Source organism: Desulforadius tongensis (genome assembly GCF_016907915.1).
GTDB lineage: Bacteria > Bacillota > Desulfotomaculia > Desulfotomaculales > Desulfohalotomaculaceae > Desulforadius > Desulforadius tongensis.
Genome location: NZ_JAFBCW010000016.1, coordinates 1 through 55,778 on the forward strand (window position 1 = coordinate 1; position 55,778 = coordinate 55,778).

The 55,778-nt window shown below is 44.3% G+C and carries 66 protein-coding genes, 6 tRNA genes, 1 rRNA gene, 1 other RNA gene and 2 other annotated features; of the genes, 63 read left to right on the plus strand and 11 right to left on the minus strand.

The window, feature by feature from the left end:
- The 26 genes from rrf to JOC37_RS13600 all read left to right on the plus strand — a co-directional run.
- A 5S ribosomal RNA gene (gene rrf, locus JOC37_RS07545) occupies positions 1 to 87 on the plus strand; the annotation flags it as partial.
- A 75-nt stretch (positions 88 to 162) separates the two neighbouring features.
- Positions 163 to 822 (plus strand): SanA/YdcF family protein, encoded by a 660-nt coding sequence (locus tag JOC37_RS07550; RefSeq protein ID WP_204617656.1) that lies wholly within the window; start codon positions 163 to 165, stop codon positions 820 to 822.
- Between the two features lie 140 nt (positions 823 to 962).
- Entirely contained in the window at positions 963 to 1,847 is an 885-nt protein-coding gene (gene pdxS, locus JOC37_RS07555; protein ID WP_204617658.1) for a pyridoxal 5'-phosphate synthase lyase subunit PdxS, read from the plus strand.
- 12 nt (positions 1,848 to 1,859) lie between these two features.
- A complete protein-coding gene (pdxT, locus tag JOC37_RS07560; protein WP_204617660.1) occupies positions 1,860 to 2,429 on the plus strand; it encodes a pyridoxal 5'-phosphate synthase glutaminase subunit PdxT in 570 nt (189 codons plus the stop codon).
- A 268-nt stretch (positions 2,430 to 2,697) separates the two neighbouring features.
- Positions 2,698 to 2,926: a binding site (T-box leader), on the plus strand.
- A gap of 161 nt (positions 2,927 to 3,087) precedes the next feature.
- Positions 3,088 to 4,239 (plus strand): pyridoxal-phosphate-dependent aminotransferase family protein, encoded by a 1,152-nt coding sequence (locus JOC37_RS07565; RefSeq protein WP_204617662.1) that lies wholly within the window; start codon positions 3,088 to 3,090, stop codon positions 4,237 to 4,239.
- Positions 4,239 to 5,822, plus strand: coding sequence for a phosphoglycerate dehydrogenase (gene serA, locus JOC37_RS07570; protein ID WP_204617664.1), 1,584 nt, complete (start codon positions 4,239 to 4,241; stop codon positions 5,820 to 5,822). Before JOC37_RS07565 ends, serA begins: the two co-directional genes overlap by 1 nt.
- Before the next feature lie 216 nt (positions 5,823 to 6,038).
- Entirely contained in the window at positions 6,039 to 7,322 is a 1,284-nt protein-coding gene (serS, locus tag JOC37_RS07575; RefSeq protein WP_204617666.1) for a serine--tRNA ligase, read from the plus strand.
- 116 nt (positions 7,323 to 7,438) lie between these two features.
- Positions 7,439 to 7,528: transfer RNA gene (locus JOC37_RS07580), tRNA-Ser, on the plus strand.
- Between the two features lie 7 nt (positions 7,529 to 7,535).
- Positions 7,536 to 7,630: transfer RNA gene (locus JOC37_RS07585), tRNA-Ser, on the plus strand.
- 122 nt (positions 7,631 to 7,752) lie between these two features.
- Positions 7,753 to 7,829 (plus strand) — tRNA-Arg (locus JOC37_RS07590).
- Positions 7,830 to 7,885: 56 nt separating this feature from the next.
- Positions 7,886 to 7,961 (plus strand) — tRNA-Arg (locus tag JOC37_RS07595).
- A gap of 28 nt (positions 7,962 to 7,989) precedes the next feature.
- The gene (tadA, locus tag JOC37_RS07600) at positions 7,990 to 8,445 is read left to right on the plus strand and encodes a tRNA adenosine(34) deaminase TadA (RefSeq protein WP_338017361.1); all 456 of its coding nucleotides are present in this window, start codon (positions 7,990 to 7,992) and stop codon (positions 8,443 to 8,445) included.
- 7 nt (positions 8,446 to 8,452) lie between these two features.
- A tRNA-Ser gene (locus JOC37_RS07605) sits at positions 8,453 to 8,546 on the plus strand.
- Between the two features lie 217 nt (positions 8,547 to 8,763).
- On the plus strand, positions 8,764 to 9,729 hold the full coding sequence (locus JOC37_RS07610; protein ID WP_204617668.1) for an arsenic resistance protein: 966 nt from the start codon (positions 8,764 to 8,766) through the stop codon (positions 9,727 to 9,729).
- A 205-nt stretch (positions 9,730 to 9,934) separates the two neighbouring features.
- Positions 9,935 to 10,024 (plus strand) — tRNA-Ser (locus JOC37_RS07615).
- A gap of 21 nt (positions 10,025 to 10,045) precedes the next feature.
- Positions 10,046 to 10,311, plus strand: an RNA gene (gene ffs, locus JOC37_RS07620) — signal recognition particle sRNA large type.
- 134 nt (positions 10,312 to 10,445) lie between these two features.
- Positions 10,446 to 12,086 carry a DNA polymerase III subunit gamma/tau gene (gene dnaX, locus JOC37_RS07625; RefSeq protein ID WP_204617670.1) on the plus strand — a complete coding sequence of 547 codons (1,641 nt, stop codon included), beginning with the start codon at positions 10,446 to 10,448 and terminating at the stop codon, positions 12,084 to 12,086.
- Positions 12,087 to 12,131: 45 nt separating this feature from the next.
- On the plus strand, positions 12,132 to 12,452 hold the full coding sequence (locus JOC37_RS07630; protein ID WP_204617672.1) for a YbaB/EbfC family nucleoid-associated protein: 321 nt from the start codon (positions 12,132 to 12,134) through the stop codon (positions 12,450 to 12,452).
- 140 nt (positions 12,453 to 12,592) lie between these two features.
- Positions 12,593 to 13,195 carry a recombination mediator RecR gene (recR, locus tag JOC37_RS07635; protein WP_204617674.1) on the plus strand — a complete coding sequence of 201 codons (603 nt, stop codon included), beginning with the start codon at positions 12,593 to 12,595 and terminating at the stop codon, positions 13,193 to 13,195.
- A 68-nt stretch (positions 13,196 to 13,263) separates the two neighbouring features.
- Complete coding sequence (locus tag JOC37_RS07640; protein WP_204617676.1) at positions 13,264 to 13,527, plus strand: pro-sigmaK processing inhibitor BofA family protein; 264 nt, start codon at positions 13,264 to 13,266, stop codon at positions 13,525 to 13,527.
- A 219-nt stretch (positions 13,528 to 13,746) separates the two neighbouring features.
- On the plus strand, positions 13,747 to 14,412 hold the full coding sequence (locus JOC37_RS07645; RefSeq protein WP_204617778.1) for a nucleotide-binding protein: 666 nt from the start codon (positions 13,747 to 13,749) through the stop codon (positions 14,410 to 14,412).
- A gap of 59 nt (positions 14,413 to 14,471) precedes the next feature.
- Entirely contained in the window at positions 14,472 to 15,557 is a 1,086-nt protein-coding gene (locus JOC37_RS07650; RefSeq protein WP_204617678.1) for a transketolase C-terminal domain-containing protein, read from the plus strand.
- 49 nt (positions 15,558 to 15,606) lie between these two features.
- A complete protein-coding gene (locus JOC37_RS07655; protein WP_204617679.1) occupies positions 15,607 to 16,365 on the plus strand; it encodes a thiamine pyrophosphate-dependent enzyme in 759 nt (252 codons plus the stop codon).
- A 1-nt stretch (position 16,366) separates the two neighbouring features.
- Entirely contained in the window at positions 16,367 to 16,921 is a 555-nt protein-coding gene (locus tag JOC37_RS07660) for a 2-oxoacid:acceptor oxidoreductase family protein (protein ID WP_204617681.1), read from the plus strand.
- Between the two features lie 16 nt (positions 16,922 to 16,937).
- Positions 16,938 to 17,183 carry a 4Fe-4S dicluster domain-containing protein gene (locus tag JOC37_RS07665; protein ID WP_204617682.1) on the plus strand — a complete coding sequence of 82 codons (246 nt, stop codon included), beginning with the start codon at positions 16,938 to 16,940 and terminating at the stop codon, positions 17,181 to 17,183.
- A 156-nt stretch (positions 17,184 to 17,339) separates the two neighbouring features.
- Positions 17,340 to 17,540 carry a sigma factor G inhibitor Gin gene (locus tag JOC37_RS13600; protein ID WP_204617684.1) on the plus strand — a complete coding sequence of 67 codons (201 nt, stop codon included), beginning with the start codon at positions 17,340 to 17,342 and terminating at the stop codon, positions 17,538 to 17,540.
- Here JOC37_RS13600 and JOC37_RS07675 read toward each other — a convergent pair.
- Positions 17,495 to 17,767: a hypothetical protein gene (locus tag JOC37_RS07675; protein WP_338017362.1), complete on the minus strand. Its 273-nt coding sequence runs from the start codon at positions 17,765 to 17,767 to the stop codon at positions 17,495 to 17,497. The genes JOC37_RS13600 and JOC37_RS07675 overlap by 46 nt on opposite strands.
- Before the next feature lie 159 nt (positions 17,768 to 17,926).
- Here JOC37_RS07675 and JOC37_RS07680 point away from each other — a divergent pair, with 159 nt between their 5' ends.
- From JOC37_RS07680 to rsmI, 6 genes are read left to right on the plus strand one after another with little or no spacing between them, the layout of a single operon-like run.
- Entirely contained in the window at positions 17,927 to 19,369 is a 1,443-nt protein-coding gene (locus tag JOC37_RS07680) for an aminotransferase class I/II-fold pyridoxal phosphate-dependent enzyme (RefSeq protein WP_204617688.1), read from the plus strand.
- A gap of 23 nt (positions 19,370 to 19,392) precedes the next feature.
- On the plus strand, positions 19,393 to 20,022 hold the full coding sequence (gene tmk / locus JOC37_RS07685; protein ID WP_204617690.1) for a dTMP kinase: 630 nt from the start codon (positions 19,393 to 19,395) through the stop codon (positions 20,020 to 20,022).
- The gene (gene holB, locus JOC37_RS07690; RefSeq protein ID WP_204617692.1) at positions 20,009 to 21,052 is read left to right on the plus strand and encodes a DNA polymerase III subunit delta'; all 1,044 of its coding nucleotides are present in this window, start codon (positions 20,009 to 20,011) and stop codon (positions 21,050 to 21,052) included. The genes tmk and holB overlap by 14 nt, the downstream gene beginning before the upstream one ends.
- A gap of 13 nt (positions 21,053 to 21,065) precedes the next feature.
- Positions 21,066 to 21,914, plus strand: a complete 849-nt coding sequence (locus JOC37_RS07695; protein ID WP_204617694.1) for a PSP1 domain-containing protein — start codon at positions 21,066 to 21,068, stop codon at positions 21,912 to 21,914.
- Entirely contained in the window at positions 21,886 to 22,224 is a 339-nt protein-coding gene (locus tag JOC37_RS07700) for an initiation control protein YabA (protein ID WP_204617696.1), read from the plus strand. The genes JOC37_RS07695 and JOC37_RS07700 overlap by 29 nt, the downstream gene beginning before the upstream one ends.
- A complete protein-coding gene (gene rsmI / locus JOC37_RS07705; RefSeq protein ID WP_204617698.1) occupies positions 22,224 to 23,072 on the plus strand; it encodes a 16S rRNA (cytidine(1402)-2'-O)-methyltransferase in 849 nt (282 codons plus the stop codon). The genes JOC37_RS07700 and rsmI overlap by 1 nt, the downstream gene beginning before the upstream one ends.
- 52 nt (positions 23,073 to 23,124) lie before the next feature.
- Here rsmI and JOC37_RS07710 read toward each other — a convergent pair whose 3' ends face one another.
- Entirely contained in the window at positions 23,125 to 23,379 is a 255-nt protein-coding gene (locus JOC37_RS07710; RefSeq protein WP_204617700.1) for an AbrB/MazE/SpoVT family DNA-binding domain-containing protein, read from the minus strand.
- Between the two features lie 194 nt (positions 23,380 to 23,573).
- Positions 23,574 to 23,815 (plus strand) — a binding site (T-box leader).
- A gap of 69 nt (positions 23,816 to 23,884) precedes the next feature.
- Between JOC37_RS07710 and metG the strand changes: the two genes are divergently transcribed.
- The 8 genes from metG (at position 23,885) to yabG (ending at position 30,682) form a co-directional block, all read left to right on the plus strand.
- Complete coding sequence (metG, locus tag JOC37_RS07715) at positions 23,885 to 25,429, plus strand: methionine--tRNA ligase (protein ID WP_204617702.1); 1,545 nt, start codon at positions 23,885 to 23,887, stop codon at positions 25,427 to 25,429.
- A gap of 10 nt (positions 25,430 to 25,439) precedes the next feature.
- Complete coding sequence (locus JOC37_RS07720) at positions 25,440 to 26,207, plus strand: TatD family hydrolase (RefSeq protein WP_204617704.1); 768 nt, start codon at positions 25,440 to 25,442, stop codon at positions 26,205 to 26,207.
- A gap of 35 nt (positions 26,208 to 26,242) precedes the next feature.
- Positions 26,243 to 26,791 carry a cob(I)yrinic acid a,c-diamide adenosyltransferase gene (gene cobO / locus JOC37_RS07725; RefSeq protein WP_204617705.1) on the plus strand — a complete coding sequence of 183 codons (549 nt, stop codon included), beginning with the start codon at positions 26,243 to 26,245 and terminating at the stop codon, positions 26,789 to 26,791.
- Positions 26,792 to 26,865: 74 nt separating this feature from the next.
- Positions 26,866 to 27,750, plus strand: a complete 885-nt coding sequence (locus tag JOC37_RS07730) for a 3D domain-containing protein (protein WP_204617707.1) — start codon at positions 26,866 to 26,868, stop codon at positions 27,748 to 27,750.
- Between the two features lie 122 nt (positions 27,751 to 27,872).
- On the plus strand, positions 27,873 to 28,139 hold the full coding sequence (locus tag JOC37_RS07735) for a hypothetical protein (protein WP_204617709.1): 267 nt from the start codon (positions 27,873 to 27,875) through the stop codon (positions 28,137 to 28,139).
- A 144-nt stretch (positions 28,140 to 28,283) separates the two neighbouring features.
- A complete protein-coding gene (gene rsmA, locus JOC37_RS07740) occupies positions 28,284 to 29,171 on the plus strand; it encodes a 16S rRNA (adenine(1518)-N(6)/adenine(1519)-N(6))-dimethyltransferase RsmA (protein WP_204617711.1) in 888 nt (295 codons plus the stop codon).
- Between the two features lie 15 nt (positions 29,172 to 29,186).
- Positions 29,187 to 29,657: a ribonuclease H-like YkuK family protein gene (locus JOC37_RS07745; RefSeq protein WP_204617713.1), complete on the plus strand. Its 471-nt coding sequence runs from the start codon at positions 29,187 to 29,189 to the stop codon at positions 29,655 to 29,657.
- A gap of 155 nt (positions 29,658 to 29,812) precedes the next feature.
- A complete protein-coding gene (gene yabG, locus JOC37_RS07750) occupies positions 29,813 to 30,682 on the plus strand; it encodes a sporulation peptidase YabG (RefSeq protein ID WP_204617715.1) in 870 nt (289 codons plus the stop codon).
- A 56-nt stretch (positions 30,683 to 30,738) separates the two neighbouring features.
- On the opposite strand, the gene JOC37_RS07755 is transcribed toward yabG, so the two are convergent.
- The gene (locus JOC37_RS07755; RefSeq protein WP_204617717.1) at positions 30,739 to 30,888 is read right to left on the minus strand and encodes a hypothetical protein; all 150 of its coding nucleotides are present in this window, start codon (positions 30,886 to 30,888) and stop codon (positions 30,739 to 30,741) included.
- A gap of 655 nt (positions 30,889 to 31,543) precedes the next feature.
- On the opposite strand from JOC37_RS07755, the gene JOC37_RS07760 reads away from it, so the two are divergent.
- On the plus strand, positions 31,544 to 31,918 hold the full coding sequence (locus tag JOC37_RS07760) for a hypothetical protein (RefSeq protein ID WP_204617718.1): 375 nt from the start codon (positions 31,544 to 31,546) through the stop codon (positions 31,916 to 31,918).
- A 2-nt stretch (positions 31,919 to 31,920) separates the two neighbouring features.
- Here the strand turns inward: JOC37_RS07760 and JOC37_RS07765 are convergent, their stop codons facing one another.
- The gene (locus tag JOC37_RS07765) at positions 31,921 to 32,085 is read right to left on the minus strand and encodes a hypothetical protein (RefSeq protein WP_204617720.1); all 165 of its coding nucleotides are present in this window, start codon (positions 32,083 to 32,085) and stop codon (positions 31,921 to 31,923) included.
- A gap of 70 nt (positions 32,086 to 32,155) precedes the next feature.
- Between JOC37_RS07765 and JOC37_RS07770 the strand changes: the two genes are divergently transcribed.
- The 6 genes from JOC37_RS07770 (at position 32,156) to JOC37_RS07795 (ending at position 38,904) form a co-directional block, all read left to right on the plus strand.
- Positions 32,156 to 33,661: a recombinase family protein gene (locus JOC37_RS07770; RefSeq protein ID WP_204617722.1), complete on the plus strand. Its 1,506-nt coding sequence runs from the start codon at positions 32,156 to 32,158 to the stop codon at positions 33,659 to 33,661.
- Between the two features lie 135 nt (positions 33,662 to 33,796).
- On the plus strand, positions 33,797 to 34,819 hold the full coding sequence (locus JOC37_RS07775; RefSeq protein ID WP_204617724.1) for a hypothetical protein: 1,023 nt from the start codon (positions 33,797 to 33,799) through the stop codon (positions 34,817 to 34,819).
- Between the two features lie 221 nt (positions 34,820 to 35,040).
- Positions 35,041 to 36,045, plus strand: coding sequence for a CAP domain-containing protein (locus JOC37_RS07780; protein ID WP_204617726.1), 1,005 nt, complete (start codon positions 35,041 to 35,043; stop codon positions 36,043 to 36,045).
- Between the two features lie 353 nt (positions 36,046 to 36,398).
- A complete protein-coding gene (locus JOC37_RS07785; RefSeq protein ID WP_204617727.1) occupies positions 36,399 to 37,976 on the plus strand; it encodes an SPOCS domain-containing protein in 1,578 nt (525 codons plus the stop codon).
- Positions 37,977 to 38,007: 31 nt separating this feature from the next.
- Positions 38,008 to 38,577, plus strand: a complete 570-nt coding sequence (locus tag JOC37_RS07790; RefSeq protein ID WP_204617729.1) for a hypothetical protein — start codon at positions 38,008 to 38,010, stop codon at positions 38,575 to 38,577.
- Between the two features lie 15 nt (positions 38,578 to 38,592).
- A complete protein-coding gene (locus JOC37_RS07795; RefSeq protein WP_204617731.1) occupies positions 38,593 to 38,904 on the plus strand; it encodes a YbaB/EbfC family nucleoid-associated protein in 312 nt (103 codons plus the stop codon).
- A gap of 55 nt (positions 38,905 to 38,959) precedes the next feature.
- Here JOC37_RS07795 and JOC37_RS07800 read toward each other — a convergent pair whose 3' ends face one another.
- A complete protein-coding gene (locus tag JOC37_RS07800; protein WP_204617733.1) occupies positions 38,960 to 39,187 on the minus strand; it encodes a hypothetical protein in 228 nt (75 codons plus the stop codon).
- A gap of 193 nt (positions 39,188 to 39,380) precedes the next feature.
- On the opposite strand from JOC37_RS07800, the gene JOC37_RS07805 reads away from it, so the two are divergent.
- From JOC37_RS07805 to JOC37_RS07830, 6 genes are all read left to right on the plus strand, one after another.
- The gene (locus tag JOC37_RS07805) at positions 39,381 to 39,554 is read left to right on the plus strand and encodes a hypothetical protein (RefSeq protein WP_204617734.1); all 174 of its coding nucleotides are present in this window, start codon (positions 39,381 to 39,383) and stop codon (positions 39,552 to 39,554) included.
- 125 nt (positions 39,555 to 39,679) lie between these two features.
- Positions 39,680 to 39,895, plus strand: coding sequence for a hypothetical protein (locus tag JOC37_RS07810; protein WP_204617736.1), 216 nt, complete (start codon positions 39,680 to 39,682; stop codon positions 39,893 to 39,895).
- Between the two features lie 87 nt (positions 39,896 to 39,982).
- Positions 39,983 to 40,555 (plus strand): hypothetical protein, encoded by a 573-nt coding sequence (locus JOC37_RS07815; RefSeq protein ID WP_204617738.1) that lies wholly within the window; start codon positions 39,983 to 39,985, stop codon positions 40,553 to 40,555.
- 17 nt (positions 40,556 to 40,572) lie between these two features.
- Complete coding sequence (locus JOC37_RS07820) at positions 40,573 to 41,673, plus strand: S8 family serine peptidase (protein ID WP_204617740.1); 1,101 nt, start codon at positions 40,573 to 40,575, stop codon at positions 41,671 to 41,673.
- 222 nt (positions 41,674 to 41,895) lie between these two features.
- A complete protein-coding gene (locus JOC37_RS07825) occupies positions 41,896 to 42,111 on the plus strand; it encodes a heavy-metal-associated domain-containing protein (protein WP_338017363.1) in 216 nt (71 codons plus the stop codon).
- 47 nt (positions 42,112 to 42,158) lie between these two features.
- Positions 42,159 to 42,608 carry a DMT family transporter gene (locus JOC37_RS07830; protein ID WP_204617744.1) on the plus strand — a complete coding sequence of 150 codons (450 nt, stop codon included), beginning with the start codon at positions 42,159 to 42,161 and terminating at the stop codon, positions 42,606 to 42,608.
- Positions 42,609 to 42,660: 52 nt separating this feature from the next.
- On the opposite strand, the gene JOC37_RS07835 is transcribed toward JOC37_RS07830, so the two are convergent.
- The gene (locus JOC37_RS07835) at positions 42,661 to 43,413 is read right to left on the minus strand and encodes a L,D-transpeptidase family protein (RefSeq protein WP_204617745.1); all 753 of its coding nucleotides are present in this window, start codon (positions 43,411 to 43,413) and stop codon (positions 42,661 to 42,663) included.
- Positions 43,414 to 43,683: 270 nt separating this feature from the next.
- Here JOC37_RS07835 and ispE point away from each other — a divergent pair, with 270 nt between their 5' ends.
- The 7 genes from ispE (at position 43,684) to JOC37_RS13695 (ending at position 49,750) form a co-directional block, all read left to right on the plus strand.
- On the plus strand, positions 43,684 to 44,532 hold the full coding sequence (gene ispE / locus JOC37_RS07840; protein ID WP_204617747.1) for a 4-(cytidine 5'-diphospho)-2-C-methyl-D-erythritol kinase: 849 nt from the start codon (positions 43,684 to 43,686) through the stop codon (positions 44,530 to 44,532).
- Between the two features lie 144 nt (positions 44,533 to 44,676).
- Positions 44,677 to 45,375, plus strand: a complete 699-nt coding sequence (locus tag JOC37_RS07845) for a GntR family transcriptional regulator (RefSeq protein ID WP_204617749.1) — start codon at positions 44,677 to 44,679, stop codon at positions 45,373 to 45,375.
- Positions 45,372 to 46,127 carry a nucleotidyltransferase family protein gene (locus tag JOC37_RS07850; protein ID WP_204617751.1) on the plus strand — a complete coding sequence of 252 codons (756 nt, stop codon included), beginning with the start codon at positions 45,372 to 45,374 and terminating at the stop codon, positions 46,125 to 46,127. Before JOC37_RS07845 ends, JOC37_RS07850 begins: the two co-directional genes overlap by 4 nt.
- Before the next feature lie 172 nt (positions 46,128 to 46,299).
- Positions 46,300 to 46,569 (plus strand): septation regulator SpoVG, encoded by a 270-nt coding sequence (gene spoVG, locus JOC37_RS07855; RefSeq protein WP_204617753.1) that lies wholly within the window; start codon positions 46,300 to 46,302, stop codon positions 46,567 to 46,569.
- 162 nt (positions 46,570 to 46,731) lie between these two features.
- Complete coding sequence (glmU, locus tag JOC37_RS07860) at positions 46,732 to 48,096, plus strand: bifunctional UDP-N-acetylglucosamine diphosphorylase/glucosamine-1-phosphate N-acetyltransferase GlmU (RefSeq protein ID WP_204617755.1); 1,365 nt, start codon at positions 46,732 to 46,734, stop codon at positions 48,094 to 48,096.
- Positions 48,097 to 48,127: 31 nt separating this feature from the next.
- Positions 48,128 to 49,078, plus strand: coding sequence for a ribose-phosphate diphosphokinase (locus JOC37_RS07865; protein WP_204617757.1), 951 nt, complete (start codon positions 48,128 to 48,130; stop codon positions 49,076 to 49,078).
- A gap of 435 nt (positions 49,079 to 49,513) precedes the next feature.
- The gene (locus JOC37_RS13695) at positions 49,514 to 49,750 is read left to right on the plus strand and encodes a DUF6431 domain-containing protein (RefSeq protein WP_420797284.1); all 237 of its coding nucleotides are present in this window, start codon (positions 49,514 to 49,516) and stop codon (positions 49,748 to 49,750) included.
- Positions 49,751 to 50,390: 640 nt separating this feature from the next.
- Here the strand turns inward: JOC37_RS13695 and JOC37_RS07870 are convergent.
- The 5 genes from JOC37_RS07870 to JOC37_RS07885 form a co-directional block, all read right to left on the minus strand.
- Positions 50,391 to 50,798, minus strand: coding sequence for an arsenate reductase ArsC (locus JOC37_RS07870; RefSeq protein ID WP_338017365.1), 408 nt, complete (start codon positions 50,796 to 50,798; stop codon positions 50,391 to 50,393).
- Between the two features lie 33 nt (positions 50,799 to 50,831).
- Positions 50,832 to 51,890 carry an ACR3 family arsenite efflux transporter gene (arsB, locus tag JOC37_RS07875; RefSeq protein WP_338017364.1) on the minus strand — a complete coding sequence of 353 codons (1,059 nt, stop codon included), beginning with the start codon at positions 51,888 to 51,890 and terminating at the stop codon, positions 50,832 to 50,834.
- A gap of 130 nt (positions 51,891 to 52,020) precedes the next feature.
- Complete coding sequence (locus tag JOC37_RS07880) at positions 52,021 to 52,335, minus strand: metalloregulator ArsR/SmtB family transcription factor (RefSeq protein ID WP_204617762.1); 315 nt, start codon at positions 52,333 to 52,335, stop codon at positions 52,021 to 52,023.
- Between the two features lie 137 nt (positions 52,336 to 52,472).
- Complete coding sequence (locus tag JOC37_RS13470) at positions 52,473 to 52,598, minus strand: hypothetical protein (protein ID WP_274380932.1); 126 nt, start codon at positions 52,596 to 52,598, stop codon at positions 52,473 to 52,475.
- A gap of 52 nt (positions 52,599 to 52,650) precedes the next feature.
- Entirely contained in the window at positions 52,651 to 53,490 is an 840-nt protein-coding gene (locus tag JOC37_RS07885; protein WP_204617764.1) for a PRC-barrel domain-containing protein, read from the minus strand.
- Positions 53,491 to 53,613: 123 nt separating this feature from the next.
- Between JOC37_RS07885 and JOC37_RS07890 the strand changes: the two genes are divergently transcribed.
- From JOC37_RS07890 to JOC37_RS07900, 3 genes are all read left to right on the plus strand, one after another.
- Entirely contained in the window at positions 53,614 to 54,249 is a 636-nt protein-coding gene (locus tag JOC37_RS07890; protein WP_204617766.1) for a 50S ribosomal protein L25, read from the plus strand.
- 94 nt (positions 54,250 to 54,343) lie between these two features.
- Positions 54,344 to 54,895 carry an aminoacyl-tRNA hydrolase gene (gene pth, locus JOC37_RS07895; protein WP_204617768.1) on the plus strand — a complete coding sequence of 184 codons (552 nt, stop codon included), beginning with the start codon at positions 54,344 to 54,346 and terminating at the stop codon, positions 54,893 to 54,895.
- A 14-nt stretch (positions 54,896 to 54,909) separates the two neighbouring features.
- Positions 54,910 to 55,365 (plus strand): hypothetical protein, encoded by a 456-nt coding sequence (locus JOC37_RS07900; RefSeq protein ID WP_204617770.1) that lies wholly within the window; start codon positions 54,910 to 54,912, stop codon positions 55,363 to 55,365.
- Positions 55,366 to 55,778 lie beyond the last annotated feature (413 nt).

The following is a 55,778-nucleotide window of genomic DNA, read 5'->3' on the forward strand; positions in this document are numbered from 1 at the left end:
CGTTCCCATACCGAACACGGAAGTTAAGCTCTGCAGGGCCGATGGTACTTGGGGGTTGACCCCTGGGAGAGTAGGTCGCTGCCAGAATTAATTTTTATAACCCGAGGAAATACCTCGGGTTTTTGTTATAATAAAATTAGTAATACTTACCGGGTGATTTATATGGTCTTAAAAGGTATTTTAAAAAAGTTAATTTTTTTAGTTATAATTAGTATAATATTGGTTTTAATTATTGATTGGCATGTAAAAAAGATTGGTGGGAATAATATAATCTCACATGATGATGATTATAAAGCCCAGGCAGCTATTGTTTTAGGAGCATATGTATCACCCGAAGGAATACTGTGTGATATGTTAAAAGACCGTGTTCAAACTGCGGTGGAATTGTATAAGAGCGGTAAAGTTGAAAAAATATTAATGACCGGTGACCATAGTAAAACTTCATATGATGAAGTAAATCATATGCGTAAATATGCGGAACAATTAGGAGTTCCTACGAAGGATATTTTTATGGACCACGCCGGTTTAAGTACTTATGACAGTATGTATAGAGCCAGGGATATATTTTGTGTTAAATCTGCTGTTGTAGTTACGCAAAAATTTCATCTTCCAAGGGCTGTATATATTGCCAATTCTATGGGAATAAATGCCAAAGGGGTTATTGCAGATAAGCATATTTATCGGGGAGCCGATTATTATGAAATAAGAGAAATATTGGCTAGAAATAAAGATTTTATAAATGTAACGTTATTAAAGCCAAAACCTAAATTTTTAGGACCAACTTTATCTATTACCGGTGATGGTAGAATTACCCACGATTAAGTTTATTTACCGAATAAAAATTTACATTAATAAAAACTATTACGAAGTTGAAAATGGTAATTTTATCAAGCCTTGTTTATTAATCTAAATTATTGTAAAATGATTAAGTTAATAAGTAGTAGAAATGGAGGTAGAATTTGTTGACTGAAAAGGGGACTTGGACGGTCAAAAAAGGTTTGGCCGAGATGCTTAAAGGCGGAGTAATTATGGATGTAACTACTCCGGAACAGGCTAAAATAGCCGAAGAAGCCGGCGCTTGTGCTGTTATGGCTTTGGAGAGGGTACCTGCTGATATTAGAGCTGCCGGCGGTGTGGCCAGAATGGCAGATCCCACCGTTATCCAAAGAATTATGGATGCCGTAACAATACCGGTTATGGCTAAAGCACGGATTGGTCATTTTGTAGAAGCTCAGATTTTGGAATCTTTGGGCGTTGATTACATAGATGAAAGTGAAGTTTTAACTCCTGCTGATGAAGAATTTCATATTGACAAGCATGAGTTTAAGGTTCCCTTTGTATGTGGAGCCAGGAATCTTGGTGAAGCGCTGCGCAGAATTGGCGAAGGTGCAGCAATGATTCGTACTAAAGGGGAACCCGGTACCGGTAACGTTGTTGAAGCAGTGCGTCATATGCGAAAAGTGATGGGTGAAATTCGCTACCTGCAGAACCTGCCCAAAGAAGAATTAATGACAGCGGCTAAGGAAATGGGGGCCCCCTATGACTTGGTAGTTAAAGTTGCCGAGCTGGGTCGTTTACCTGTTGTTAATTTTGCTGCCGGTGGTATTGCTACCCCTGCAGATGCTGCGTTGATGATGCAGCTGGGCTGTGACGGTATTTTTGTGGGTTCCGGAATCTTCAAATCTAAGGATCCTGTGGCCAGGGCTAAGGCAATTGTTGCTGCCACCACCCATTACAACGACCCGAAAATTTTAGCTGAAATATCCAGAGATATTGGGGAAGCTATGCCGGGTATTGAAATACAAACCATTGCTCCGGAACAGCGCATGCAGGATCGTGGTTGGTAAGAAGGGATATAGATGATTATAGGTGTTTTAGCGTTACAAGGTGCCTTTTTAGAACATGAAAAAGCCCTGCGGGTTTGTGGAGTAAATACACGTCAAATTCGTTTACCTGAACAGCTAAACGGTTTGGATGGGTTGGTAATACCGGGTGGTGAAAGCACCACCATGGGAAAACTTTTAACTGCCTATGAACTGCTGGAGCCTATTAAACAGCTGGCAGAACAGGGCTTACCGGTATTCGGAACTTGTGCGGGATTAATTATGATGGCTAAAGATATTGTGAAATCTAATCAGCTGTCTTTGGGTTTAATGGATATAGCGGTGGAACGGAATGCCTTTGGGCGCCAGGTGGATAGTTTTGAAGCTGATTTAGCCATTCCCGCCCTTGGTGATAAGCCTTATCGTGCTGTTTTTATAAGAGCTCCGTACATTGCTTCGGCAGGTTCAGGGGTGGAAGTTATGGCTAAATACGAGGAAAAAATAGTTTTAGCCAGGCAGAAGAATTTTTTAGCGGCTGCTTTTCACCCGGAATTAACTGCTGATTTGCGCCTGCATCAATATTTTTTAAATATGATTAAAAAGTAGATTATAAATTTGCTAAAGGTCGCAGTTTATGCTGCGGCCTTTTATAGTGAAAAAATATTGAATATTGGCCGGGTTTGGCAAATGATTTTTTAAATCAGCTGGTCGGGGTAAAGCTGAAAAAGTATAGAAAAACGATGAAAAAGTTAATTCGCAATTTAATAAATACAAATAAAAGACGATTACCCTAAAAAATTAAAAAAATTTTAACAAAAAATGTCTTGAAAATTGGAGCCGGTTATAGTACAATTCAAATCACATTTTAAATAAGCAAAACCCGATGACGGGGTCAAGTAATAGTGATCCTTTTTCAGAGAGCCGGTGGCTGCTGTGAACCGGTAAAGGTAGCTGTGAAATCCGCCCCCAAGGGAACCTGCCGAAAGAGAAATCGATTAAGCAGGTTCGGGCACGGGCCCGTTATAAACAATGAGAGGGCTGAGGGTATCTTTTCCTTGGTCAACTTGGGTGGCAACGCGGGAGCAAAATCTCTCGTCCCTGATTTAAAGTCAGGGGCGGGGGATTTTTTATTTTGTATACACTTAAAGAGGATGTTCGAAAAGCCCGCGCGAGATCCACTTCAAACACTTACTTAAATAAATTTTTGTTTTCTGGCCAGAAACAAAAAAATAAACCAACTATTTGTGTATGGAGGAGATAAATTATGAAAGATAAGCTTTATTTGATGATTCCGGGACCGACACCGGTTCCGCCCGCAGTGGTTAATGCCATGTCCAGGCCGATTATTGGGCACCGCAGTGCCGAGTTTGCTGCTTTAATTGGCCGTGTTACCGATAAATTAAAAAAGGTTTTTCAAACAGAAAATGAAGTGTTTGTATTAGCATGTTCCGGGACCGGTGGACTGGAAGCGGCGGTGGCCAATGTGGTCAGCCCGGGAGATAAAGTGATAACCCTTAACACCGGTAAATTTGGAGAGCGCTTTGGAGAATTGGCCCGTAAGTACGGTGCCGATGTAGATGAAATAAAATTTGGATGGGGCTGTGACGTAGATATTAGGGTAGTGGAAGAAAAATTAAAGGCAGACCCGGACATTAAAGCGGTATTTGCCACTCATAACGAAACTTCAACCGGTGTGGTTAATGATATTGAAGGGTTGGGCAGGTTAACTGCCCAGCACCAGGCCGTTTTAGTGGTTGATGCAGTAAGCAGTATGGGGGGCATGGATATCCGCACCGATGAGTGGAAGGTGGATATAATGGTCAGCGGCTCCCAGAAAGCCATGATGCTGCCCCCGGGATTGGCCTTTGTAAGTGTCAGCCCTAAAGCATGGAATGTAATTGAACAAAATAAAGCACCAAAATATTATTTTGATTTAATTAAAGCCAGAAAGTCACTGGGTAAAAACAATACCCCTTACACCTCGGCGGTATCTTTGTATTATGGCTTGGAAGCAGCATTGGATATGATGCTGGAAGAAGGATTGGAAAATGTGTTTAAGAGGCACAAGCTGCTGGCTAAGGCCACCAGGGCGGCGGTGATGGCACTGGGATTGGAACTGCTGCCTGCTTTGGAATATGCCTCAGATACCGTTACCGCAGTACAATGCCCAATGACAGTTGATGTTAATAATTTGCGTAAAACACTGTTGGATAAATATCGCGTTATGGTGGCCGGTGGCCAGGGAGAATTAAAGGGTAAAATTTTCCGCATTGCCCACATGGGATATACTGCCAAAGCTGACGTGTTACTAACCATCGCTGCTTTGGAAATGGCGTTAAATGAATGCGGGTATAAAGCAGAATTGGGTGCCGGGGTACGTGAAGCACAGTTAGTATTTTTAGGGGAGGATAACTAATGATGAAGGTACTGGTGTTAGATGGTGTTTCGGAAAAGGGTTTAGCCCCTTTATATCAGATTCCAGATATAAGGGTGGATATAGAAAACAAAATGCCCGGGGAAGAATTAATAAAAATAATTGGTGATTACGATGCCATGATTGTACGCAGCGCCACCAAGGTAACTGCGCAGCTGCTGGAACATGCCGCTAAGTTGAAAATAATTGGCCGGGCCGGGGTTGGTGTTGACAATATTGACTTAAAGGCAGCCACCAATAAGGGGATTATCGTTGTAAATGCCCCCGACGGCAACACCATAGCAGCAGCAGAACACACGATGGCCATGATGCTGGCATTGTCCCGCAAGATACCGGCGGCGGCAGCAAAACTAAAGGAAGGGGTTTGGAATAAAAAAGCGTTCTTGGGTGTTGAACTGCGCAATAAAGTGTTGGGCATCATTGGATTGGGGCGGATCGGTTCAGCGGTGGCCAAAAGAGCCATGGCCATGGAAATGGGTATTTTAGCCTACGACCCCTATATTTCCGCTGAAAATGCAGCTAACCTGGGAGTGGAAATAGTAACGCTGGATCAGTTATTAAGAGAAGCTGATTTTATCACCGTGCATATGCCGCTAACTAAAGAAACCCGGCATATGATTGATGCAGAGGCGCTGGAAAAAGTTAAAGATGGGGTGCGGATAATAAACTGCGCCCGGGGCGGCATCATAGATGAAGAAGCACTTTACGAAGCTTTAAAATCGGGTAAAGTGGCCGGTGCAGCACTGGATGTTTTTGAGAAAGAGCCCAATACCGACAGCCCGCTGTACCAGCTGGAAAACTTCATAGCCACACCGCACTTGGGCGCTTCCACCGTGGAGGCACAAATAAATGTGGCGGTGGATGTAGCTAAAGAAATTGCCGACTATCTACAGGGCAGTATGGTTAAAAATGCAGTGAATATTCCATCGTTAAGCCCGAAACTGCTGGCCAAGGTTCGTCCTTTCCTGGAGCTGGCAGAGAAGTTAGGTAATTTCCAGGCCCAGATATTGGATGGCCGCATTAATCGTATTGAGGTAACTTATGGTGGAGAATTAACCAAGCATGAAGTGACACCGATTACCACCATGCTGCTGAAAGGAATTTTAGACCCCATTCTGCAGGAAACGGTTAATTTTGTTAACGCTTCGGTGGTGGCCAGAAACCGGGGAATTGAAGTAGTACAAACCACCCGGGATAAGGTTCAGGATTACAATAACATTATTACCGTTAAAGTAGTTACCGATCGGGGTGAACGTACTTTAAGCGGTACCCTGTTCTTAGGCAATGATCCACGGATTGTAAATATTGACGGTTTCCGCATCGATGCAAAGCCGGAAGGGCACATGTTAATTGTTCCCCACCATGACAAGCCCGGTATAATTGGTAAAGTTGGTACCGTGCTGGGAGAACACAAAATTAACATTGGCGGAATGCAGGTGGGCCGCCAGCAGCAGGGCGGAATTGCAGTAATGGTATTGGCTGTGGATACTGCCACCTGCGATGATACCTTGAAGGAAATAGCCTCGGTGGACGGGGTGCTGGATGTGAAACTGGTTAGTTTATAAAGGAAGCTGATAACTGGAAAATTAAGCTGGTTTTCAGCAGTGAAGAAGGGAAGTTTGGGCTGTAAGGCCCAAACTTACCAAACTGCACCGTAAAGCCCCTGCCTTTAGCCATGGGGAATTGTCAAGACCAAGATTTTACAACACCGGGCTGCTATAGTATAATACTAAGAAATAAAGTCTAAATTTAGCAAAGAACGCGGTTACGGGGGCGAAATGATGTTAGATATTAAGTTTGTAAGAAGTAATCCGGAAATAGTAAAACAGGCTTTAACCAACCGGTCTGTGGATGTATCTTTGGACCAGTTCTTAAACCTGGATGAAGAACGGCGAAAAAAACTTGTGGCAGTTGAACAATTAAAAAATAAACGCAACGTGGTATCGGAAGAAATCGGCCGGCTGAAAAAAGCTGGAGAACCGGCGGAAGAAAAAATACTGGAGATGCGCAATGTATCCCAATCCATTAAGCAGATGGACGAAGAAATTAAAGAAATAGAAAATAAATTACAGCAGATACTGCTAACTATACCAAACATACCCCATCAATCGGTACCGGTGGGTGCGGATGAAAATGACAACGAAGAAGTAAGACGCTGGGGTAAACCCAGGAAATTTGACTTTGAGGTTAAGCCGCACTGGGAAATTGGTGAACAGCTGGATATTATAGACTTTGAACGGGGCGGCAAAGTATCCGGAGCCAGGTTTTCATTTTATAAGGGCGCGGGTGCCCGGTTAGAGCGGGCATTAATCAACTTTATGCTAGATCTGCATACCAGGGAACATGGCTATACCGAAATAATGCCTCCGTTTATTGTCAACGCCGACAGCATGATCGGTACCGGGCAGCTTCCTAAATTTGCGGAAGATATGTTTAAGCTGGAAAACAGCAGCTACTACTTAATACCCACCGCCGAGGTGCCGGTAACAAATTTATACCGGGAAGAAATTTTAACTGCTGAACAACTGCCCATTTACCACTGTGCCTACAGTGCCTGTTTCCGGGCTGAAGCCGGTGCGGCTGGCCGGGATACCAGGGGATTAATTAGACAGCATCAGTTTAACAAAGTGGAACTGGTTAAATTTGTTAATCCCGACAACTCCTATGAAGAGTTGGAAAAGCTTTTACAAAATGCTGAACAGGTACTGCAGTTACTGGGGCTGCCTTACAGGGTGGTAAACCTGTGCACCGGTGACCTGGGTTTTTCAGCAGCCAAAACCTATGATATTGAGGTGTGGCTGCCCAGTTTTAATACTTACCGGGAAATTTCATCCTGCAGCAACTTTGAAGATTTCCAAGCCCGGAGGGCAAATATAAGATTTCGACGGGAAAAGAAAGCTAAACCGGAGTTTGTGCATACATTAAACGGTTCCGGTTTGGCTGTGGGGCGGACTTTGGCTGCTATTTTAGAAAACTTCCAAGAGCAGGATGGCAGTGTATGCATACCTCCTGTACTGCAGCCTTACATGGGTGGACTGACAAAAATTTCGGCAGATAATAAATGAAAACTAAATTGACAACATATAATATATATGTTATATTAGTACTTGCGTTGAGGCATAGCGCCTCAGCGCAGGAGTACTAAAGAAGTTAATGGTGGGAGGGGTACCTCCTTAGATATGGAGGGGTGTCCGAGCGGTTTAAGGAGGCGGTCTTGAAAACCGTTGAACCTTCACGGGTTCCGTGGGTTCGAATCCCACCCCCTCCGCCACGGACGCGGAGAGCTGGCCGAGTTGGCTGAAGGCGCTCGCCTGCTAAGCGAGTATACGGGCGAAATCCCGTATCGAGGGTTCGAATCCCTCGCTCTCCGCCATTTATTTTAGCTGCATGTGGCTGTGGTTTTTTAACGGCAGGCTGCTGCCGGCAGAAATTAACATCTTGACAAATCCACTGCCATTTGCTATAATAACTTTCGTCGCTGGCGAGAAGGTTCATGTGCCTGTAGCTCAATTGGATAGAGCGTCTGACTACGGATCAGAAGGTTTGGGGTTCGAGTCCCTACAGGCACGCCACTGGAAGTAAGTTGTTAGTTAAGCCCAGGGGGGTTGAACTAACAACTTATTTGTATGCCCCCGTAGCTCAGGGGATAGAGCAGCGGTTTCCTAAACCGTGTGTCGGAGGTTCGAATCCTCCCGGGGGCACCATATTTATTTATAGACAAAGGAGACAGCTGTGGTACACGCCGAGTACATGCGCCGTGCCTTAGAAGAAGCCCGCAGGGCTTATAAGCTGGGTGAAGTACCCATTGGCGCGGTGGTTGTATCTGACGGAGAAGTGATATCTGCCGGCCATGATTTGCGGGAGTTATTAAAGGATGCCGGTGCCCATGCGGAAATGCTGGTACTGCGGGAAGCGGCGCAAAAGTTGGGCGACTGGCGGTTAAATAATGCCACGCTATACGTAACGGTTGAGCCCTGTGCCATGTGTGCCGGTGCCATTGTACAGTACAGGGTTGGCACTTTGGTATACGGTGCTCCAAATAATAAGTCGGGGTCCATTGACAGTATACTGGATATAGTGAGGCAGCCGAGATTTAATCACCAGGTGGAAGTAATATCCGGTGTACTGGAAGATGAATGCAAAGAAATCATTCGCCTGTTTTTTAGAAAACTGCGTAAAGGTAAATAGATAGTGTGGAGAGATGGCCGAGTTGGTTGAAGGCGCTCGACTCGAAATCGAGTAGGCAGTGATAAGCTGTCTCCAGGGTTCGAATCCCTGTCTCTCCGCCAGGCTAGATAAATTAAGGGGTTTCGCCATTGAGTGCGGAACCCCTTTTAATATTGAGATCAGGAGAGAATTTTAATGTTTGCCGTTTAAATTTCATTAATAGCGCAGATATTAAATAACGTAGAAATTAAATCAAGCGGGCTGCATTTAAGTTATTCTGTATTTACCGGTCAATATAGCGGATTAAAAATAATTCAGCTTCACAGAGGATGGGAACTAATGTGGAAGATTATTTCAGTTCTGCAAAAAAATTTAACCTGGAGTATCCCCTTGTTCATGCTGCTTGGCATATTAAGCGGGTATTTTTATGATCCATCGATCCTTAAAGCTGCTATTATTCCCTTTACCTTTCTAATGGTTTACCCCATGATGGTTAACCTCAAAATAGAAGAATTGTTTTCTGTGGGCAATATCAAACTAAATATAACTGCTCAGATTATAAATTTTATCATAATTCCATTTGTGGGATTCGGTATGGGAAAACTGTTTTTCCCTCAAAATCCCGTTTTTATATTAGGTTTTTTAATTACTTCGTTACTACCTACTTCGGGAATGACCATTTCATGGACAGGATTTGCCAAAGGTGATGTTCCGGCGGCAATAAAATTGACGGTTATAGGATTAGTGTTGGGTTCAATACTTACACCTTTCTACCTGCAATTTCTAATGGGTACGGTTATAAAAATACCTTTGATGGACGTATTTAAGAATATTTTACTGGTTGTGTTTATACCCATGATAGCGGGATATGCTACTCAGCGCTTCATAATACAAAAGTACGGTAAAGAAAGATATCAGAAAGATTTTAAACCGAAATTTCCCATGCTGTCAACGGTAGGTGTTTTGGGAATAGTTTTTATTGCCATGGCTTTAAAATCAAAAACTATAATTTCTAATCCTGTACTCTTGTTATATATTTTCTTACCTTTATTTTTGTTCTATAGTTTTAATTTTATATTTAGTACGATTATTGCAAAGGCTTTATTTAAAAGAGGCGAGGCAATAGCCTTAGTTTACGGGACAGTGATGAGAAATTTATCAATTGCTTTGGCCATTGCAATGACTGCATTTGGTGAAAAAGGAGCAGATATTGCACTTATAATTGCGGTGGGTTATATTATTCAGGTGCAGGCAGCTGCCTGGTATGTCAAACTAAATGATAAAATATTTGGCAGGGCTGCTTAAATCAAACTTACCATCTTCAATAGCGCCAAAAGATTTGCTGAAAATACAGATATACCCGGAAAAAATGTCTTAAGACGATAACAATGATAGTTAACCTTAAAAAATAAATATTTGTTACGATTATTCCCGTCAATAAAAAATAAAAACTAGGATTTGCCTGTTGTTATAATAAATTAAATATGCTATAATAACAACCGTGATTTGTGGAGAGATGGCCGAGTGGATGAAGGCGCACGCCTGGAGAGCGTGTGGACGGGCAACCGTCTCCAGGGTTCGAATCCCTGTCTCTCCGCCATTTTTTTATTTTCAAAAATGGTCGTGCTAGACGGGGAGGTAGCGGTGCCCTGTACCCGCAATCCGCTGTAGCGGGGTCGATTACCTACTCTCGGGTATGGCTTGTGAAGTCTGCCTGGTGTAAGGGGCGTTGATGATCGGGTCTTGCGCGACGCAAGCTTCCGAACCGTGTCAGGTCCTGGCGGAAGCAGCACTAAGGAATGTCTTGCGGGTGCCGCAAGGGTGCCTGGTCTGAGTTACCTGCACCGGTTACGTTCGGAAGCCGTAATCCAAAAGTAGGGTGCACGACCAGTAATTTTTTCAAGGGATGATTCTTTCAGCAGAATCATCCCTATTTTAATATTTTCTATTCGTTAATGATAACAGGAAAAATGTATTAAATAGCGAAATTTATAATAGACTAAATCTGGAGGGGTATAATTATGGGCTATCGTGCCCTGTACCGGGAATATCGCCCACAGAAATTTGCCGATATTGTCGGCCAGCAGCATATTACCCGCACCCTGCAAAATGCAATTTCCAGCGGCCGGGTAAGTCATGCCTATCTTTTTTGTGGGCCCAGGGGTACCGGTAAAACCAGCACCGCGAAGGTGCTGGCCAAAACGTTAAACTGCTTGAACAGCCAAGCCGGGGAACCCTGTAACCAATGTCAAAACTGCATATCTACCATTGAGGGTACTGCTGTGGATGTGATTGAAATAGATGCCGCTTCAAACCGCGGTATTGAAGATATACGAGACCTGCGGGAAAAGGTAAAATATTCACCGGCCAATGGTCGATACCGCATATATATAATTGACGAAGTGCACATGCTCACTGCCGAGGCATTTAATGCGCTGCTAAAAACCCTGGAAGAACCCCCGTCTCACGTGGTTTTTGTGCTGGCCACCACAGAACCCCATAAAGTACCGGTAACTGTGCTGTCCCGCTGCCAGCGGTTTGATTTTCGCCGCATTGATGTTAAAGATATGCTGCCCCGGCTAAGACAGGTGGCGGAAAGTGCCGGCCTGCAGGTGGAGGAACAGGCTCTGGTATTGATTGCCAGGGCAGCGGAAGGCGGGCTGAGGGATGCTTTAAGCATTTTGGACCAGGGTTCGGTTTTTGGTGATGGTATCGTTACAGTGGATGACGTGCACAACCTTTTGGGTACGGTGCGGGAAGACATATTAAGCACTATGGCCGGTTACCTGGCTGAAGCAAATGCATCCGGTGCGTTATCCCTGGTAAATGATCTTTTCCAGCAGGGTAAAGATCTGCGTTTGTTTATTAAAGAACTAAATACTTATTTAAGATCCTTAATGCTGTATTTAGTTTCCCAGCAGGTGCCTGAAGATTTTATAGAAAATGAAAAAATTAAAACCGATGCCCGGAAATTTACGCCCCTTTTTGTTTCTAAATGCTTGGAAATATTAACCCGTTTAGAATATGATATGAAGTGGAGCTCTCAACCCAGGGTGCTGCTGGAACTGGCGCTGGTTAAAATTACCACCGGTGAGAGCGATGATATAAATACCAGGGTAGATAAAATTGAAAAGTATTTAAAAAATATAAATACCGGTAAACAGCTGGCCGGGCCGCACCCGGAAATACCTGCTGAAAATAGTTGGCCGCAAGAAGTCAGCAGTTCAAGTAAGGAAATAAAAAATACCGTTGATATAAAACAACAAAAGCAGCCGGAAGAAAATAATGTACCGCAGCAGAATGATAGAAATAAACATATTAAACAATCCTGGCCCAGTATTTTGGAAAGGGTTAAAAAACTGAAGCCTGCTGCATACGGGATATTCCGGGAAGCCGAAGTGGTTGATGTTAAAGAACAGCAGCTGACCATTGGATTTAAACCCCAGCATGCTAGTTTTCATAAAGTTAGGGCTGAGCGGGAGGAAAACCGAAAAGTATTTCAGCAGGCGTTAAACGATGTGCTTGGCGGCAGCTGGTCTGTTAAAATAGTTACGCTGGACCAGGTGGGATACCAGGGGGAAAAAAAAACCGCTGAAACGGAATCACCGTTATTGAAAAAGGCAATAGAATTTTTCGGTGAAGATAAAGTTGTGCTTAAATAAGTGAGAATTATAAAATAACTATTATATATAAGGAGGACTCTTATTATGCTTGGTGGCGGTAATATGAATAAAATGATGAAACAGGTGCAGAAAATGCAGCGGGATATGGCCAAAATGCAGGAAGAATTGGCCGAAAAAACTGTTGAAGCCACTGCCGGCGGTGGTGTAGTAAAGGTTGTGGCTAACGGTCGTCAGGAATTAATATCGGTGGAGATTAAGCCGGAGGCAGTGGACCCTGATGATGTGGAAATGCTGCAGGATTTAGTGCTGGCAGCAGTAAACGAGGCCCTGCGCAAGAGTCAAGAAATGGTATCTGATGAAATGAGTAAAATTACCGGCGGTATTAAAATTCCGGGGCTGTTTTAAACACCGGGGTGTGGTTAAAAAACCATACCCTTTTTTGTATTACTACCTTATTGACTTGTAAAGTAAATTGTTCTACACTTTTGGTTAAGTGTTAACAAACAGTTTAAAAAATATTTAATTTGGTTAATGAGGGTTAAACTATGAGAAAATTTGCTGAACCGGTAACTCGCTTAATAGAAGAATTTGCCAAACTGCCCGGCATTGGGCCTAAATCAGCCCAACGCCTGGCCTTTTACATATTAAATGCTCCCCCCCAGGTTGCCCACCAGCTGGCTGAAGCTTTAGTGGAAGTACGGGATGCCGTTAAATACTGCAGCAGCTGCGGCAACCTTACAGATGTTGATCCCTGCGGTATCTGCAGTGATTCCAGCCGCAACCGGTCTATAATATGTGTGGTGGAGCATTCCAGAGATGTTATGGCCATTGAAAAAACCCAAAGTTTTAACGGATTGTACCATGTGTTAAACGGGGTATTGGCACCGATGGAAGGCATTGGGGTGGAAGACTTAAACATCAAAAGTTTACTGAAGCGCCTGGAAGATCAGCAGGTGAAAGAAGTTATTATTGCCACCAATCCCACCGTTGAAGGTGACACCACCGCCATGTACCTGGCCCGGTTGATAAAGCCGCTGGGTATAAAAACCAGCCGCCTGGCCCACGGCTTACCGGTGGGGGCAGATTTAGAATATACCGACGAGTACACGTTAACCAAGGCCCTGCAGGGAAGAAGGGAAATGGAATAAGTAAAACGGGCATAATTAACCCCTGCAGACCATATAAATAACCAAAAGCAATGTGGGGGTATATGGTAATGGAGTGGACGACCATTTTACTGGGGCTGGTTGGCCTGTGCGGTTTGTATTTAATTGGTATTTTTATTGTCAAACCGTTAAAGTTTATTTTTAAACTGGTAATGTACCTGGTAATAGGTGCCTTGTTGTTAATTTTTTTTAATTTAATTAGTTCCCACTTTGGAATTCACATACCGTTAAATCCCTTCACCCTAATTACAGCCGGTGTGCTTCAAGTGCCGGGAGTAATACTGCTGCTGTTAATGGAATATATGCTGTTTTAATGGTATTTTTTAGGGGTTAGAATGTTCTTGACGGAAGTATTTTACTGGGGTTATACTGTAAACATAGGAAAATGTTATTAGTATTGTGGCAGTGAAAGTAACGGGAACGGGGCAGATTATTTGTCCCGGTTGTTCTTTATTAGAGGCAATTTATAAATATTCTTAATTGGATAAACTATACTAAATTTGCTGATAATTAGCAAGAGGGGGTGAGGCATTATACCCAACCGTATTGTAGAGGCATATATCGGTGAGTATGCAAGCGGTAAGAGTGAAGTTGCTGTTAACAGGGCTTTGGATTTAGCAAGGCAGAATCGTAAAGTTAACCTGGTGGATTTAGATATTGTTGAACCGTGTTATACCTTAAGACCTATTAAAAAGCAGCTGGCGGAGCAAAATATTAACGTAATTGCCTGGGAAACAAAAGAAACCGTTGGACTGGGTGAAGCGGGCAATATAATTAAGCCGGCAGCCAGGTGGGCCCTGCTTAACGAGGGTGATGTCATTTTAGACATTGGTTATGGCGTAGAAGGTTCTAAAACACTTAACCTGCTTGAAGGTGTAGATAAAGAGCCAAACTTAAGAATATATGCAGTAGTTAATATATCCCGTCCGATGACATCAACCGTGGATGAAATAGTGGAGTATTTAAAACAGTTGGGGAATATTCATGGAATTATCAACAACACCCATTTAGGAGATGAAACCACACCTGAGATTGTGCAGAACGGTGCAAAGGTTGTCGCTGAAGCGGCAGAGGTGCTGCAGGTTCCGGTAATAGCGACCACTGCAGAAAGAAGTGTGGCTGAAGCAATAGGAAAGCAGGATTGTATGGGCAATATGGTCAGACCTTTAGACCGCTTTATGCCCTGTACATTATGGTAAATAAACTTTCCCCTTTGGATATAAGGGAGTTACATATTACAGGAGGTGCAGTTTATTTTATGTCAGAAAAACTTATCACCGAAGAAAAGCGCGTCTTTATGACGGGCAACGAGGTGGTGGCATGGGCAGCGGTGGCTGCTGGTGCAGAAATTATGTATGGGTATCCCATCACCCCGCAAAACGAAATTATGCACTATTGGACAAGGTTAGCGCCCAAGTATAACCGCAAGTTCCTGCAGACCGAAGATGAGCTGTCTGCCGGATTTACTACCGTTGGCGGTGTTATGGCTGGCCGCAAGGCATTTACCGCCACTGCCGGCCCGGGCAACACCCTGATGCAGGAACCGATGTCAATGGCGGAAGCCATGCGTTTACCCACCGTAACCATTGTTCAGCAGCGTGGCGGCCCGTCCACAGCTACTGTTATTTACTCCCAGCAGGAAGTAACAATGACTACCTTTGGTGGTAACGGTGAAGGTTTAAGAATAGTATATTCAACGGCCAATCACCAGGAGCTGTTTGATTATACCATCAAAGCCTTTAATGTGGCCTGGAAGTACCGCTTCCCCACCTTTGTACTGGGTGACGGCTACCAGGCTAAAATGCGCGAGTCGTTGACTGTTTACGATCCGGAGCAGAAGGGCATTGAGTTTGTTCCGGCAGAACCTTATGTGGGTAAACCCGGAACCCCCGGCGTTGATCGTGAACCGGGTCACTACCGCAATACTTATAACGTTGAAGAAGAACTGTATGAAGTTCTGCAGGGTTACTTTAAAGATTACGCCAAAATGGCGGAAGAAGTAGCTGAATACCAGGCTTTTGATACCGAAGACGCTGATGTGGTAGTTCTTTCCCATGGTGTTGTTTCCCGCGGTGCAAAGGAAGCGGTGGAGCAGCTGCGTAAGGAAGGTAAAAAAGTTGGCTACTTCCGTCCCATTACCCTGCGCCCGCTGCCGGAAAAAGAACTGAAAGAGCTGGCAGGCAAGGCTAAAAAATTCTTAATAGTTGAATCTGCTCAAGGCCAGTTTGCCAAACTGATTAAAGATGTTATTTACGGTGCAAGCGTTGAGATTGTACCTTTCTTCAAGCCTGGTGTGGGTATAACAACTGATGAAATTGTTGGTAAAGTAAACGAAATTTTATAATAGCAATTAATATTTTTTGTTCTTTAATTTGAAAGGAGGCCCATTGTTTATGACTGTACAACCAGCCATGCCAAAATGCTGGCGGCCGGAAACCAAACCGCATAAATTTTGCCCCGGCTGTGGTCACGGCTTAGTGTTAAAAGCACTGGGTGAGGCCATTGATGAATTAGGAATTCAAGATAGAGTAGTTTTCGGTTGTGATATCGGTTGTTCTCTTTTAGCTTGGGATTTCTTTAATGTGGACAGCATTCAAACTCACCACGGTCGTACCACCCCGGTTATGACCGGTGTTAAAAGAGCTAATCCGGATTTAATTTGTATTGCTTACATGGGTGACGGCGGCGGTTATGCTATCGGATCTCAACACCTGGTTAACGCTGCAGCCCGTAATGAAAAGATTACCGTGATACTGGCATTAAATACAGTATACGCAATGACCGGTGGTCAGATGGCACCTACCACCATGCCCGATCAGAAGGCAGAGACTGCACCTTACGGTCGTAATGTTGAGGAAACCGGTTACCCCACCCAGGGTCCGGAAATGGTTGCTGCCATTACCCGGGAGGGTGCTTATGTGGCCCGTGGTACCACTGCTAACTTAAAGCAGCTGAAGAGCTATATTAAGAAAGCGCTGCAAAACCAAATGGAAGGCAGAGGATTCTCCTTTGTAGAAGCGCTGTCTGCTTGTCCCACCAACTGGCGCACCAATGCAGAGAAAACTTGGAACTTTGTACAAAAAGAGATGCCCAAGTACTTCAAAGTGGGAGAGAAAAAGGTTCCCGGCGCCGAAGAAAAGGAGGGACAGTAAAATGGCTGAAGTAACCAAAATTATGCTGGCCGGTGAAGGCGGCCAGGGTGTTCAGTCCGTTGCGCAAATTTTGGCTGAAGCCGCTGACAACGAGGGTAGAGAGGCACTGTACATTCCTAACTTCGGTGTTGAACAGCGCGGTGGTGTTTCTATCGCCTTTTTACAAATCAGTGATGAGCGTATCGGTGCACCTAAATTCGATATTGGCGATATTGTTGTAGCCTTAAGTGACAGGGCCATCTACCGTACCAAACAATATGTTGGCGAAAATACCATTTTTGTGTATGACACCAGCATTGATATTCCGAAAGAAGATTTGCCTCAAAACGCGGCTAAAATACTGGCAATTCCTGCTTTGGAAATCGCTAAAAATGAACTGCATCCCCGGGTATTTAACGTAATTATCCTCGGTGCAGTTGTAGCGGCTACCAAAGTGGTTACCGCTGAAGATGCCAAGAAGGCCATTGAAAAGAAACTGGGTTACAAGTTCGAGCAGAATCCAAAGCTGCGTGAATTGAACTATAAAGCTATTGATAAAGGTATGGAATTAGTATAACGAGGAGGGAAAAGAAGTGGCCGTAGAATTTAAGCCCCGGACCCTGGAACTGGATAAGGCTCAATGGACTATTTTCCCCGGTCTCTGTAAGGGTTGCGGACTCTGTATAGAAAAGTGCCCCAAAAAGTGTATTGCCTGGTCAAAGGTACTGGGTGTTTATGGTACACCATCTGTAGAAGCTAACAACGATTGTATTGGCTGTGGCATCTGCCAGATGGTTTGTCCGGAACCTGCCATTAACGTGGTAAAGAAGAATAAATAGAGAGCTTAACAGTGCATCTGCTGTGGCTGAGTAAATAAAAAATCCCTTCGGGTTTACCCGAGGGGATTTTTAATACTATCTTACGTCGGGGTTTTTATCATCTGGCGGTGACGCGGGAGGTCATTTTTACATAGCATATAAAAAACATTTTGTGGGGTGAAAGTTTTGTTAAACCAGGCAGCCCGCTGCATATACTGTCAGAGTTTGGGCAGTATAAAAAACGGTGGTATCTTTATTTTGGGTAAATTCATCTGTTCAAAGTGTGAGCAAAAAATTGTTCAATTAAGCTGCGATGCCCAAGATTATACATATTATGTCAACGGTCTTAAAAAAATATGGTGCTGTTTAGGGGACTGACCATGGGCCAGGGCCTCTTTTTTTTCTTCTAATCTTTGGCGGCGGTGAGCCAGTTCGATCTCTGATTTTATTTGTTTAAGGGTAAAAAGATCAATGCCGGTACTGCAGGCTATTTCTACGTCGGAACGTCCCTTTTTCCATGCCGCTATTAAGCCGCCCACGTTGGTGCGGTATTTTTTAGAGAGTTTTTTTTCATCTACAAAAGATTTTTTTGATGATTTTTTCATTTTCATCCCTCCTTGTTTGAATTTATTTTTTCACTTTTAATAATTCATCATGAGGTATAACTGCTGGTAAAAACCCAAAATTACTTGGAAGATATTTATAATCTGTGATAAAATTAAATGTTACTATATATGATTTAATTTTTATAAAGGTTGATTAAATTGAACCAGTTGGAAACACCGCTGATTGAGGCATTAAAAGAATATTGTTCAAAAAATAAAGTGGGCTTTCACGTGCCGGCGCACAGGCAGGGAAAAGCGCTGCCCCGGGAAATGCTGCAGCAGGAAAAATTTTTTCAATGGGATTTGACCGAAGTGCCCGGTTTGGACGATTTACACAACCCCCGGCAGGCCATTGCCCGGGCTCAAAGATTGGCTGCAGACTTATATCAATCCCGGGAATGTTATTTTATAATAAACGGTACTTCTGCCGGCCTGGTAGCATTGATACTGGCCACCTGTGGTCCCGGTGATGTACTGGTTATGCCCAGAAACGTGCACCGGTCGGTGCTCACCGGGTTAATATTAAGCGGTGCCCGGCCGGTATACCTGTATCCGCCGCTGTTAGATGAATTTGGTATTCCTTCCATTCTGGCGCCGGAAAAGTTAAACCGCTGCCTGGAAAAATATCCTGCTGCCGCTGTATTAATGGTACATCCCAGCTACTACGGCATAGCGGAAAAAATTGCTCCCATGGCTGAAATTACTCATCGCTATGGTATACCACTGCTGGTTGATGAAGCCCACGGCGCTCATTTTCGCTTTCACAGTGAACTCCCTGCCGATGCCCTTTCCGGTGGTGCCGATGCAGTGGTTCAAAGTACCCATAAGGTGGGTGGAGCGCTGACCCAAGCATCGATGCTGCATTTGAATTCTCACCGGGTAGATAAAATGCGCTTGGAAGAATGCCTGCGCATGGTGCAGAGCACCAGCCCGTCATATATACTAATGGCTTCGCTGGATGCCGCCAGGCGCCAACTGGCCGCCGAGGGCAGCGTTTTAATTGATAAATCCCTTAGGGTGGCGCGAAAATTACGACAAAAAATATCTGCATTACCCGGTGTAAAGGTTTTAAGCCCGCATCATTTGAATGACTGTGATATACTCTTGATAGATGAAACCCGGTTAGTAATAAACGTGCAGGAAACCGGTTTGACCGGCTTTCAGGCTGCGGAGATACTGTCTGATAATTATGGTGTACAGGTTGAAATGGCTGATTACTATAATATTGTGGTGCTGCTGGGGCTTAATGCCGGCGAGCAGGATGGCCGGGCGCTGTATCAAGCGCTGTTTAAACTGGTAACGGAAAATAAAGGTAACAGCAGCGCTGTGTTCAGTGCACCACAGCCGCCCCGGGTGGTACAAGCCGTTACACCACGGCAGGCCTGGTTATCAAAGGTGAAGGTAATTTCCCTGGAAGAGGCGGCAGGGAAAATCAGTGCTGACAGTGTGGCGGTGTACCCACCGGGAGTACCGGCCCTGTGCCCGGGGGAAATAGTCAGTGAGGAAATGATAGATTATCTTTTGGAAGTGCGGAAAAGAAAACTGCACGTGCAGTGTTCCGGGGACGTAACTTTAAATACTATTAGAGTATTGAATATATAAATTTAACATGGCGGAGACTGGTTATGACAGGAAAGTTCATTGTTTTTGAAGGAATAGATGGTTCGGGAAAAACAACGCAAATAGCCCTGCTGAAAGAGTATTTACAGCAGAAAGGACACCGGGTTATATCTACCAGGGAACCGGGGGGGACGCCGGTGAGCGAGGAAGTACGCGCTATTTTGCTCAATCCGGAACACAAGGATCTCCATTACCGTACCGAAGCACTTTTATATGCTGCTGCCCGGGCCCAGCATGTGGAAACTTTAATCAAACCAGCACTGGAACAGGGTGCAGTGGTGCTGTGTGACCGTTTTGTGGATTCCACCCTGGCTTACCAGGGGTATGGCAGGGGGTTATCGCTGGATTTTCTGCAGCAGATAAATAACCTGGCCACCGGTGGACTGCAGCCCCATTTGGTGCTGATTTTTGATCTAACGGAAAAGGAAGGTTTAAGCAGGGTTAAACGCCGCAGCGGCGGTGATAGATTAGAACGTGAGCCGGAACAATTTCACCGCCTGGTACGGCAGGGATATTTGGAGATATCCAGGCGGCAGCCGAAAAATCATTTGGTTTTAAACGCTTCGTTACCGGTGGAAGAGTTACAGCACCGGGTTAGGTCAGCGGTGGAGGAGATACTAAATGCAGCAACTTAAAGATATAATCGGCCACAGCCAAAATATACGTACACTTTTGAAAGCGGTAAAAGACAGCAAGGTGGCCCATGCTTACCTGTTTATCGGCCCGGAGGGGGTGGGAAAAACCACCACTGGTGCGGCCTTTGCCCGGGCGCTGCTGTGTGAAAATCCTGCTGACGGTGACAGCTGCGGCACCTGCCGCCACTGCCGGCAGGTTGACGGGGGCAATCACCCCGATCTGCACCAAATAACTCCTGCCGGGGCGGTGATAAAGCTTGAGCAAATACATCAGCTGCAGAAAAATGTGTATTACCGTTCCTATCAGGGCGGCCGGCAGGTATATATAATAAAGAAGTGTGATGTTATGACTGCAGAGGCGGCCAATTCGCTGTTGAAAACGCTGGAAGAACCGCCGGGTAATGCGGTGTTTATTCTCATATCTTCCCGTCCTTATGCTCTTCTGCCCACCATACTATCCCGCTGCCAACAGTTCTGGTTTAAACCAATGTCCGTTAATCAAATAGTGGAAGGATTAACCTTTCTGGCCGGTGTAAGCGGCAAACAAGGACAAATGATAGCCTCCATGGCCGGGGGCAGTTTAGGCCGGGCGTTGGCGCTGCACAGGGGAGATATTCAAAGCCGCAGGAAAAGGGTGTTGAAGATTTTTGAAAGAATTGCTTCCGGTAATATAGTGGAGTTACTGCGGGAATCGGCGGATTTATCCGCTGACAGGGGGATGGCTGTTCAGTGGATTGAGTTGATACAATTATGGTTGAGGGATTTGTTGATTTGGAAGCTGACCGGGGACAAGACCCTGGTTATAAACAGTGATATGGTGGAAGAATTGGATAAGTGGGCCCGGGAGTATAATTCACGCCGGTTAGTGGACATGATGGAAGAGATAGAAAGGGCTCGCGCCAGGCTGGAAGCCAGGGGCAATACCCGCCTGGTGTTAGACGCGCTGTTTTTGTCCTGCCGGGATCAGCAGGATAACTTTATCAGGGTAAATGAAAAACAGGTGGCTTGGTCAAAGAACACCGGCTTATAAGGAGGGAAGGCGTATGCCGATTAAGGTTGTTGGTATCCGCTTTAAAACGGCGGGTAAGATATATTATTTTGATCCGGGGGACATGGAACTGGAGATTGGCGACTGTGCCATTGTAGAAACCACCCGGGGGGTAGAATACGGGATGGTTGTTGTGGGGCCTAAGGAAGTGGCAGAAGATGAAGTGGTGGCTCCCCTTAAAAAGGTGATTCGTAAGGCCACGGAAGAAGATGAATTGCAGCTGAAAAAAAACAATGAAAAGGAAAAAAGGGCCTATCAAATCGGTTTGGAAAAAATAGCCGCCCACGGTCTGCCAATGAAGTTAATTGATGTAGAGCAGACCTTTGATGGCAATAAAATTATTTTTTACTTTACCGCTGATGGAAGGGTGGATTTCAGAGAGCTGGTTAAGGACCTGGCTGCTGTTTTTCGTACCAGGATTGAATTAAGGCAAATTGGGGTGCGGGATGAGGCTAAAATGTTGGGTGGGTTGGGCTGCTGCGGCAGGGAATTGTGCTGCAAGTCCTGGCTGGCGGAATTTAATCCTGTTTCCATTCGAATGGCCAAAGATCAAAACCTGTCCCTTAACCCGACTAAAATTTCCGGTATATGCGGCCGGTTAATGTGCTGCCTGAAATATGAAAACGATGTGTACGAAGAAGCCAAAGAGCGCTTTCCTAATACCGGTACCAATGTTATAACGCCCAGCGGGGAAGGAAAAGTAACCGGTTATAATATTTTTAAAAATACTGTTTCGGTTGAATTGAGAGAAAATAAGCATGTGATAGAGCTACCCAAAAATGAAATAGAAATAAAAAATATAAAGGGTGAAAACAGTGGGCCCTCTTCCCGGAAGAATAGCTAGATTGGAATATATGGTTAAAGAGTTATTGTTTGAGTTAGAAGAAATAAAAAAGTTAGCCCGTTCATTGGAGCAGGAAAACCAAAAGCTGCGGCGGCAGCTGGCGGATGTTTACAGTGAATACTGTAACTGTGAACGGAACGGTGGTGAGGAGATAGAAAAAAGCGATGGCCACGAATCAACACTGCTGCGCCTTTATAACGAGGGTTTTCATATCTGCAATGTTAAGTTTGCCCAGGTTAGAGAGGGAGAATGTCTTTTTTGTTTGGGATTACTGAGGCGCCAGGGGGACGATGAGGTGAGCGAAAAATAGTGTCAGCTGTAAAGGACGGTACACTTTATTTATGTGCCACACCAATCGGTAACTTGGAAGATATAACTATACGGGTGCTCAGGGTACTGAAAGAATGTGATTTAATTGCCGCCGAAGATACCAGGCATACCAGAAAACTGCTGGCCCATTACGATATTCATACTCCTTTAACCAGCTATCATGCCCATAATGAGCAGAAAAAGGGCGAAAAACTGCTGGAAAAGTTGAAGCAGGGGCAGAGTGTTGCGCTGGTAACGGATGCCGGGATGCCCGGTATTTCTGATCCCGGTTTAGAAATAGTGCAGATGGCACTGGAGCAGGGTGTAGCGGTGGTGCCTGTTCCCGGGGCCACTGCCGGCATAACAGCTTTAGTGATTTCCGGGCTGCCCTGTGCCCGGTTTGCTTTTGAGGGTTTTTTACCGGCCAATAAGAAGGGTCGCCGGCGCCGGTTGGAGAAACTGGCCGGTGAAGAACGAACCATGGTATTTTATGAATCGCCCCATCGTTTAATAGACACACTGGAGGATATGTATAAAATAATGGGGGACAGGCCGGTGGCGGTGGCCAGGGAGATAACCAAAAAACATGAAGAGGTTTACCGGGGTAATATTTCCGGGGCGATAGAGTATTTTAAAGAGAATACCGTTAAAGGGGAATTTACGCTGGTTGTTTCCGGTTCTGCAGCAGAAGAAAAGGAAAATCAGTGGGAGGATCTGCCCGTTGCTGACCACGTTATGCAGTTGATGGCCGCTGGGATGGATAAGAAACAAGCCATAAAAAAAGTGGCCCGGCTGCGTGGATTACCAAAGAGGGAGGTATACTCGGCGGTAAATATGGGAAATAATTAAAGAGAGACAAAGGTCTCTCTTTTAAATTATTTCGGCAGAGATAATGCTGATATTATACGGCGTTGGTACTTTCAGCCATTGCCATGGCGCACTCTTTGCAGACCTGTTTACCTTTGAACATCTTTACATCTGCTGCGTTACCGCAAAATACACAGGCGGGCTCATACTTTTTGAGAATAATTTTTTCGTCGTCCACGTAAATTTCCAGGGCATCTTTTTCTTCTATGCCCAAGGTGCGGCGCAGTTCAATGGGTATAACTACCCGGCCCAGCTCGTCCACCTTGCGTACAATGCCTGTGGATTTCATAAGTTTTTCCCTCCCCTTTAAAGCAATACGACATTCGACAGCATATACTAATAAGCTACAAGTAAAGAGTACCAATGATTCCATTAAAAGTCAATAATTAATTTTATAAAAAATACCAATTATTTTACATCCTACCAATTATTTAGGGAAAACTTGACAACGGGTAGTGGCTGGGCTAGAATTGGTAAGTGAGGCAAAAGGCTTTGAAGGAGCGGAGTAAATTGCCGGGAACTGCACAGAGAGCGGGGATGGTGGAAACCCGCCAGTAAACGGCAGTTGAAGATGGCTCCGGAGCTGCGGGTCGAACCTCTTTTAGGGCAGTAGGCCTTGCCGGTTGGTTGCCGTTATCAACCGGGGTGAGTAATTCACCCGCCGAGGCTGCCGTCGTGAGACGGGGCAAATTAGGGTGGTACCGCGGAATAACTCCGTCCCTTTGCCGGGAGCGGGGTTTTTTTTATTTAATTAAGTCCAGAATACAACATCTTTAATATGAGGAGGAATTGACATGAGCAAGGGGACCTTTTACATTACTACCCCCATTTACTATCCCAGTGACAAGCTGCACATCGGCCATGCCTATACCACTGTAGCGGCGGATGCCATTGCACGTTTTAAAAAACTTACCGGCTATGATGTTTACTTTCTTACCGGTTCCGATGAACACGGTCAGAAAATTGAGCGTACGGCCAAAGAAAAGGGCAAAACGCCGCAGGAATATGTAGATAAAATTGTGGCCGGCTTTAAACACCTGTGGGCTGAGCTTAATGTAGATTATAATGACTTTATTCGCACCACAGAAGAGCGCCATAAAAAAGTGGTGAAAACGTTTTTTCAGCAGTTATATGAACAGGGGGATATTTACAAATCATCTTACAAAGGATGGTACTGTACACCCTGTGAAACATTTTTTACCGAGTACCAGTTAGAGGAAGGAAAATGCCCTGACTGCGGGCGGGAGGTTGAGCTGCTGGAAGAAGAAAGTTATTTCTTCCGGATGTCAAAATATGCTGATCGGTGGTTAAAGTTCATTGAAGAAAATCCCGACTTTATCCAGCCTGACACCCGACGCAATGAAATGGTCAGTTTCGTGAAGCAGGGATTGGAAGACCTCTGCGTGTCCCGCACTACCTTCGATTGGGGAATTAGAGTTCCCTTTGACCCCAAACACGTGGTGTATGTTTGGGTAGATGCGCTGACCAACTATATTTCGGCACTGGGTTACGGCAGTGATAATGATCAGCTGTATCAAAAGTACTGGCCGGCCAATGTTCACCTGGTGGGTAAAGACATCATGCGCTTTCACACCATCATTTGGCCCATCATGTTAATGGCCCTGAACCTGCCGCTGCCTAAAAAAGTAGTGGGACACGGGTGGCTGCTGCTGGAAGGCGGAAAAATGTCCAAATCCAAGGGAAATGTGGTTGACCCCCTGGTATTGATTGATAAATACGGCGCCGATGCCGTTCGTTATTACCTGCTGCGGGAATTACCCTTCGGTTCTGACGGTTACTATTCAGAAGAAGCTTTAGCCAAACGCATCAATAACGATTTGGCCAACGATTACGGAAACCTGCTTTCCCGTACGGCAAGCATGCTTGTAAAGTACCAGCAGGGAGTGCTGCAGAAGCCGCAGCCCCAGGGAGAACTGGATGAAGAATTAATTAACCTGGCTTTGGAAACACCCAAAGTGGTGGAAGATTACATGAACAAGCTGCAGATATCAGCGGCGGCGGAAGCGATAGGCAAACTGGTGGCCCGGGCCAACAAATACCTGGAAGAAACCGCTCCCTGGTCGCTGGCCAAAGATGAAGCCCAGGCCGAGCGTTTAAATACCGTGTTATATAACGTTATTGAAGTAATGCGCTTTGCCACGGTAATGCTTACCCCGTTCATGCCCAACATACCGGAAAAAGTATGGCCGCAGATGGGTATAGAAGACAAACCAGAACTGCACAGCTGGGAAAGTTTACGCTGGGGACAAATACCCGCAGGTACTGTGGTACAAAGGGGAGAAGTGCTGTTCCCGCGCATAGATTTATCAAAACTGTAGGAGTGTGAATATGAATCTGATTGACAGTCATGCCCATATTGATGATGAGCGCTTTGATGAGGACCGGGAGCAGGTTATTGAACGGGCCCGGCAGAATGGGTTAAGTAAAATAATCAACATCGGTCATGACCTGGAATCTTCCCGCAGATCGGTACAGCTGGCGGAAAAGTACCGGTTTATATATGCTGCGGTGGGGGTGCATCCCCATGATGCCAAAGACGTGCCGGGGGATTACCTGGAGCAGTTAAAAGAAATGTCCCGGCAGGACAAAGTTCTGTCCATAGGAGAAATAGGGTTGGATTATTACTACGATCTGTCGCCCCGGGAGGTACAGAAAAAAGTTTTTATTGAACAGCTTAACCTGGCCAAGGAATTGAATTTACCCGTGGTGATTCACCTCCGGGATGCCTACGGGGATTTTTTGGATATTATGAGAGTGGAAGGTTTGGAACCAATTACCGGGGTGATGCACTGTTATTCCGGAAGCTGGGAAGTGGCCAAAGAATGTTTGAACATGGGTTTTTACATTTCCTTTGCCGGCCCGGTGACATTTAAAAATGCCCAAAAGGTAAGGGAAGTGGCCGCCCGGGTGCCTTTAGAAAGGCTGTTAGTGGAAACGGATTGCCCCTATTTAACCCCTGTTCCCCACCGGGGTAAAAGAAATGAACCGGCGTATGTAAAGTATGTGGCCGAACAGCTGGCTGCTTTGAAGGGGATAACTTTGGAAGAGCTGAGCCAGAGCGTCTGCCGGAACGCCGAAAAACTGTTCGGGATATAATAACAGCACAGCAGGATAACATTTTTCAGGGTGGGATGGTGGAAATATTGGATAAAAAATCCACCGGCTTAGTGCTGGTATTTACCGGTGAAGGCAAGGGTAAAACCACAGCCGCTTTAGGGACGGCGGTGAGAGCCTGGGGCCAGGGTATGAAAGTGCTGATGATGCAGTTTATAAAAGGCAGCTGGCCCACCGGGGAACAAAATGCCATCAAAAAACTGGGTAGTGGTTTTGAACTGCGCCGGGTAGGGGATGGCTTTATTAATTTCAATGATGCTGAAGAAATGGAAAAACAAAAAAAGATGGCCCGAGAAGGTTTAAAAATAGCGCGGCTGGCCATTACCTCCGGGCGCTATCAAATGGTGGTGCTGGACGAAATAAACTACGCCATGTCTTACGGGTTAATCGATAAGGAAGAAGTTTTGGATATTATTGACACCAAACCGCCGGAAATGCACCTGATACTGACCGGCCGCAGTGCCCCGGAAGAAATACTAGAAAAGGCGGACATGGTAACCAGGATGGATAACGTAAAGCATCATTACAGCAAAGGAATACCGGCCCAACGGGGAATTGAATATTAATAAACTTCCATTATATGGTAATAATAAATTATCATTATCCCCTCCATGCTGCATATATTATTCCTAAAATTGGTATGGAAAATGCAGGAGGGGTTTTTATTATTTATATTTATAAAGGGAAACAAGCCTTTTGGAAGGATAGAGCTTGGCAGGCGCTGTTTGCAGTGGTGGTAATTTCCTTAGCGGTAATTACTGCCCTTAGTGTTCAGGGAAGACAGGTTACAATACATGTTGATGGAAAAAGTTATTCCCTATATACATTTAAGGAATCCGTGCAGGAGGTTATTTTACAATCCGGCATTTATGTTGGAGAAAGGGACATAGTAACGCCATCTTTAGCATCACCGGTTAAAGAGCATCAAAATATTAAAATAACAAGGGTAACCCAGAAATATATCTATGAAGAACAGGTGGTGCCCTTTAAGATTATCAGGAAGCCTGATTACCGCCTGCCCAAAGGAATAGAAATAGTTAAGCAGAACGGTGCAAACGGCTTAAAGCAGCTTGTACACTTAGTTACGCTGCATGATGGGGTTGAGGTAGGCCGGAAGCTGGTTAAGACAAAGATTATAAATAAACCGCAGCCGAAAGTAATTGTAGCGGGCAAGAGGACTATTTTTTCCACAGTTAACCGTTCAGTTAGTGTTTCGCGGGCCGTTTATGGTGACAGGCTGAAAAACAAAAGGACAGAATTTGCATTTAATGCCGAAGCAACGGCATATACCTTTACCGGAAACAACACGGCCACAGGTATTACCCCTTTCCGCGGGGTGGTAGCGGTGGATCCCCGGGTGATACCGCTGGGGACAAAACTATATGTTGAAGGTTATGGTGAATGCATTGCCCTGGACACCGGCGGGGCCATCAAGGGCAGCCGTATTGATGTATTTTTTCCCACCAGGGAAGAAGCGATAAAATGGGGTAGAAAAATGGTAAAAGTACATGTTTTAACATATTAAAGGGTATTTATGTGCTTTTTTGCGCTTATTGGCGGCCGGGGTGTTTATTTGTAGGAATTTTTTGGCAGGAAATTTTCCCTCTACCTAGAAGTACCTAGTATAGTTTAGAGGGGGTACGGTAAATGGGTTGGGCAACGATAGATTGGCCGCCAAAAAGTGGAACCACGTTAAAACCGAAACCGAGACTTTATAAAAGGTTATTGAAACCGCTGGCGGGTATTTTAGCAGTGCTGCTTATATTGATGACTTCGCTGTTATATATTACTTGGAAATATGGTGGGACCAGCTGGCCTTACCCGGCAAATTTGGTTCAAAACCAAATTTATAAATTTATCCCTGCCGCTGCGTTGGACAAGGGTGAGGTAGTGAAGGAAAAACAAGAGCCCTGAAGTAGGGGCTGAATAAAGGTGCATTTTACCTTGTCTATTATGACAGGGTTTTTTTCATGTTCCCAAATTGTTTTCATGATACTATGCGTTATAATAAGGGTATAATAAATAAACAAAGCATAAATTTGGAAAGAGAGGTTTGTTGTGGGAGAATTATCATCACCGGCCAAAGTAAAAGAAATTTTAAGCAGATATCATTTTCGGACCAAAAAAACCCTGGGTCAAAACTTTTTAATAGATGGAAATATCATAGAAAAAATAGTACAAACAGCTGGTGTCAGTGATAATGACATGGTGGTGGAAATCGGACCGGGCATTGGCGTTCTCACCAGTACGTTGGCCCAAAAAGCGCAAAGGGTGCTGGCGGTGGAAATTGATAAAAAACTGCAGCCCATTTTAGAGGAAACGCTGGCGCCTTATGATAACGTGGATGTGGTATTTGCCGATGCCATGGAAACAAACTTCGACCGGCTGGTATACAATAAAAGCAGCGGCCGTTTTGGCGCCGGTGCCGACAGTTACAAACTGGTGGCCAACCTGCCTTACTATATTACCACCCCTTTAATTATGCATATGCTGACCAATAAATTTAACTTAAATACACTGGTGATAATGGTGCAAAAAGAGGTTGGCATGCGCATGGCGGCATCTCCCGGCAGTAAAGATTACGGGGCCCTAACGGTGGCGGTGCAGTATTATACCGATGCAGAGATAGCCTTTAAAGTGCCCAAGACTGTTTTTTATCCCCGGCCGGAGGTAGATTCGGTGGTAGTAAAACTTAGAACCAGAAGGACTCCCCCGGTGCAGGTAAAAGATGAAAACCTGCTTTTTCAAGTTGTACGTGCTGCTTTTGGGAAGAGACGCAAGACCCTGTTAAATGCCCTGGCTGGATCGGGAATTGATTTAAACAAAAAACAATGGACAGATCTTTTAAAAGGGCTGGAAATTGACCCTAAGCGCAGGGGAGAAACTTTATCTATGAAAGAATTTGCGTCCATTGCCAACGAGCTGTATAATACAATAACCGCTTAAAACAGGAGTAATGCTATGTATTTTATCAGCCCAACCAAAGGAAAACTCTCTTTTGAAGAAATGATGCAGGATATTATAAACTACATTACCGGCCTGCCTCACTCCAGTTACAAAATAATCATTGGTTCGGACTCCCAGGTAAAGAACCAAACCTGCTATATTACCGCTGTGATTGTACATCGAATGGGTAAAGGGGCTAAATACTATTATCGCAAGCGCACCGAACCAAAGGTTAAAAGTTTAAGGCAGAAGATTTTTTATGAAACCTCTTTGAGTTTAGAGGTTGGCGGACTGATAACTCGCTATTTTTCCCAAATTGGGCATATGGATGAACAGGTAGAAATACATATTGATGTGGGTAAACAGGGAGATACCAAGGATTTAATTAAAGAAGTGGTGGGTATGGTTACCGGCAGCGGTTTTCAGGCCAAAATAAAACCGGATGCTTACGGGGCATCAAGTGTGGCTGATAAACATAGTAAATAATTGAGACGCAGGCAGCTGCGTCTTTTTTTATGCCGGAAAGCATAACAAAAGCTAAAGGTTGTTTACCGGGCAAAACAAATTTTTTTTGGTGCACCATACGGTTATAGTTACATAGAATAACAAAAATGCTAAAATTTTCTTGAGGGGTGGGCTTTATGGCGGAAATAAAAAAAGGGGACATAGTGGCCCGTAAATCCTATGACAAAGATATTTTTTTTAAGGTTATTGATGTTTTTATTGATAAAAATAAAAAAAAGCATGCCTTGGTAAAGGGGATAGATATGAGATTGTATGCCAGTGCCCCGGTTGAAGATTTAGAACCCATTGAGGCCATGGATGTGGCCAATTACTGGAAAAAAATGATGAAAAAAGCCAACGACCAAATAAATAGGGTATTCAGCCGCAGGATGGAAGAACGGGAAAAAAGTTTTTCCCGGGCATTAAAAAGAGAATACCGGGAGCAGAAAAAAAAAATAGAATCATTTGATAAACCGGGCACCGTACTGCATCTTGACGGCGATGAAGATTACTTAAATCTTTGCCTTACCACTTACAGGCAGATGGGTGTGCCTGCCCATGGGTACCACGTGGCGGAAGAAAGGCAACCCCGGGTGGTAGCGCAGTACTTGGAGGAACACCGGCCGGATATTTTGGTACTAACAGGTCATGATGGTTTTGTCAAGGGGAAAAAAGATTATAAAGATGTCAGAAATTATCATAACTCGCAAAACTTTATAGATGCCGTAAGGGCGGCCCGCCACTATGAAAAAAATATGGATGACTTGATTATTTTCGCTGGTGCCTGCCAGTCTTACTATGAAGCCATTTTGGAATCCGGGGCCAACTTTGCCAGTTCGCCTAAAAGAGTGTTAATACATGCCTTCGACCCGGTATTTGTGGTGGAAAAAATTGCTTTTACCTCTATTTATGATCCGGTTCCTTTAAAGGATGTAATTGACGGTACCATAACCGGATTTGACGGCATTGGCGGCTTTGAAAGGCTGAAAGTACATTCCGAATTTTAATAATCCACCCCTCGGCACCCTTCATCAGCAATGATCCTTACTTTAAATTACCCCACTTATGCAGCGTGTTTGTCTGCGCTGTTTTGTTCTTTAGATATAACTACCGTTTGCTGTGGCTTTGATTCTTCCATGAAAATCATTTGACCGAACTGATCGAAATAAACTTCAAAGGTACCACGGCTTGTGCCTGTTTTCACATTCTTCATGTAAAAAAAACCTCCTTTCAAATATAAAAGAAGCATATGTATAAGGTGTTTTGCTGTTTAATTAATTATTGACACCATTATAAGGAATTAAGCGGCCGGGAACAACCCTTCGGGCTGAAGTTGTACTAGCAAAAATATAAAATGTTTTGTGAAAATAATCTCTTTTCCTTTCTTTTTTAATATTTTATAAATAGCACCTACGGTGTGAATAACATAGAATATGGTGGTGCATGGGTGGTAATTTTAAATAGTTATGAATAATTAATAATTATCGCGCTTGGAATTATTTGGTAGTATTAAAATGTCATCGCCACCGCATTTCAAAAGCTTTGGAAATCATTCTTTGCACCCAAGTAATAATAGATATGGCCAGTATAAGTATGGTTTAAGCAGGGGTTAGTGAATGGTGATTTTCAAGATGCTTATCACATAAATTATATTAAGCAGTTAAGGTGTCTCTATCACCGAGAAATAATGCTGGGGAAATAAAATTCCTTCTTCCGGGTGCACTGGAGACACTGGATAATACACCGGTACATTTTTAAAAACTGAATATTGAGGAGAAAAAAATCTAGGAAATAAATTTTTTTAAATAAAAGGCAGCGGTTAACAGCTTTTATCTGATTGATGCTGCCTGAAAAAGGGGTGTTTGATTATGGTGGCAGCCATTAAAAATATATCTGTCAACTGGTATCAAAAAATTGTCAACCTGGTGGGCGGAAAAGTGCGCGCAGTTCAGGGGGATAGCGGAAAAGAATTTCACCAGCCGGTGGAAAGGGGTAACTGCCCGGCGGTGAATAATAAAAGAAAGAGAGTGAAGTATTTGGTATACGGAACAAAGAAGAGATTAGTTAATCAACAAAGGCAAAATAATGTAGGGCAGAAGAATGAGTTAATAAAAGGAGTCAGCAAAAGCGGCCGTGCCGGGGAATTGGAGACAGTTCATAACCGGGACAGTATAAGTATGATGGTGAGAGCGGGCCCGGATGATAAAAAATCTTATGAAGGGAGGGGTGCCATGGGAAGTTAATTTTAATCGGCTTTCGGACGGTTTTTTAGCACTGCACCGGCAGTGCCGGCACCGGGGCGGGAATTATTGTTCTGAGAACTGCTGCTGGCAGTTAGTATTTTATATAAAACTTCCAACAACCGGTCCCTGTTAAGATTATTCCCGTTAAAGTTCTTTATTACCTGCATTTTTTCACCTCGCTTTAAAGTTACTTTATGCGGGAGAATTTGTCTAAAATCACCGGGAGGTTGGCTATATTTGAAAGTTGCCGTTTACTGTAGAGTTTCTACAGAAGACCAGGCCGAATCTAAAACCATTGAAAACCAGGTGGAATTTGCTAAGAAGTATTGTCAGCTGCACCAAATGGAAATATATAAGTTCTACCTGGATGAGGGGGTAAGCGGATCAAAACCACTGCCTGAGCGGCCGGCTGGGCGGCGGATGCTTTCTGACGCAGAGCGAAAATGCTTTCAAGCGGTATATGTATACCGGCTGGATCGCCTGGCCAGGACAACGCTGGATATTTTAAACACCCACGATAAGCTGAGCAAACTGGGTATTGGCTTAAAAAGTATGACCGAGAATTTCGACACTTCTACTCCCAGTGGGAAATTTTTCATGACTACTTTGGGCGGTATAGCGGAAATAGAAAGATCGACCATAGCAGAAAGAATGCGTTTAGGTAAAACCAGGGCCATAAAAGAGGGGAGGTGGCCGGGGGGGCCGCCTCCGTATGGCTATCAGGTGGTGAATAAAAGGCTGGTTATTAACAGCGGTGAAGCGGAAGTTGTTCGGTTGATCTTTCGCTTGTACACCGAGGAAAACATGGATACTGTATCGGTGGCAGATTATCTCACTGCGGCCGGTTATGCCAGCCCGGCCGTGACCAGAAATAAAAAGAACGCTGCCAATGTATGGTACGGCAGTAAAATATGGGGTATTTTAACCAACTTTACCTATACCGGTGAATTTGTGTACGGTAAAAATAAATCCCCGGAGGAGCAGCAGAAACTTTACTGCCCGGCTATTATAACTAGACAGCAGTGGGAAAAGGCCCGGCGGAAGCTAAAACAAAATCAATTTAATGCCCGGCGTAATGCCAAACATAACTATTTGCTGCGCGGGCTGATCCGCTGCGGCACCTGCGGGCGGAACTACTGTGGTGATGGCAGCCGCAGTAAAGGCAGGTATCATTACTATCGCTGCACCGGTACATCCTCTTTTCGCGGCAAGCTGGTTAAAAAGTGTTCATCTAAATATGTACGGGCGGATATATTAGAAAAAATTGTGTGGGAAGATATTTTAAAATTTCTCAACACTAGAAGGAATCTTTTAATCGAACTGCAGCAAAAACTGGCTGCAGAAACAGGATGCGCATCCCAAAGTTGTGAATTTGATTTGATTGAAGGGGCGCTGCGGGCTAAAAAAGAAGAGCGTTTAAGAATATTGGCATTATTTCGCAAAGGTGTAATTGGCGAAGATGAGGTTGAGCGGCAGCTGTCAGATATTAACCGGGAAATGCAGCTGCTGCAGCACCGGCAGAGAAAACTTCGCCTGCAGCGGGACACAAAATCTGCTTTGCAGAAACAAAATCTTAACCTGTTGAATATGGCGGCACTGCTGCAGGAGAAAATTTTGACTGCTGATGCAGCAGCGAAAAGGGAACTTATTTCTGTTTTGGTAGATTCCATAGTGGTGGACACCATAAGGGAAGGGGGCAAAGAATGCCCCCGGGTGACTATTAATTACTGTTTTGCGGAATAAACTCCCGGTGTTGAAACACGGGGTAAGCACCGCTTGGGAATTCCCAAATCATATTATTAAGTATTATTAAGCCAGACACCCCTTTCAGGAAGTTTGCATAACATGGTTTAAGGATTTTCCTGGGAGGGGTTACTGTTGGATAGATATTTCAAGGCTTTATCTAAAGTCCGGGATAAATTGCTCCAGCAAAGGAATGTAGTGGGTGTTGGTGTGGGGCATAAAGAAGTGCGCAGCATGCGCACTAAGCAGCTTTCGATGGTGGTGCTGGTGGAAAAAAAGCTGCCCCCGGAAAATTTAAAACGCGGTCATATTGTGCCGCGGAAGGTTGAAGGAATAGATACGGATGTCATTGAAGTGGGACGCATCAAAATGCTGTTTGGTGGTACCGAGCGCAAAGAACGCATCAGACCGGCGGTGCCGGGCTGCAGTGTTGGCCACTACCGGGTTAGTGCGGGAACTTTGGGAGCGGTGGTGCGGGATCGCATCAGCGGTGAAAAGTTAATACTGTCCAATAATCACATTTTAGCCAACGGCACAAATGGCTATGATGGGCGTGCGGCCATTGGTGATCCCATTTTGCAGCCCGGCAGTTATGATGGCGGCAATGAAAGCGACAGGATAGCCCGCTTGTTCAGATTCATCCCCATAAACCGGGGGATCGCATCAGAGCAGCAGGTGTCCTGTCCCATTGCCAATGGATTTTCAATGGCCAGCAATGCCCTGCTGCGGGTGATTAGACCTAATTACCAAATTAAAGTATTTAAGAAACTGCGCCAGGCCAACAGTGTTGACTGTGCCCTGGCCAGGCCGGATCGCCCGGATTTGATTGACAATAATATACTGGGCATCGGTGAAGTGAAGGGTATAGCAGAAGCGCGGCCGGGAATACCGGTGATAAAAAGCGGCCGCACCACCGGGGTTACCACCGGGGTGGTAACCACTATAGGTACGTCTTTAAAGGTGGAAATGGATGATAATGAAGTGGTACTGTTTAATGATCAGGTAACCACAGATTTAAAATCCCGGGGCGGTGACAGTGGTTCTCTGGTATTAACCCCGGATAACCGGGCGGTGGGCCTGCTGTTCGCGGGATCGGACAGTATTACGGTGTTTAACCCCATTCAAAGGGTTATGGAGGCGCTGCAGATAGAGTTTTAAAGTTAAAATGAGTTGGTGGTTGTTAACAGGTTGAATTTGTTAATTTACCTGTTATTTTTTTGTTCTATTTCTATACCGGAAAAGTAAATTTTTGAAACTTATATATAAATGTATCCATTAAAGGGTGATGGTGGGACTTTCCATTGCTTTTGTGCTGGTTAGTTGGTATAGTAACTATTGGACAACCTGTTTTAAGCCCAAAAAGAAGGGGGAGAATTTTCTTGACTTTATGTAAAATTAAAAAAGCACTGGCGTCCATTTTGGTTACCATATTTTTGTTCAGCCTGGTTGTTCCTGTGGTGCCGGCGGAAGCGGCGCAGAACACCAACTTAGAACAAAAGGTTGTTGAAGTGATTAACAAAGCCCGTTTGGAGAAAGGTATTTCCGAACTGCAGGTTGACCCGGCGTTGACCGCTGTTGCCCGTGAGCAGGCTCAGAAACTGGCCGACAGTTACCGCGGTAGTTACGATCCCCTGTATAATCTAATGAAAAGCGGCAGCTACGAAGCGGTAAAAGCCAGTGTGCTGCGCACAGGCAGTGTTGAATATGTGGTTAAGTACCAGGTTTCTAAGTCCAGCAGTTTTGCCGGGTTAAGTGAAAAGTACAATTTAGTAGGTATCGGTATTGTAGACAGCAGCATTTTTAATAAAGTTTGCGTGGAAGTATTTGCCAAAGGCCAGCCGGTGGGGAAACAGCCTCAAAATACGCAGCAGACTTCCAACCAGGATAAAAATAATGAAGACCAAAACAATCAACCGCAGGTACCCCAGCAGCCGGCGAACAAAAATGAAAACAAAACACCTGTCCAGCAGCCTCAAGACAGTCAACCGAAAAATGCCGTTCCCAGTATCAATGAGTTCCAAAAGAAAATTGTTGAGCTGGTAAATAAGGAACGAGCCAAGGAGGGTTTACAGCCCCTGGTGGCTAAAGCAGATCTAAATAAAGTAGCGCAGTTAAAAGCTGAAGATATGGCTAAAAACAATTACTTCAGCCACACATCACCCACATATGGCTCGCCCTTTGATATGATGAAACAGTTTGGTATTAACTACTCCTATGCCGGGGAAAACATTGCTGTGGGATACCGCACCCCGGAAAGTGTTATGGAAGGCTGGATGAACAGCCCCGGCCACAGAAAAAACATTTTGAACCCCAACTTTACTGAAATCGGTGTGGGCTTTACCGCAGACGGGTACTACTGGGTACAGCATTTTGTTAAACGTTAATTACTAAAATAAGCCTACCTGCAAATATTAAATTATATTTTGCTAAAGCTTGGCGTAAGCCAAGCTTTTTTTTATGTATTGAAACACAAAAAACATAAAAGCTGCTTTTTAAGCTGATTATCAATTGCAGCCCATAATGATCACAGGTTTTATTATAGTGCAAACCTTATCAAAAATAGTAACAAAAAAGTTACAGTTTAAACTGCCATTTTTAACATTTGCTGCAGGTACGGCCGGTTGTTTGCCGATAAAAATAAACCTGTCCGTTTTTGCGGTGTTTAAGGTTGTTTTGCGCACATTATAAAAACTTTCTCATATATTAGTATAAAAATTACCGGAAGGGAGGTTTGTCTGTGCCTAAAACCGCGAAAAAAAGCCGTGGACATCCTGAACGGCAGTTTTTTAAAGTCAGCACCGGCAGCATGAAAATAAACCGGGTGGCTGCTGAAAATGAAGAACAGACCATTATCCGGGGCAAATTAAATATTCCGGGCAGCATGCCGGAAATAAAAAAGATTTTGTCCACAAAGCATTTTTTAAACATTGAAAACGTGGAAATAGAAAAGGGAAAGGTTTTATATGAAGGTACCATTACCTTACTGATAAACTACCTATCCCGGGCCGAAGGAACAAATCACCAATTTTACGGCAGTGTTTTTTTCCAAGACTTTATTGATGTGCCCGGCGCCGAGAAAGGTATGACGGCGGTGGTGCAGCCAGAAGTAAAAAACCTTAAGCTGATGGAACACGACAAAGAGAAAAGAATCATCACCGTCGATGTAATGTTAAATACACTGGCCAGAGTTAATAAAGCGGAAGAGGTAAGTTTTGTAATTGATGCACCGGTACAATGTAAAGTCAAAAAAGAAGAAATTACATTAAATCAGGTGCTGTCCTCCGCCAAGGGTAAGCTGGTAAAAAGCGAAGAAGTTACAATTCCCGCACTAAAATCCCCCGTTAAAGAACTGCTTGGTTATCGCTGTGTACCTTTAGTACAAAATTATAAACTGGCCCTGGGCTCAATTACTATTAACGGCTGGCTGCAGTTGGAGATAACTTACTTAGATTCACTGCATAACCGGCAGCATTTACAGCGCCTGATAAATTTCAGCAAGCTGCTGCCCGTTCCGGAAGCCCGGGAAGAATACCTGGCAGAAGTACATGTGGCTGCCCATGATACAGAAGTTAACCTGCTGCCGGGGCAGAGCTGCCTGTCTGTTCAGGCCCGGGTAGATTTTTTGGTGCATGTTTTATGCCCCCGGCAAATAAAGGTGGTAACCGCGGTGGATTGTTGTACAGCCGAAGTGACAGCCGGTGAACTGGTGGTTGAAAATTTAACCAGCGTGAAAAGCAGTGAAGCGATAATTAGAGATATCAGTACCCCGGCAGAGGAATATACCGGTTATGATGTGCATGATATTCGGGTAGGCCCGGTGACAATTTTATCTGCTGACATGGTAAAGGATAAGGTATTAATGCGCGGGTGCGCTGATTTTATAGTGGAATTTATAGACACCAAATCCGCAGGCAAAAAATATATATATCGTAAAGTGTTTTTCAAATCGATGGCGGTGGTAAACAAAGATAACGGCAGTGCCAGGGTGGAAACCTTCCCGGTGGTGGAATTTGCCGGGGCAGAGCTAAAGGATAACCAGCTGATAATTAATGCCGTGCTGCATGTTATTGTTCGAACGTTAGTTTTAAATAGATATAAAGTTGTATTTGGCGTTGATTTTTTAAACCGGTTCCCAAATGTCCAACGAGAAACAATATCATTTACATATGTGTTTAAGAAAGGGGACACGCTGGATGCTTTGGCAGAACGTTTCGGTACAACCGTTGAGGCGCTGGTAAAAATAAATCCGGGTATAGATGCGCAAAAGCCATTATGGGGTCAAAAAATTCGCATTCCCTGCCAGGTGAAGAAATAAATTAAATTAATAACCAAAAGGAGGTTGTATAGTGGAAGATAATTCGAAAAAAAGTGGGCCGGAGCAAACAGTTATAAACTTGCTGCAAGCCCAGTCAGAGCACAATGTCAGCCATGTCAATATGCTGCTGATGCTCAGTTTAGTCAACCTGATGGGGATAGTGGATGTACTGCAGCGCACCACCGGTGGAGAGGGTCTGGAAGTAGAAATAGCCCCCCGGGGTCTTCCTGCCCCTAAAGATAAGGCTCAATCACCCAATGATGATTTAATGGAGCTGGTTCAGCAGGCGGCTTCAGGCAATTTACACCCCGCTCAACTGCTCGGTTTGCTCAACAGGCAGGGGGGGCAGATGTCCAACCAAGCTGCTTTGATTAACCTGCTGTCGCAAATGCTGCCGCCACCTCCACCGCCGGAGAATAGAAGAGAAGGACCAAGACAGTGCCCGCAGGCACCGCCCAAGGATAAATGCCATGAGCCAAAACAACCGCAGCCGCCCAAGGAGGATAATGTTAACGCCAATACAAACAGTAAACCGGTAGAAGAAGAAAAAAAACCACCGGGTCAAAAACCGGTATTAAAATGGGACCCGCGGTTAGGATAAAAGGAGGAACAGCGGATGTTTGAAAATTTGGGTAATATGGGGCAGATAATGTCCCAAATACAAAAAATTCAGCAGGAAATAGATAGATTAACTGTTGAGGCTGCCTCGGCAGACGGTGCTGTAAAAGTGGTTATGAATGGTAAGCAGGATGTGATTGCAGTAAATTTAGATCCCGTGGCGGTTAATAATTTGACGGTTAGCCAGCTGGAAAACAGGTTAACTGAAGTCTTAAACCAGGCTAAAAATAAATCACGGGCAGCGGTAAAAGAAAAATTGGCCCAGGCCACCGGGCTGAATCTTGACGGCATGATGAATATGTTTGGTTAAAGGGTTAGTAAAGAAAGGGCTTTTGAAAAGAGCCCTTTCTTAATTTTAGATAAATTTATTTTTTATGTGTATAATTATTGTTCCTCATGGATGAATGAAACTCATTCATTCCTGCCCGCATCATTTTCACAGCGTTATGCCCGGACTTAATTACACTGCTGACATAGCTGAGGCGTTCTTCAAATTCTCTGTTGGTACTGAGCACAAGCAGGATTAAGATTAAAAACAAGGTATATGCATTGGGCTCTAAAATAGAGTCGTCTTTCTGATCGTAAAAATTCATGTTCTACCTCCTTTCGTTAAGCATAAAAGCCTTTGGTTATTTAGTTTACGTATCATGGAAGAATATTGTTACTGCTGTAACTGTTCCGGCCGGGCGTTAAAAAGTTTATGTGCAATGTAACAAAATATGGTACATCAACGTATTTTAGCTATAAGAAATTTTGACAGCTGCTTTTTAGAAAGGAGGGCTGGCAATGATCGAACATGTAAAACAAAAGTGTTCCTGTGGTTTTTTTAATGTTTATACCGTGTGCATTTGCCTGGCACTTTTGATACTGGCTGCGGTACTGCTGGGGTTAGGTTTGATCGGGTTGGGAACATTTATTTTTTTAATACTGCTGGGGTTGTTGATATTTATTTTCTTATAATTTTTCCTAAATAAAAAGTTATGGCTGGTTGTAACAGAATTTGGAACCCTCTCATATTGTATGATTAGAACGAATCCCGGGATTTTCGTTCGGTACATTAAAGTTGATACAAGGAGGAATTTAGGATGGCTAATGTTGTTGAAGCCGCTAAAGAATTAGGCTTTGGAGGCAAGTATGATAGCTATTCATTAGTTAAATGCTGCTGCTTATTCTTAGTGGGTGCTTTTATCGGTGTAGGCCTGGCTTTCTGCGGCATACTGCCCTTCCACCTGTTGGGAGTATGGATCTTCTTAATGGTAGTTTTAATTTGCTGCTGCCTCGGTGGATACTTTGGTTGCTAAGTGATGTGGTAGTCGACCCGGCGAGGGCTACACAATTGTGTAGCCCTTTAGCACCAAACACAGACACGGCAGAAAGGAGTGAAACCGATGGCATCGAACCAGGCCAAAGTGGAAGAAACTTTAGACAGACTGATGAACAGAATAGACAGTTATCAAAGGGAAAAAAATTACAATTTGCGGCACGCATCTGCTGTTTATGATCGGCTGGATAAACTGGTGCAGACCATGGCCAGGCTGGAAGCGGAGAAAAGTGAAGAAGTAAAAATAGCCGCCAAGATTGAAGAAATGACCAAGCAAATTGATAAGATATTAAAGCAGCAGCAAAAGAAAGAAAAGCAGATGGAATTTGAAGAAACTCTGCGCAAAATTCTACATGGGGCCAAAATAACCGGTAAAGTGATCGAAACTTTTGCCAGCAGTGCCGATTTAATGTTTGAAACCATTGCCCGTTTGATTAAAGAAGAATATAAAGGCGGCGCCGTCAGAAAACAAAAAGAGGATGATTTTGACCTGGCCGCTTTACTAAAGCCGCTTAACTCGCTGATACAAGGTTTTGCATCTATTGGTTCCGGTGGCGGTTCCGACAGCGGTTACAGTGCCGACAGCAAAGAAGAAGAAGATAAAGACGATAAAAATCGCTCCGGGAACGGTCCTGAATAGTGTTCGGGGGGCAGACGGTGGAAAAAATAATTTTATTTAGGGTGCCAGTTATTAGCCGGTACGGGATGGCTTCCCCACTAGTTAAGCTGCTTACCAGATCGGGAGTGAAAAAAATACAACCGCTGCCGGTGATTAATGGTATTGCCTGTAATATACCCAAGGGCATGGAGGATAAAATTTTCCGTGATATGCCGGATGTGCTGGCGGTGGAGGATAATGTTCGTATCAAGCTGAGGCCTGTAAAAATAGATGGTAAATGGCCGTACTTTGGGACCTTTGATGAAGGGGATCAACTTATACCCTGGGGTATAGCTAAAATTGGTGCCCATAAGGTTTGGGAAGTATCCAGGGGTAAAAAAATAAAAGTGGCAGTGATAGACAGCGGAGTTGACTTAGACCATCCTGACTTGCGTGGAAATATCAAGGGTGGGGTGAACATCTTGGAACCCGCTGAAAAGCCAGATGACGATAACGGTCATGGAACCCATGTTGCCGGAACTATAGCCGCTGAAGATAATAATAAAGGCGTTATCGGCGCTGCCCCTACAGTTAATCTTTATGCGGTAAAAGTGCTTGACCGCAGTGGTGAGGGGTCGCTGGTAGATATAATAAAGGGGCTGGAATGGTGCATTAACAATGGAATGCAGGTAGTAAATCTAAGTGTGGGCACAGATACCGATAAACTGAGTTTGCGGAAAGCGGTGCAAAAGGCTGCTGAAAGAGGCGTTATACTTGTGGCAGCGGCCGGGAATGATGGCACTAACAATTCGGTGGATTATCCCGGTGCCTACCCGGAAGTAATAGCGGTGGGGGCCATTGATAAAAGGGGCCGGATATCCTCTTTTTCCAGCCGTGGGCCGGAGGTTACAGTGGTGGCACCGGGGTCGGAAGTATATTCAACCTTTATACATCAATCTTATCAAAGACAGAGCGGTACTTCCATGGCTGCACCCCATGTTACCGGCTTGATTTCTTTGATGTTGGAGTTAAACCCGCGCTTGAAACTACCGCAGGTAATGCAGGTGTTTAAAAACACCTGCCGGCGGTTGCCCGGACTGAGTGCTGAAGAACAGGGGTACGGCCTGATCAATGCGGAGAAAATATTTTTTCGTCATTGACGGCACTAAAATTTGAGGGCTGAATTGTGAATATTTCCTAAGTGCTTTTGCCTTAAAAAAATTTAAGGTAACACTTAGGATTTTTTTGGTTTTATTGCTGCCTTGAAAAACGGTATCTTACTATATACTGGTTAAGTTTAACTTTTGCAGATATCCGGAATAAATCTCCCGGCAAAGGAAGAAAATATATTCACAGCAGAACATGCATTGGGAGGTGGTAACGTGGCCAGGGAAATTTTTAAAGTTGGTGGACTTTTTAGTTTAGAAGACAAGGAAGAAATAGAAACCTACCTGGGTCAAATTGATGGTGTGAAAAAGGTTCAGGCCAATCTTGATGATAAAACAGTGACCATAGATTACAGCCCATCTGAGGTTCAGTGGGAATGGTTGGTAGAAACGCTGCAGTCATTGGGGCATGATACCAGCGTGTTAAGCTAAGCAGGCTGTTAAAGCCTGCTATATATTTTGAAATGGGGGGGAGACCATTGGGAGGCAGAGCCCTGGCCCTGGTAATAGCCGCGTTATCCGGGATGACCATGGCCCTGCAGGGTACTTTGAACTCTGCGCTGGGTAAGATTATTGGAATGTGGGAAACCACTTTAATAGTACATGTTGTTGGTACCATTGTTGTTGCAGTGATGGTTTTTGTTTTTAAAATGGGTGTTTTTGACTGGACAAAATGGCTGTCGGGCCCCTGGTATACATACCTGGGTGGGGTGCTTAGTATAATAATAACTTACACCGTTGTACGCAGCATACCTAAAGTTGGGGTTGCTTCTGCCACCACAGCCATTATTATCGGCCAGGTTTTTACTGCCGGGTTAATAGATCACCTCGGTTTATTTGATATGGAGCGAATTCCCTTTACCTGGCACCGTGTGCTGGGAGCGTTATTAATGGCCGGTGGTGCATGGTTAATACTGTTTAAGAAATAAAAAAACAAGGCTGCTGTACCCTGGCAGGGCAAACAATAGCCTTGTTTTAGTGTTAAAATGTTTTTTTCCTGGGAATGAAAATCTTTTGTCCCGGGTAAAGCCAGTTTGGGTTTTCCAGGTTATTAGCTTCTATCAACTGCCGGATGGGCAGGCCGTGGCTGCGGGCGATTGACCACAGGGTATCCCCCGGCTTTACAATGTATTCAAATCCCTCCACCGGTGTTTGGCCCGTTTCTTTGCTTTCAGGCTGTTTTTCGGTTTGGGTTTCTTCCGTTGGCAGAGCGGTATCATATTCCGGGTATTCTGGGTGTTTTTCTGCTGTTTCCCAGGTGTTTTCTACCGCCGGTTCCGGTGCTTCTGCCGGCGGGGGCTGATCTTTGGAATCCGGTTCCTGCTGGTAACCGGCGGAGGTGTGCTTTTTGCCGGGTGCGGTATATTCGGCTGAAGCGGTAATGATTACCGGGGTGCCGATATTGACCCTGGGGAACAGTTCCTCAATATCTTTGTTATACATACGTATGCACCCGTTGGAAACAGCTTTTCCGATGGAGGAAGGCTTGTTGGTGCCGTGAATACCGTAGTTTCCATCGGGTATTGATAAACCTATCCACCTGGTGCCCAGTTCTTTTCCCGGGTGATAAATTTTGGTGGCTACTTTGTACTGCCCTGTGGGAGTGGGGGTGGTTGGTTTTCCCACCGCGGCGGGATAGCTTTTTACCAATCGACTGCCCTGGTAAAATTCTATTTTTTTCATGGCGGTATTAACCAGCAGGTATTTGGTGGCCGTAATGTTTTTGTTAATCATTTATTATTCCCTCCTTATGGTTGGGACCGGTTAACTGGTCAATAAATTAATGGTATGGGGTTCTCTTATGAATATATTGTGCTGCAGAAGAAAAAATTACTGGATTTGTAATTTAAGCTGTTTCTGAAAAATGGTATCTTTAAGCTGGCTGCTTTTTCACCCCTGTGGTGCCATATTGTCTACCCTAAAATGCCGGCGGGGGTGTGAGGCAGGAATTTTGGCTTTCCAGCGCTAATTATTTCTAATGACAAAGACACGGGAGGTTATCTTTTGCAGTTAAAGCTTAAAGCCCATGCCAAAATAAACCTGACGTTAAAGGTGCTGGGCAAACGAAGTGACGGTTATCACCAGTTGGAAACGATAATGCAGAGTTTAGAATTACATGATGAGTTAACCATTGAACAGCGTAAAGAAGGCATTGAATTAAGCGTTCAAGGTGCTGTCCCGGCCGGCCGGGATAATTTAGCTTACCGGGCGGCGGAAGTTATTAAACGGTATACCCGCTGCAGCAAAGGGTGTTTTATTTATCTTGTTAAACGTATACCGGTGGCTGCCGGCCTGGCGGGGGGGTCCACCGATGCTGCCGCTGTACTGCTGGGGTTGAATAAATTATGGGATTTGGGATTAACCAAGCAGGAACTGCTGCAGCTGGCGGAAAAGCTGGGGGCGGATGTACCCTTCTGCCTGTGGGGAGGAACTGCCCTGGCCAGGGGTAAGGGGGAAGAGCTAACCCCGTTGCCCGGGGCGCCGGAAATGGGAGTGGTGCTGGTTAAACCTCACTTTGGGGTTTCCACCGCCGAGGTTTACCGCGGCTGGGCCGGTGCTTGTTTAGGAGAACGGCCGGATACAGCTGCGATGATCGCTGCCCTGCAGCAGGGAAGTATTGCCGGAATAGCAAAAAACTTGGCTAATGACCTGGAGTATGTAACCTTACAGATGCATCCTCAGTTGCAGGAAATTAAAGAGGCTGTAAAGAAAGCCGGGGCTGACGGGGTGCTGATGTCGGGCAGCGGCCCTACAATTTTTGGACTAACTGATTCCGAGGAACAGGCCCGTGAAATTGCCGGTAGGCTGAAGATACCCGGCGCCCGGGTAATTGCCACCGCCACCCTGTCTTGATCTACCTGAAAAATGGTATCTTACTGGGCCGGCGGCTTTTGTAACCTTCGCTAAAATTCCTTCGCCGGCTCAATGGGAGGAAATTTATTATAGAAAATGTAATAATAATAGTTTAAAGAAGCGTTAAGGGGGATAATTTAAAAAATGAAACAAGAACCACGGTTGGTACCGATTAAACTGGACAATTATAAGCCGCTGAGGGAAATAGTTTTTGAAACCCTTAGAGATGCCATTATCAAAGGCAAACTGAAGCCGGGCGAGCGCCTGATGGAAATACAGTTGGCAGAAGAAATGGGAGTGAGCCGTACCCCGGTACGGGAAGCCATCCGTAAATTAGAATTGGATGGGCTTGTGGTGATGGTGCCGCGTAAAGGGGCCTATGTGGCCGGTATCTCGATGAAAGATATCGTAGATGTTTTTGAAGTGCGGGCGGCATTGGATGCCCTGGCAGCAAGGCTGGCTGCAGAGAGAATTACAGATGAAGAACTGGATCAACTGGAAAAGTCCATCGTATCCATAAACGAAGTTTCCGACGGTAAGGACATTAATGCGGTGGTGGCCAGGGATACCGGTTTCCACGAAACCATATACAAGGCCAGCCGTAATGAAAAATTAGTACAATTTATTACTCATCTTAAAGAGCAGCTGCAGCGATTCCGGGCCACTTCACTGGCACTGCCCGGCCGTACTAAAGAGGCGGTGGAGGAACACAAGCAAATTGTGGAAGCGCTGTCTGAGCGCGATGCCGATCGAGCGGCCCAACTGGCTTACCAGCATATTGAAAATGCAGAGAACAGCATGTTAAGCGCTATTAAAAAACTAAAGGAGTTTGAAGATGAATGATAGATGCGTTGGTACTGGCCGGCAGTCCCAACGACGGGCTACTTAAAGATTGCAGCAGTGCCAAATTTGAGGCATTAATTCCCATTGGAGAACGCACCATGGTGGAATATGTTGTGGAGGCATTGAGGCAGTCTAAAAAAATTGGGCAGGTGGTGGTGGTGGGGCCCAGGGAACTGTCGGCCCTTTTATCTCCCCGCGGGGTTAAGGTGGTGGCGCCCAAAAAAACAGTAATGGAAAATATATATTACGGTTTTCAGCACCTACCCAATGCCCAAAGAGCCCTGGTGGTTACATCGGATATACCGCTCATTACATCCGAAACGATAGACAACTTTATTAATTTGTGCGGTGACTGTAAAAGTGATCTGTACTTTCCGGCAGTACCCAAAGACGCGGTAGAGAAAAAATTCCCGCTGGTTAAAAGAACTTACGTTAAACTGAGAGAGGGAACTTTTACCGGAGGCAATGTTTTTATGGTTAACCCGGCCGTGGTGCCCAAATGTTTAGATATTGGACAAAGATTTGTTGAGATGAGAAAAAGCCCCTTGAAACTGTGCGGCATGCTGGGGGTTAAATTTTTAATAAAATTTATAACCAACAGCTTGACCCTGGAGGAAGTTGAACAAAAGGCATCGGCGGTACTGGGTATCAGGGGCAGGGTAGTGATATGCAGTTTCCCAGAGTTGGGGGTGGATATTGATAAACCCAGTGACCTTTCACTGGCCATGGAAGCCTTGGGTGTTAGTACTTAACAATGCCCGGGGCTTTTTATTTTGAAAACAGTTGGAATTCAGAGTAAATATTTAACAAGGAATATTTTTCTAAAAAATATGAAAATCCAGGAAGGAATTTGAGATACAATGCAGAAGATTCAATTAACTAAAAAAATATACATCATAGTATAGTGGGAAGGTGGTGAAAAATATGCAGGTGACGGATGTAAGAATACGAAAAATTCTTCCCGACGGCAAAATGAAAGCAATTGTTTCAGTTACTTTAAATGACATGTTTGTGGTACATAACGTAAAAGTAGTGGAGGGACAAAACGGTTTATTTGTCGCTATGCCCAGCAGCAAAACTCCCAGTGGTGAGTACAGAGACATAGCCCATCCCATTAATTCAGAAGCCAGGGAAATTATTCAATCCGCAGTTTTAGAGGCATTTAATTCAGCAGTAAATTCTCAGGCAATTTAATAAATTAGGATTAATTAGGGAGCTTTGCTCCCTTTTGTATTTTTATAGATTATATTGTGCAAAAATGTCAGGATATAGAGGAATACTGTATTCAGTGTTGAATGTTATAATTGTGTAACATTTTTTTCGAGAACTAAATTATGGTACAAAGGGGGTTCCCGAATGCGGCTTGCGGCAGTAATTTTAGCAGCTGGTAAGGGTACCAGAATGAAATCCAAACTGCCGAAAGTGTTGCACCAGGTGGGTGGCAAGCCGATGTTGGGACATGTGCTTGATGCTGTTGTAAAGGCCGGTGCGGAAAAAACGGTTGTTGTAGCAGGTTATGGGGCAGAGCAGGTGGAATCCTTTGTGGGAAACCGTGCCCAGGTGGTATACCAGGAACAACAACTGGGGACAGCCCATGCATTAATGCAGGCTGCCGGCATTTTAGAGTCCTTTCCCGGCCATATACTTGTAGTGTGTGGGGATACACCGTTAATAACCCCGGAAACACTATCCCAGTTGGTAAAGTGTCATGCAGATAATCAAGCATCGGCCACCGTTCTGACTACAGTAATGCAAGACCCCACCGGTTACGGGCGAGTGATTCGCGACGAACAAGGCAGGGTAGATCGCATAGTAGAGCAGAAGGATGGAACGCCGGAAGAACTGGCGGTGCAGGAAATTAACACCGGGTTTTATTGTTTTGCAGTGCCCGGTTTGTTTGATGCTCTAAAGCAGATTTCTTCTGACAATGCCCAGGGAGAGTATTATCTGCCGGATATAATCAAAATTTATAACCGGCAGAACAAAGTTGTTGCGGCCAGCCTTTGTAATGATCCCCGTGAAGTGATGGGTGTAAACAACCGCCAGCAGCTGGCAGCGGCGGAAAAAGAACTGCGCGCCAGGGTGCTGAATCGCCTGATGAATGACGGTGTAACGGTAATTGATCCAGCAGCTACCTATGTTGACAGTACAGTGACCATAGAACCGGATACCGTGCTGTACCCCGGAACGATACTTGAGGGTGATGTTAAAATTGCCGGCGGCTGTTATGTCGGCCCTAATACACGTATTGTCAGCAGTATAATTGGCCCGGGCTGCCGGGTTCAATATTCAGTAGTAATGGACAGTGAAATAGGTCCCGGCTGTACCATCGGTCCCTTTGCTTACATTCGTCCGGAATGCAAACTGGGGTCCGGTGTAAAAATCGGTGACTTTGTAGAGGTTAAAAAATCTGAAATTGGTAATAACAGTAAGGTGCCGCACTTATCTTACATAGGAGATTCAATTATCGGTAAAGATGTTAATGTGGGTGCTGGAACTATTACCTGTAACTATGACGGAAAGAAAAAACACCGTACCGAGATTAATGATGGCGCCTTCATAGGCAGTAATACTAACCTGGTAGCACCGGTAAAAGTGGGCGCCGGAGCGGTGATTGCTGCCGGGTCCACCATCACCAAAGATGTTCCCCGGGGGGCGCTGGGTGTGGCCAGGGGACGACAGATAAACAAAGAAAACTGGGTTAAAAAAGGCAGTAAATAATATACAAAGCATTATTTTGGAGGTAAAGTAAATGTCTTCGGGAAACAAGCGGTTAAAAATATTTACTGGTAATGCAAATAGAAAATTAGCAGAAGAAATATGCCAATACCTGGGAGTAACCATGGGTGATTCCAATGTAGGCCGGTTTAGCGATGGCGAAATAAGGGTTAGAATTAATGAAAGTGTCCGGGGGGCGGATGTTTTTATTATTCAACCCACCTCTACCCCGGTAAATGAACATTTAATGGAACTGCTGGTGATGATAGATGCTATCCGCCGGGCTTCGGCAAGGCGCATTACCGCGGTCATTCCTTATTACGGCTATGCCCGTCAGGACCGTAAAGCCCGGGCTAGGGATCCCATTACGTCAAAACTTATTGCTAACCTGTTATATGCTGCCGGTGCCAGGCGGGTAATAACCATGGACCTGCATGCCGGGCAGATACAGGGATTCTTTGATATTCCGGTGGACCACCTGCCGGGTGTGCCTATACTGGCAGAGTATTTCACGCGGAATGAAATAGACAACCTGGTGGTTGTTTCTCCGGATATTGGTGGAGTGACCAGGGCACGGGATCTGGCAGAACGGCTGGGTGTACCGCTGGCCATCATCGATAAACGCCGTCCGGAACCCAATGTGGCGGAGGTAACCAATGTCATCGGTAAAATAAGAGATAAGCGGGTTATCATGATAGACGACATTATTGACACCGCCGGCACTATTACCAAAGGTGCCGAAGCCCTGTTGGAACGGGGAGCGAAAGAAATTTATGCCTGCTGTACCCACCCGGTATTATCCGGGCCGGCCGTTGAACGATTGAAAAATTCAGTGATTAAAGAACTGGTGGTTACCAACACCATACATTTGACTAAAGAAAAACTTTTTGATCGGGTTAAAGTACTTTCGGTGGCCCCAATATTGGGAGAAGCAATTATTCGCATTCATGAAGACCTGTCTGTAAGCAAACTTTTTGACGCATAGGCAAGCCCCCATGCCCGCGGCGCCAACAGGAAATAAAAAAAGAAACAAGAAAACACCGCTTTTATACCGAAAGGTTTGAAAGCGGTGTTTTATGTGCGCCCGGCATGGGCGATGTCTATAAGGTGGAAGTCCCGAACGTTAAAGGTAGCAGTAAACATTAGCTTAAGGCAAGGTGTAAAATCTCAAATTAAAAATGTCTAAACCACCCTCGTATTCTCAAATTAAATAATCTGCAAATAATTTTAATGCTAAAATAATTTGCGAAAAATTCTCATTTTATTTTGGTACAAAAATATTATAAAATTTGTTGCGGGAGTGATTACTCATGCAGCAAATTTTTTTAACTTCATTAACCCCAAAAGAATATTTCGATACGGGTAAAAAATTTCCCTTTCTACAACCTGAAAGCTGCCTTAATCCTGCCGTCTTGTACAAATACCACCTAAAAAGCATGGGCTCTACAGCCGCAATTATATCTGTCAGGATTTCTCTAACAAAATCCTAATTCGTCGTTACTACTGCCCCTACTGCGGGAATACTTTTTCTTACCTGCCCTCTTTTTGTCTGCCGTACTTCCAGTACTCCATAGGACTTATCTTTATGGCTATATTGTATTTTTTTACCTTGACCGGTCGAAGGAGGGATTTTAAGACTTATCAAATCAATGTATAGCAATATCTATTGGAACAAGCAGCACCTAGTTTTTTATATTAAAAGATTTTTAGATAACTTGAAGTTTATACAGATGGGCTTGCGCCAATTGTTTTCTGGTATTTGCTGAAGCGCTTTGCCCATCAGTTTATAAATGAACTGTGGCAAACGGATATTATGTACGGCCCTGGATCAAGGTGGGTAAGTCTAAAAAACAAACGTATTTGATAGCATTTATCGATGATGCCTAAAATAGTAATTATCAAGTTGAATGCTACCGTAATTTGAGAATTATTTTTAAAGTTATTATTTTAATTTGAGAATTTGGGTCATTTTTACGCCTATTAATACTAATTTAATTTGAGAATTGACACCTAAGACAAAGAGAAAGAAACTAATTACACTGGGAATACCCAAAAAATGGGCTGTATTAATAAGTAGCTCACGAAAAGGAATATGGCGCTTATCAAATACTCCGCAAGTAAATAAAGCCCTTTCACTCACCTTCTGGCGAGAACAAGGACTTAAGAGTTTAGTCAAGCGCTACGATAAACTTCGTTCCACAACATGAACCGCCGTATACCGAACGGTACGTACGGTGGTGTGAGAGGACAGGAGTTAATCACTCCTTTCTACTCGATTGAAGGTTAAATTAAAATTATTACAAATTATCTTGTTGTACCCTTAAAATTAAATCTTCCACTTTTTTCTTAATAATATCTCTTGTTTTCCTAAATCCTTCAATTGGCCCTCCGGATGGGTCTTCAAGTCCCCAGTCTTCTGAATGCTTGCACAGCACGTGGGGACAAACTACATTACACCCCATAGTTACTAAAATATCTACTTCTTTTGGTATATCACTAAGTAGTTTAGGATAATGCTTACTCATATCAACTCCCGCTTCTTCCATAACCTGCACTGCTTGAGGTTTTACTTCGGGATGTTTTTCTGTACCTGCCGAATACACATCCAGTACATCACTGTCTAATTTTTTAGCCCATCCTTCTGCCATTTGGGAACGGCATGAATTATGCGTGCAAACAAATGCAACTTTTTTTTCATGATAAATCACCCTTAGTCGCAGACTTTATGCAGCGGTATTTTAGATATCTTTAAACCAATTTCTGGTATTATTTGCTATTTTAACAAGTGTAAGCATCAACGGTACTTCTACTAATACTCCCACTACTGTGACCAAGGCAGCGCCAGATTGAAGTCCGAATAATGATATGGCTACAGCAACGGCAAGTTCAAAGAAGTTGCTTGTGCCTATCATTGAAGCTGGTGCTGCAATATTATGCGGAAGCTTCCAAAGCCGTGCCCAACCGTAAGCAAAAATAAATATCAAGAAGCTTTGAATGATAAGCGGTACTGCAATTAATCCAATGTGAAATGGATTATTAATAATAACCTCTCCTTGAAAGGAGAATATTATTATCAGCGTTAATAAAAGACCGATAATCGTTATATTATTAAACTTTTTAAGAAACACATTTTCAAAATAATCCGACCCTTTATTTTGGATTATATACCTTCTGGAGACATATCCCCCTGCTAGCGGTATTACCACAAATAATACCACTGATAAAAGCAGCGTGTCATAAGGTACTAGAACATCGGAAACTCCCAGTAAAAATGCAACAATTGGTGTAAAGGCAAATAACAGTATAAGGTCATTTACTGCAACCTGAACTAAAGTATATGCTGGATCTCCATCTGTTAAATGACTCCACACAAAAACCATAGCTGTACAGGGGGCTGCTCCCAACAGTACCGCCCCTGCCAGGTAATCTGTTGCCAAATCTGCCGGTATAAAGGCTTCAAAAACAACCTTAAAGAAAAATGCGGCAATTAAATACATTGTAAAAGGCTTTATAAGCCAGTTTGTAACACATGTTACCGTTAATCCTTTGGGTTTTTTGGTTGCTTCAACTATGCTGGAAAAATCAATTTTAAGCATCATGGGGTAAATCATAAGCCATATAAGAATAGCAACCGGTATGGAAACCTGTGCATATTCAAATTTACTTAAAGTTTGTGGGAAAGCTGGGAATAACTGTCCTATGGCAACCCCTGCAACAATACATAAGGCCACCCAAATTGTTAAATACCTTCCAAAAAAATCCAAAACCTGGCCTTGCTGTTTACTTTCCTCAGACACATTAACCATCCTTCCGTGAATTAAGTTTTTTCTTTTATACAGAGGCATACAGAGGCATTTTTTGCTACCCAGGTGATTTCTCCGTTTACATTAGTTTACATTATAAGAAGGCATCTTTATTTTTTGGTTATTAATCCCCCTCCTTTGGCTTTAAAACTTTTTTACAAATACAGTTTTCTTTATATGATGATAAATAGTTAATATAAGCACATAAATCATTAAAAGCGGCCTTGTTTAATGAATATATCATCCATTTACCGTTTTTTCTGGAATTGACCAACCCTGCATGCTGAAGTATTTTCATATGATGTGAGATAGTGGGCTGTGTAAGATCTAATCCTTCCATTATGTCGCAGGCGCAAAGCTCCCTGCAGGACAGCATATCAATAATCAGCAATCTGTTTTTATCAGCAAGGGCCTTAAATATTTCAATCTTTTCTTTCACCAAACCACCCCATAAAAAAACATAGAAATATATAAATGTATCTATGAATAGAATAAAACTTTATTTTACTTTCGTCAATATATTTTTGTAGCAAAATGGAAAAAGGCTGTCGATTTTATCGACAACCTGCACAGACGTTATTTATCATTAGTCTCTTTTTCTTCTTCCTGATCTTTATTTTCCAGCGCAGAAAACCGGTCATAACTGCGGTTGGGGAACCCGGTTATAAAATCATCCGGGCGCCCGGTGAAATTAGCGGACATAATACCACCCCCGGTGCTTTTTTACTATTTTTCCCGCAGCACCGGGGGTTTATTATTTTTGGTGGGAGTGATTTTCATCTTTTTCCGCTTTTTTTTCATCCGCTGCAGCTTGTTCCTCCTGTGGATTGTTTTGTACAGCGGCTGAAATTTTTTCCTCATCACCTGCTGGGCCGGTTTGTGGGTTATTTTCTTTTGGAGAAGGGGTGCTGGGAGCACAACTGCTGCATTGACACTGGTCGCTGTGTTCTAAGGCTTTTTTTCTTTCGTTTTTTAACTGTTCCAGTCTTTTATTTATGGTACCGGTTACTTCCCTGGCCTTAACAACGGTGGTTTCCCAAAGACTGCTGCCGGCATCTTTAATAGTTTTTAAAGTTTCCCACAACCCGCCGTCAATTTTTACAAGATTTTCTGAGGCATCATTACTGACCACCAGTATTTTTTTACCAATGGTGCGCACCAGCGAAATGTCTAAAAAAGCCCGTCCGGACATAATGCCGCTGATGAAACTGCCCGATATTTCGAACCCGGAAAGGGATCCGTCTTCGACATTGATATAATATTCTTCCACCGTTCCCAACACTGTGCCCTTTTCAGCTACCACCTTACAACCGGTCAGTGAATGTTTGTCCTTGGTCAGCTGGACAATATCAGGAATACTGGCCCCTTTGGTTGCGCTGCTGCTTTTTTCTATGGTGATGGCGTCACTGCCTATGCTGGATACCTTGCTGTAAGGAATAAATTTTTGTCCCTTAAGGAAGCCCTTTTCCTCTATAATTAAAGCCGCTACCACCTTAGAATCGGGATTAATTACCAGGTCCTTCACTTTTCCTATTTCATTGCCTTCACCGACACTGATTACCGGCATGCCAACAAGTCGTCTGCTTTTAATCACTTTAATAACCCCCTCGGCTTCATGGGTTGTTCTAATTCATGATATGCCCGGCCAAAGTTTGATATGACCAATTTTAGGGAATAATGATAATAACTTCTTAATATTTTTAGGAGGGGTATCTATATGGCAGATATTAACTTGGAAGTGGAAGAGCGTTCCAAGGGCGGCAGACATACTCGAAACCAGCTGGCCCGAAGGGGACAAATACCGGGTGTAGTGTACGGCAGGGAAATAGGTTCCATGTCGCTGGCAGTGGATGCCGGAGAAATAAAAAAGATTATCAAGAACTTCGGTACCAGCAAATTAATTGATTTAAGGATTAAAGGTGACGATAAAAATACCCATAGGGTAATGATAAGGGACCTGCAGCACGACCCGCTGCGCAATGAAATTACCCATGTGGATTTTCAAAAAGTATCCATGGCGGACAAAATTAAAACCACCGCTAAAATAAAGCTGGTGGGAAAACCGGATTTGCCAGGCGGGGTGACCGTTCAGCATCAACTGTGGACGGTGGATATTGAGTGCCTGCCCGCGGCCATACCGGAAAGCATTACCGTGGATATTTCATCCCTAAAAGAGGGGGAAGCGGTACATGTGGCGGATTTAGACCTGCCGGAGGGAGTAAAAGTTACCACCGACCCCGGGGCGGTGGTTGCTTTAGCAGCTTATACCCGGCCCGCTGAACCGGAGACCGTTTCTAAGGAAGCTGAGGAAGCGGCGGAGAACAAAGAAGCTGTCCACCAGGAAGAGGCTTAATTCTTTCGTTCCCCCTCCCCCTCCGGGTTGTCAATTTTAACTGCCTTGGGGTAAAATTGACAGAGAAAAAAGGACAACTTTGGAGGTAAGGCAGATGAAATTGATTGTGGGGTTGGGAAACCCTGGACCGGAATACAGCCAAACTCGTCACAATGTGGGATTTATGACGGTGGACAGGCTGGCAGAGGAACTAAAAGCAGAGGTGAATAAAAATAAATTTAAAGCCTTAATTGGTGAAGCGCAAATAGGCTGTGAAAAAATACTGCTGGTTAAGCCGCAAACATACATGAATCTGAGCGGGGAAGCAGTGGGGATGCTGGCCCGCTGGTACAAGTTAAGTGCTGAAGATATTGTAGTTATCTATGACGATATGGATTTGCCCCTGGGGAAACTGCGTATCAGGCCCCAGGGCGGATCCGGCGGGCATAACGGTATGAAATCGATTATTGCTCACCTGGGCACAGAAAAATTTGCCCGCATTAGAATTGGCATCGGCAGGAGTGAAGACAGTATAAAACACGTGCTGGGGAATTTTTCGACCGAAGAGATGAAACAAATTGACAGCGTTATTTCCGATGCGGTAAAGGCCGTGCATGTCCTGGTGTGCCGGGACGTTAATACGGCTATGAATAAATATAATCGCTGACCGGGGGAAAAACGGTGTATTATTTGCTTGAACTGGTGGAAAATATAAAATTGGATTCCAGTTGGCTCTCGCCGGCGTTAAAGCATGGCGTGAGCCAAGCTTTTTTAGCGGCTTTGGCGGCTTCCGGTATATCATGGCTGCTTAACGGGCGGCTGTTTAATATATATAACCATAAAGCGGTGATTTACCTCGGGCCGGCGGTGGAAGAACTTTCTAAAACCGGGTTGGCTGTGCTTGTTGGTGCACCGGTAATGCTAACCCATACCCTGTTTGGAGCGGTGGAAGCCCTTTGGGAGTTAAAAACCTATCGCCGGGGTGCTGCTGCCGGTTTTGCGGCCTTGGCGACACACGCGTTTTATGGTTGGTTAGCCCAAATGGTAATCGATCACAGCGGTATTCCGGCGGCTTTGGCGGTGGTTTATGCGGTACATATGCTGTGGAATTTTTGGGTAATGCATAAATTAACATAAATATAATAAAATAATTTATAGGTTTATTAAATGAAGCGAAAAAGTTAGAACGGCAGGAAATTGCGGGACATTCTGTCCATATTGACTAACCTACCAAGCTGTGATAGATTTATAACCAAATAAGGTTTTGTTTTATAGCAGCTTCACGCACATAAAAACACTTTCAAAAACCGCTTTTTTCACATCACCTTTTTTTCATCATGTAAGCTCACAAATTAAACCCCTTTTTAGCACAATTATTTTAATAATTCCAGCAGCCAGTGGATAACTTCTAGAAAGCCTGTAATAATGTATTCAATATACTTAATGACCAGTTAGTGAATTAATTCGCTAAAAATTAAATCGGGCCCATTACGGTGTTTAGCGCGCCGTAACAATAAATACCCGCCGGCTGTGCGGTGGGGAAATAAGAA

Excerpts from the sequence above, each read along its gene's own strand:
- JOC37_RS07550 (WP_204617656.1), top strand. The coding sequence starts at position 163 with ATGGTCTTAAAAGGTATTTTAAAAAAGTTAATTTTTTTAGTTATAATT.
- pdxT (WP_204617660.1), top strand. The coding sequence starts at position 1,860 with ATGATTATAGGTGTTTTAGCGTTACAAGGTGCCTTTTTAGAACATGAA.
- JOC37_RS07565 (WP_204617662.1), top strand. The coding sequence starts at position 3,088 with ATGAAAGATAAGCTTTATTTGATGATTCCGGGACCGACACCGGTTCCG.
- serA (WP_204617664.1), top strand. The coding sequence starts at position 4,239 with ATGATGAAGGTACTGGTGTTAGATGGTGTTTCGGAAAAGGGTTTAGCC.
- serS (WP_204617666.1), top strand. The coding sequence starts at position 6,039 with ATGTTAGATATTAAGTTTGTAAGAAGTAATCCGGAAATAGTAAAACAG.
- JOC37_RS07610 (WP_204617668.1), top strand. The coding sequence starts at position 8,764 with ATGTGGAAGATTATTTCAGTTCTGCAAAAAAATTTAACCTGGAGTATC.
- dnaX (WP_204617670.1), top strand. The coding sequence starts at position 10,446 with ATGGGCTATCGTGCCCTGTACCGGGAATATCGCCCACAGAAATTTGCC.
- JOC37_RS07630 (WP_204617672.1), top strand. The coding sequence starts at position 12,132 with ATGCTTGGTGGCGGTAATATGAATAAAATGATGAAACAGGTGCAGAAA.
- recR (WP_204617674.1), top strand. The coding sequence starts at position 12,593 with ATGAGAAAATTTGCTGAACCGGTAACTCGCTTAATAGAAGAATTTGCC.
- JOC37_RS07640 (WP_204617676.1), top strand. The coding sequence starts at position 13,264 with ATGGAGTGGACGACCATTTTACTGGGGCTGGTTGGCCTGTGCGGTTTG.
- JOC37_RS07650 (WP_204617678.1), top strand. The coding sequence starts at position 14,472 with ATGTCAGAAAAACTTATCACCGAAGAAAAGCGCGTCTTTATGACGGGC.
- JOC37_RS07655 (WP_204617679.1), top strand. The coding sequence starts at position 15,607 with ATGACTGTACAACCAGCCATGCCAAAATGCTGGCGGCCGGAAACCAAA.
- JOC37_RS07660 (WP_204617681.1), top strand. The coding sequence starts at position 16,367 with ATGGCTGAAGTAACCAAAATTATGCTGGCCGGTGAAGGCGGCCAGGGT.
- JOC37_RS07675 (WP_338017362.1), bottom strand. The coding sequence starts at position 17,767 with ATGAAAAAATCATCAAAAAAATCTTTTGTAGATGAAAAAAAACTCTCT.
- tmk (WP_204617690.1), top strand. The coding sequence starts at position 19,393 with ATGACAGGAAAGTTCATTGTTTTTGAAGGAATAGATGGTTCGGGAAAA.
- holB (WP_204617692.1), top strand. The coding sequence starts at position 20,009 with ATGCAGCAACTTAAAGATATAATCGGCCACAGCCAAAATATACGTACA.
- JOC37_RS07695 (WP_204617694.1), top strand. The coding sequence starts at position 21,066 with ATGCCGATTAAGGTTGTTGGTATCCGCTTTAAAACGGCGGGTAAGATA.
- JOC37_RS07710 (WP_204617700.1), bottom strand. The coding sequence starts at position 23,379 with ATGAAATCCACAGGCATTGTACGCAAGGTGGACGAGCTGGGCCGGGTA.
- metG (WP_204617702.1), top strand. The coding sequence starts at position 23,885 with ATGAGCAAGGGGACCTTTTACATTACTACCCCCATTTACTATCCCAGT.
- JOC37_RS07720 (WP_204617704.1), top strand. The coding sequence starts at position 25,440 with ATGAATCTGATTGACAGTCATGCCCATATTGATGATGAGCGCTTTGAT.
- cobO (WP_204617705.1), top strand. The coding sequence starts at position 26,243 with ATGGTGGAAATATTGGATAAAAAATCCACCGGCTTAGTGCTGGTATTT.
- JOC37_RS07730 (WP_204617707.1), top strand. The coding sequence starts at position 26,866 with ATGGAAAATGCAGGAGGGGTTTTTATTATTTATATTTATAAAGGGAAA.
- JOC37_RS07735 (WP_204617709.1), top strand. The coding sequence starts at position 27,873 with ATGGGTTGGGCAACGATAGATTGGCCGCCAAAAAGTGGAACCACGTTA.
- JOC37_RS07745 (WP_204617713.1), top strand. The coding sequence starts at position 29,187 with ATGTATTTTATCAGCCCAACCAAAGGAAAACTCTCTTTTGAAGAAATG.
- yabG (WP_204617715.1), top strand. The coding sequence starts at position 29,813 with ATGGCGGAAATAAAAAAAGGGGACATAGTGGCCCGTAAATCCTATGAC.
- JOC37_RS07755 (WP_204617717.1), bottom strand. The coding sequence starts at position 30,888 with ATGAAGAATGTGAAAACAGGCACAAGCCGTGGTACCTTTGAAGTTTAT.
- JOC37_RS07760 (WP_204617718.1), top strand. The coding sequence starts at position 31,544 with ATGGTGGCAGCCATTAAAAATATATCTGTCAACTGGTATCAAAAAATT.
- JOC37_RS07765 (WP_204617720.1), bottom strand. The coding sequence starts at position 32,085 with ATGCAGGTAATAAAGAACTTTAACGGGAATAATCTTAACAGGGACCGG.
- JOC37_RS07795 (WP_204617731.1), top strand. The coding sequence starts at position 38,593 with ATGTTTGAAAATTTGGGTAATATGGGGCAGATAATGTCCCAAATACAA.
- JOC37_RS07800 (WP_204617733.1), bottom strand. The coding sequence starts at position 39,187 with ATGAATTTTTACGATCAGAAAGACGACTCTATTTTAGAGCCCAATGCA.
- JOC37_RS07805 (WP_204617734.1), top strand. The coding sequence starts at position 39,381 with ATGATCGAACATGTAAAACAAAAGTGTTCCTGTGGTTTTTTTAATGTT.
- JOC37_RS07810 (WP_204617736.1), top strand. The coding sequence starts at position 39,680 with ATGGCTAATGTTGTTGAAGCCGCTAAAGAATTAGGCTTTGGAGGCAAG.
- JOC37_RS07815 (WP_204617738.1), top strand. The coding sequence starts at position 39,983 with ATGGCATCGAACCAGGCCAAAGTGGAAGAAACTTTAGACAGACTGATG.
- JOC37_RS07835 (WP_204617745.1), bottom strand. The coding sequence starts at position 43,413 with ATGATTAACAAAAACATTACGGCCACCAAATACCTGCTGGTTAATACC.
- JOC37_RS07845 (WP_204617749.1), top strand. The coding sequence starts at position 44,677 with ATGAAACAAGAACCACGGTTGGTACCGATTAAACTGGACAATTATAAG.
- JOC37_RS07850 (WP_204617751.1), top strand. The coding sequence starts at position 45,372 with ATGATAGATGCGTTGGTACTGGCCGGCAGTCCCAACGACGGGCTACTT.
- spoVG (WP_204617753.1), top strand. The coding sequence starts at position 46,300 with ATGCAGGTGACGGATGTAAGAATACGAAAAATTCTTCCCGACGGCAAA.
- glmU (WP_204617755.1), top strand. The coding sequence starts at position 46,732 with ATGCGGCTTGCGGCAGTAATTTTAGCAGCTGGTAAGGGTACCAGAATG.
- JOC37_RS07865 (WP_204617757.1), top strand. The coding sequence starts at position 48,128 with ATGTCTTCGGGAAACAAGCGGTTAAAAATATTTACTGGTAATGCAAAT.
- JOC37_RS13470 (WP_274380932.1), bottom strand. The coding sequence starts at position 52,598 with ATGTCCGCTAATTTCACCGGGCGCCCGGATGATTTTATAACCGGGTTC.
- JOC37_RS07890 (WP_204617766.1), top strand. The coding sequence starts at position 53,614 with ATGGCAGATATTAACTTGGAAGTGGAAGAGCGTTCCAAGGGCGGCAGA.
- pth (WP_204617768.1), top strand. The coding sequence starts at position 54,344 with ATGAAATTGATTGTGGGGTTGGGAAACCCTGGACCGGAATACAGCCAA.